This window comes from Bilifractor sp. LCP21S3_A7, assembly GCF_052118825.1.
GTDB lineage: Bacteria > Bacillota > Clostridia > Lachnospirales > Lachnospiraceae > Bilifractor.
Genome location: NZ_JBQKGL010000004.1, coordinates 230,686 through 287,616 on the forward strand (window position 1 = coordinate 230,686; position 56,931 = coordinate 287,616).

Genomic DNA, 56,931 nt, shown 5'->3' on the forward strand with positions numbered 1-56,931 from the left:
CCGGCAGGCAGCGTTCTGCATGGCCTGATACTTCTTTACAGAGGATTTGGCAATCTGCTGACGGAGCTTTAACACTTCCTTCAGATCATCCGGAGCAGTTTCCAGAAGGGATGCCACAGCCTTCTTGCCAAGGGTATCTGTCTTAAGGCCGTGGGCACTCAGCCAGTCCTTCATCTGCACGACAGAGTTCGGATTGGAAAGACCGGTCAGCTTCTTGAGCTTCTCGGTAAGAGAGGCTCTTGACCGGCTGTCAATTGCAATGGCCTGTTCTGCCATCTCAAGGTCTACAAGAATGCCCCTGTCGTTGATCTCCTGATCGATGTGGTATTCCTCCCAGACAGATTCCGGGACAGGGAAGTTACGCAGGTGCTTTTTGATGGACATTTCCACCTCGACATCGCGGCGGTTGTATTTCTTAAAGACCTCCCATTTATCCGGTGCGTCAGAGGGGAGATTCCTTGTTCTGCCGCTGTTCGCCTTTCTCGGCTTGCACGGAGTGCAGAAGTAGCGGAGGAGTTCCTTGCCTTCTGCCATTTTCTGTTCTTCGAGATCTAATGCCTCGCCGACGCCTTTCAGAGAGAGGGGAAGGCCAAGATAGGCAGACCAGATCATGGAACAGCGCCAGGATGCCGGGTCGAGGTAATTTCGGACGCTGTCTTCCGGAATACTGTAGGTGACAAAGCGCTCCGGGTAATATTTCCTAAGATATGCGGAAAGACAGATCCGTTCAAAACTTGCATTAAATGCCCACTTTGTCACTGTTTCGTCTGTTAGTGCATCCAGAACATCTTTAGGAACAGTATCGCCGGCAGTCAGATCCAGGACGGTTACCGGATCATCATCTCTGGCAAATCCGAAGAGAAGAATCTCAAAGGCCGGACTTTCTGTGTACCGGTACACACCAGACTTGTTCAGATCGACGTCTGAGAATGTTTCGAGATCGATACTAAGTGATTTCATAATGTGTCTCCATAAAAAAATAAGCGGCGGGAATTCTGCCTCCCGCCGCCGTTACATGTTGCCGTTATTCAGTTGTCAGTGCTTCAGATCTTCGAGAGCAGCCATGCGTCTTTCGTGGTATTCCTTGTCCCACTGCTGTTTTTCCGCTGCGAATTCCTTGTCACGCTCTGCAGCGGCTGCCTCGTTTTTCATCTTCTGGTCGTGCAGTTCCTTCTCAAACGCATCGTCGCGCTTTGTATTCCGGATGGAAATCACGACCATAATGATCGTGAGTCCCAGTCCGCCGAGCCCGAAGAGGGCGTAGATGATGTAGAGAACTGTATCAAGAATGTCTTTCATATCGTTGCCTTTCTGCTATTAGCCAAGAAAATCATCATCGCCGTTGTTGTCGGAGAAGTCGGAGAAATCATCAGCTGCGCTGCTGTGAGCACCCAGAGGCTCGCCGTCTCTGATCTTCTGGATATTTCCAAGACCACAGGCCACGCCCTTGTTTCCGTTGGAGTTGAAAGCGTAGAAAGTGACAGATACCCTTGCATAGCAGCCGCTGTAAACTTCGCTGCGATCAAGAATCGGCTGAACATGAGCATCAACGATCTGGGGCGGAGTGGTGCTGTTGGCATTGACGAAGAAGCTGTCCTTGTAGGCCTCGTCATCACGCTCAATATCACCGTCGCGGAGAGGGAGCTTGATCGCAGCCTTGTTCGGCTTCTTGCCGCCGAACTTGCTGATGCCGTCCTCGATAGCGGCATCGACTGCCTTGTTGATGGCGTCAATCGTCTTCTTGTCGGACTTCGGGATGATCAGCGAAACGCTGTACTTTTCCTTGCCGCCGTTGATGGACTTCGGTTCCCATACATTTGCATAAGAGAGTCTTACGATACCGGTTACGACTTTTGTAGAATGATTGTTAATAGGCATAATTAAATTTCCTCCTTGAATTCGTTATGAACATCATCTGCCATTATTTCCGGTCGCCCGTCCGATCTCGGTACGAGCGTCGGTTTGCCCGGCGGCTTCATCACAAGTCCGCCAAGGACTTCATGGAACGTTTTCTTACCCATCAGGCGTTCCATTTCCGTGATGGGGATGAGGCTTCTCCTGTAAATGTCGGTATAGCCGGCATTCTTCGCGGCCTCTGATACAGCCTGCTCATCTGTGTACTTTCTCTTTGAGCGTCCCTCGACAAGTTTGTAGGTTTTCCACTTCTTCCCATGTTCGGCAGCTTCATCTGTGGCATACTGCATCAGATCTTCAGCCCATTTCATCAGTGGATCGAGATCGGGAAGGATCTCATCAATCTCTTCATCCGAGAGGAGGGGTGGCTTCTGGAATTCGTACTTTGCGAGAGCGAGCTGCTTTTCGGCTCTTGCACGGCACTTGACTGCTGCTTTGCAAAAGCGGCACCAGTCGCCGGAGCAGTAATCGCCGAGTCCTTCATTGGCCAGAGCAACTTTAGGTTTTAAGACTTCATCTGCCCATTCCCTGAGGTGTGATACCGTGGTGTTCCAGGTCGAAATATTGTCTCGTCTCGGCTGGAAGATGGTCAGCGATACTTCCTCGAAGTTGTACAGATCTCCGAAGAGATCCAGTGCGCCGAGTGCATAGAGCATCATCTGCGGGTTTTCTTCTGACTCCACGAGCACTCCCTGACCGTACTTCAGATCAATGACATGCATCCTGTTATCGGAAACAATGATGCAGTCGCTGGTCCCAAAGCCATGCGGAATGTAAGCTGAAAGGTCAAGTTCGATCTCCGTGTAAGCCTGAGCATCACTGCAGGTCTGTCTTTCCTTGCCAAGCTGCTCCATGACAAAGTCGCGGTAATCGTCAGTGCATTCCTCCATCTCGTCTGTGTTGTAATCAGACACCGGACGTTTGCTGCGACGCTTGAGAGCTCGCTTTACTTTGTGGTCAGCAAGGGCATGAGCGGCAGTTCCTTCCGCTGAAGCAGGAGAGCTGGTATCACTGAAGGACTTCTCGAGCAGTGCGGAAGGCGTACAGTGAAGCCACCTGTGTGCACTGGAAGGAGAGAGCATTGCGTGATTAACCGGCATTCCCGATCACCTCAGCTTTCTTCAGCATTTCCCTGTAGTGCGAGGGATCGACCGCGCTGAGCTTCTCTGCACCGAATGAGTGGATGAGATCGCGGACCTGGCTTCCATAGCCTTCGCTGCTCTTTGCAGAGAGAACCGTGCGAACTTCCTCGAGTGTCACCGGCTTTTCATCCGGTACGTTTTCTGCAGACGGGGCCGTTTCCGCTTTAGGATTGGCGGGGCTTTCTACACCTGTGAGCTTTTCAATGTGGTCGGCTGTTCTGCGGAAATCTTCTGCGATTGCCTTAAGCAGTTCTTCCTGAGTCATTTGTTTCGCCTCCTTTCATTTCATGGATTTCTACTGACTGGACGCTCTGACCAGGAGAGAGGATTAGTACTTCCGTGTTTTCCCCGAAGAGAGCTGTGAGGAGTTTCATCGGAAGGTGGCGGACACCGCTGCTTACTACCTTTGTCCTGCGTCCGGAGCTGTCCGTGACGTTGATGCGGATTCTGTGTCTGAGTTTCATGTCATCACCTCGATTCTTTGTTGTTCTCCCTTCATGTCTTCCGTCCTCGAAAGGAGGGGAGAAACGCACCCCTGAATGAGAAAAAATAAAAAAGCCTGCGGGCATCCGAAGAGGATACCTTCAGGCAAGGAACAGATATTTATTGAACGGTATAGACAGAGTGGTATAGAATCAGATTAGAGAACAACAAATCAGAATTTGTATTTAGTAAAATGCAGACAACACCACGGATCGGCTTTTGGCTGGACAATTCCAACCAAACACCGCAGCAGACAGTAGAAACCATTCTGAACGTTAGGAAGCCGGTATGATTGTTACATATAAGGGGAAGAAAAATTTCTTTTAGATACTTGTTTTCCTAAAACTGATGTGATATAATTCAATTCCAGAAAAGGAGTAAAAAATATGCGGCAAGGTATTCTTAAATAAAACTATAATCAAATAGTGGGAACAAAGGATTATGATAGTCCCTTTTGTAGGGGCTTAGTTTTTTGTACCCAATTTAAGAATACTTTTGCCTTATCAATTTTGACATATCCCCAAAAACAGCACTCACAAACAGGTGTATGCTGTATATGTGTATGTCCGCAAATTATCATCCCCAGTGGTAAAAGTATTTTACTGCTGGGGATTTTTATGCCCTTCGGGGCAGTAAAAGGAGGACAATCACATGAAAATAATCAATATTGGAATTCTTGCCCATGTAGACGCTGGAAAGACGACCTTGACGGAGAGCCTGCTATATGCCAGCGGAGCCATTTCAGAACCGGGGAGCGTCGAAAAAGGGACAACGAGGACGGACACCATGTTTTTGGAGCGGCAGCGTGGGATTACCATTCAAGCGGCAGTCACTTCCTTCCAGTGGCACAGATGTAAAGTCAACATTGTGGATACGCCCGGCCACATGGATTTTTTGGCGGAGGTGTACCGCTCTTTGGCTGTTTTAGATGGGGCCATCTTGGTGATCTCCGCTAAAGATGGCGTGCAGGCCCAGACCCGTATTCTGTTCCATGCCCTGCGGAAAATGAACATTCCCACCGTTATCTTTATCAACAAGATCGACCAGGCTGGCGTTGATTTGCAGAGCGTGGTTCAGTCTGTTCGGGATAAGCTCTCCGCCGATATTATCATCAAGCAGACGGTGTCGCTGTCCCCGGAAATAGTCCTGGAGGAAAATACCGACATAGAAGCATGGGATGCGGTCATCGAAAATAACGATAAATTATTGGAAAAGTATATCGCAGGAGAACCAATCAGCCGGGAAAAACTTGTGCGGGAGGAACAGCGGCGGGTTCAAGACGCCTCCCTGTTCCCGGTCTATTATGGCAGCGCCAAAAAGGGCCTTGGCATTCAACCGTTGATGGATGCGGTGACAGGGCTGTTCCAACCGATTGGGGAACAGGGGAGCGCCGCCCTATGCGGCAGCGTTTTCAAGGTGGAGTATACAGATTGCGGCCAGCGGCGTGTCTATCTACGGCTATACAGCGGAACGCTGCGCCTGCGGGATACGGTGGCCCTGGCCGGGAGAGAAAAGCTGAAAATCACAGAGATGCGTATTCCATCCAAAGGGGAAATTGTTCGGACAGACACCGCTTATCCGGGTGAAATTGTTATCCTTCCCAGCGACAGCGTGAGGTTAAACGATGTATTAGGGGACCCAACCCGGCTCCCTCGTAAAAGGTGGCGTGAGGACCCCCTCCCCATGCTGCGGACGTCGATTGCGCCGAAAACGGCAGCGCAAAGAGAACGGCTGCTGGACGCTCTTACGCAACTTGCGGATACTGACCCGCTTTTGCGCTGCGAGGTGGATTCCATCACCCATGAGATCATTCTTTCTTTTTTGGGCCGGGTGCAGTTGGAGGTTGTTTCCGCTTTGCTGTCGGAAAAATACAAGCTTGAAACAGTGGTAAAGGAACCCACCGTCATTTATATGGAGCGGCCGCTCAAAGCAGCCAGCCACACCATCCATATCGAGGTGCCGCCCAACCCGTTTTGGGCATCCATCGGACTGTCTGTTACACCACTCCCGCTTGGCTCCGGTGTACAATACGAGAGCCGGGTTTCGCTGGGATACTTGAACCAGAGTTTTCAAAACGCTGTCAGGGATGGTATCCGTTACGGGCTGGAGCAGGGCTTGTTCGGCTGGAACGTAACGGACTGTAAGATTTGCTTTGAATACGGGCTTTATTACAGTCCGGTCAGCACGCCGGCGGACTTCCGCTCATTGGCCCCGATTGTATTGGAACAGGCATTGAAGGAATCAGGGACGCAGCTGCTGGAACCTTATCTCTCCTTCACCCTCTATGCGCCCCGGGAATATCTTTCCAGGGCTTATCATGATGCACCGAAATACTGTGCCACCATCGAAACGGTCCAGGAAAAAAAGGATGAAGTTGTCTTTACTGGCGAGATTCCCGCCCGCTGTATACAGGCATACCGTACTGATCTGGCCTTTTACACCAACGGGCAGAGCGTATGCCTTACAGAACTGAAAGGGTATCAGGCCGCTGTCGGTCAGCCGGTCATCCAGCCCCGCCGTCCAAACAGCCGCCTGGACAAGGTGCGCCATATGTTTCAGAAGGTAATGTAAAGATACATAATCGTCAAGACGGCAACAATCAGAAGTTATGGAGGGTAACAATGGAATATAGTAAGGAAGATTTAATGGAAGCAAAAAAGCAAATTTGGGGAGTGGGAGAGAACATGGGAACAGAGGAAAGTAAAAAAATCTGGGAGGAGAACGCACAATTTTGGGATAATGCAATGGGTGACGAATCTAATGAATTTCACAGAGAGGTAGTGCGTCCCAAAGTAACGGAACTTCTATCTCCTAATCCTGCGGATTACATTTTGGATATTGCGTGTGGCAATGGAAATTATTCTTCGTATCTTGCACAAAGAGGCGCTTCGGTTGTCGCTTTTGATTACAGCAAAAAAATGATAGAATTGGCTAAAAGACGGCAATCACAATGTCGTTGTCGCCCTGGGCGCTGTCCACGCCGTCATTGATGGCGATAAAGCGGACGCCTTTCTTTGGGAAGGTAATTTCTGTAAATAGGCCCACTTGCAGATAATTAAGTCCCAGGCGTGAGAGGTCTTTCGTCACGACCGTCTTGACCGCGCCGCTCTCCACAGCGTCCATCATCTCGGTGAAGCCGGGCCGCTGGAGTTTCACAAAACAACCCACTGATTCGTAAAGGAGAATGTAACTTCATGTTTGCTAAAAATTCAAAGGCATATTCTGTCTACCTGCTGATCCGATTTGTCTTTTCCCTGGCGGTTTCTATGGCCACAGTGCTTTCCATCGTGTACCACCTGGAGGTGGTGCAGCTGGATGCTTTTCAGCTTGTCCTGGTGGGGACTGTTCTGGAAACCTCCTGCTTTCTGTTCGAGATACCCACCGGTGTGGTGGCGGATTTGTATAGCCGTCGGCGCTCGGTGCTGATTGGAATGTTCCTCTACGGCCTGGGCTTTCTGATGGAGGGTGCGCTGCCGTGGTTCGCGACGGTTCTGCTGGCCCAGGTTGTCTGGGGTTGCGGTGATACCTTCATCACCGGCGCTCTGGAGGCGTGGATTGCCTCGGAGGAAGAGGACAAGCCCATGGATAAGGTGTTCCTGCGTGGCAGTCAAATGGGGCAAATCGGCGGCGTTCTGGGCGTGGTGCTGGGCACACTGCTGGGAAACATAAACCTGCAAATGCCTATCATCTTGGGGGGCAGTTTGTGCTTGCTGCTGGGGCTGGTGCTGGTTCGCATCATGCCAGAAACCAACTTCTCCCCTGCTATTGAGGAACGGCAGGGCTTGCTTAAAGACTTTGTCTGCCTGTTCAAGCTCAACCTGGGCTTTGTGAAAGGCGCACCTGTGTTGCTGGCGCTCTTAGCAATCACACTGTGCGGGGGACTTGCCAGTGAAGGCTTTGACCGGCTCTCCACCGCTCATTTTCTGGATGACACGGTAATACCCGTTATCGGGCCACTGAACAGCGTCACTTGGTTCGGTGTTATCAGTCTTATCGGCAACGGCTTAGGTATTCTGGCTTATCAGTTGCTCATCGCCCGCATGGAGAAAAAAGGGACTGTCAGCCGAACCAGTGTGGTCATGTCCACCAGCGCCGGGTATATCCTGTGCCTAGTTCTCTTTGCAGTGGGGCGGAGCTTTTGGTTCATGTTGTTGATGTTCCTCCTGGCGGGGCTTATGCGCACCATCAAGGAGCCGGTGCTGGCCGCCTGGATGAACGACCATGTGGAGGAGAAAATGCGCGCCACAGTCTTTTCTACCAGTGGACAGCTGGACTCTTTCGGGCAGATCATCGGCGGGCCTATTGTGGGGCTGGTAGCCCAACAGGTGTCCATACCCTGGGGGCTGGTCTGTACCGCTTTCCTGCTGTTGCCCGCGCTGTTCTTAGTGCCGGTGGCGGGAAAGAAGCGGGATTGATATGGCATAGTTAAGTTTACTGACGAGCGGGAGATTACTTCCGCTCGTCTTCATTTAGCAGCGCAAAATTTGAGGACTCTTTATTTCCTTATTTTCCTCTGTCAGAGTATCCGATGCCAAGATCTGGCTCATCCGCCTGCAGAAGTATCAGGGCAAGAAGTTCAGTACACTTCATAATTACAGAGGAGTTCTGCGACCTGCTTTTCAGATGGCTATGGATGATGAGCTGATCAGACGTAATCCATTCCAGTTCGAGCTTGCAACGGTACTGAAGAATGACGGTAATAAGAGAGAAGCACTGACCTATGAGCAGATGAATGCTTTCCTGGATTTTGTGAAGAATGATCCTCATTTTTCACGTTACTATGAAGGAATATACATTCTCTTTCATACAGGACTGCGTATCTCAGAGTTTGTTGGACTGACTAGAAAGGACATTGATTTTCAGAATCATTGCATCCACGTGGATCATCAGCTTGTCAGATATTCTGATATGAGCTACCACGTAGAGACTACCAAGACCACCAATGGTGTGCGAGATGTCACCATGACAGCCGGAGTAGAGGCTGCTTTCAGGGCAATCCTTAGTAAGAGGAAAAAGTCCCAAGGCAGAGCCTATGATCGACAGGCATTCAGGCTTCCTTTATCTGGATAAGAATGGACAGCCCCTGGTAGCTCTTCATTGGGAGAAGTACTTTCAGTGGATCCTCAGGAAGTACAACAATACCCACCAGGTATTGATGCCTAAGGTCACTCCCCATGTGTGCCGCCATACCTTCTGCAGTAACATGGCCAAGACCGGAATGAATCCGAAGATGCTTCAGTACATCATGGGACATGGAGACATCAGAGTGACATTGAACACTTATACTCACGTGAAATATGATGATGCATTAGCGGAGTTGAAACGTGTCGGTGTGGTCTAAGAAGGGGTATCGCTTTGGCGCTAACACCAAATTTTAGCACCAAAAAAGCACCAAATTTTGCAAAGATTTTGCAAAAGGATAAGGATGTTTTGAGAAATTTTGTCCGAAAATGACGTTTATGAAAAGGCGGGCAAGCCCAGATTTTACAAGGGTTTGAGACGTGTTAAGAGAGGTTGAGAAAGCATGATAAAAGTGCTCATGGTCTGCCACGGCAACATCTGCCGTTCGGTAGCTGCACAGTACATTTTTCAGAACATTATTAATATGAGAAAGATCGCGGATCGTTTTCTGGTGGATTCCGCGGCAACCTCGACGGAGGAAATTGGGAGCCCCGTGTATCCGCCGATGGAGCATGCGCTCCGGCAGAGCGGGGTTCCGATTGGAAATCACCGGGCAAGGAGGCTTCAGAAATCGGATTATTCGAAGTACGATCTCATTATCGGAATGGATGAAGAGAATGCTTATTACATGAGGCAGATTCTGGGGGAAGATCCGGAGAATAAAGTGCATTTTCTGATGGAGTATGCGGGTCAGCCGGATAAGCGGATCGACGATCCATGGTATACCAGAAAATTTGATCTCTGCGTTTCGGAAATCACGGAGGGATGCATCGGTCTTCTGGAGCATCTTGCGGGACAGATGCCGGGTGGGTCCCGGTCCTGATTTTCCGTTTTCCAATGTTAGCATAAACGAAGAGGAGCGGAGTTCTCTTTTCAGCTGTCTTTTCTGAGCGCATATCTTTCATCTCAGGTGTAAATCACAACTCACAACTTAAAGGCCGCGAACCGTGCGCTGATCATCGTTGCAATGAAGATCGAACATTTGCGGCTGGATATGTTCTCTGCCGCGGGCGGTTATTCCGTTCGCGGCGTTCTTTTTTCTCAGTTCTCCCGGCGTGCAGCTGAATTTTTTCCGGAAAAGCCGGCGGAAGAGCTTGTAGTTTGTAAATCCGTGTTTGTCGAGGATTTCGTAAAGACGTAAATTGGTGTGAATCAGATCCTCATAGACATAAGATAAGCGCACATCATTCAGATACTCGAGATAAGTCTGCCCCATCAGACGTCTGAACTTCCGGCAGAAGTACTCCGGCTGAAGGTGAGCGATGGAAGAAACCCTGTCGATGGAGATCGGTTCCATATAGTGATCGTGAGTATAATCGATGACCGGAGTGAGGGCTTTCAGCATTTTCGCTGAGGCAGGTAGAACCGTTGGTGCCACAGGCACACGAAAATTATGGTACAGCTCATACAGGAGCTCAAACAGGAGACTGTTGAAGCGGAGAAATCCGCCTTCGGGCTGAATATCCTCGACGACAGCCATATTCTCCAGAACGGTTTTGATCTGCAGAAGTTTTGTCTGGTGCCTGGGATCGGAATTGTGCGTTTCAAGATCGAAATAGCAGTGATCAAAATCAGGGATGTAGCGGCTGAGAAACGCAGTCGGGAACTGAACAAGGATGGAGTCGTTGCCGAGACTTCCGTTCGTTGAGTGTATGACACAGGAGTTGATGATGATGCAATCCCCCTCATCCAGACGCGTCTCATGATCATTTTGTGTGACAAAAAGCGTTCCTCTTGTAATATAGATCATTTCCACGGAATTGTGCCAGTGGCGTTCGGCAATGTCATAGGAATCGTGAAAGATTTCAAACAGGACATCCCGGTTCGGATTAGTATGCACGATTTCATGGGTGACAGACAGATTTTTCATTTCTCCACGTTCCTTTCAGCTCACAGACACAAGGAAGCTCTGCTATGCCATTTCTTTGAGAATATCACGTCCGGTACTTTCCTTCAATGATTCCCATCGGGTTTGCTGAAATTCTGATCGGGGGGATTTTCAAGCATCACCAAAAGTCAAAATCGACCTATTTTTTACACAGAAATATATCTGTGAGGCTCTCATTTCCGGAAGTATTATAGATGCAGTTGAGAAGACAGCGTGAGTTTAAGACGTCCTATCCGATAAAAAGTGATTGTCCTATGAGGAGGAAAAGGTATTCTTGCGCTGATGACAAATAAGTACTGGGTGCTTCTTGTCATCAACATCTTTTCTACATACTTCATGATGTCGACATTTTTGGATCCGTCATCTCTCTGCTTGGATTTGCTCTTACCGGATTTGTCGGTAAAAATGTGGCTGCGGTCGTTGCGCTTTCTGCGATAAAGGGCATCGGATTTGGTTTCATGGGAGGAAGCATGTTCGGGATGCTGCAGGACGCGATCACATTCGGAGAGTGGAAACAGGGCTTCAACATTGCCGGCATGGGAAATGCGGCTTCTTCCTTCTGTATGAAGATCGGTTCCGGTGTGGGTACTGCTGCACTTGGATGGATTCTTGGAGCAGGAAAATTTGACGCTTCTCTAGCAAGTCAGACGGCATCTGCGGTTACTTCAATCAGGACATCTTTCATCTGGATTCCAGTGATCACATCCATTGTGTCGCTGATCTGCATCCTTCTTTTTGATCTGGACAAAAATATGATAAAATTGCTTCAGATCTTGCGGCCGGAAAGCATATGAATGATTAATGCGACTGGATGCGATTCCGAAGACAAAAGGTATAAGGATGAAGTGCGAGGGCGCAGAATCTGAATGTGTGCGGACGCTGCGACAGACGGATGATGCAGGCCCCTGTGGGATTGCGGCGGGGCGAGGTACGAAGCGAGCCGCAGGTTATACAGCCGGTGACACAATGTAGGGTGTCGGGGCTGAATGATTAAGTCACGTTTGAAGATCAGAATTTTCAAACGTGACTTTTGTGAATTCAGGAAACTACTTTTATCAGACAGGAGGACAGAAATGATTCACAATCCGATACTTCCGGGCTTTAACCCGGATCCATGCATCTGCCGGAAGGGAGACGACTATTACATCGCAGTGTCCACCTTCGAGTGGATGCCGGGAATTCCGATTTACCATTCCAGGGATCTTGCGCACTGGGAACTTCTCACGCACGTCCTGACGGATGATGTACAGGTGGATCTTAAGAAACTTCCGAGCGCGAAGGGAATTTGGGCACCGTGCCTTACTTATTGTGAATCGGAGAACCTTTTCTACGTGGTTTACGGCGTCATGAATTCCATGAATGCGCGGTACTTTGATGTGGATAATTTTGTTGTGACAGCGGAAAAAATTACCGGACCCTGGAGTGATCCGGTGTATCTGCATTCGGCCGGCTTCGATGCTTCGATGCTGCATGACGATGACGGAAGGAAATATGTGGCATCCCTGGAATGGGAGACGCGGACAGGATATGAGGAACCGGGGGTGATCTGTGCCGTCGAGTACGATCCGGACGCGGGACACATCATCGGATATCCGAAACGGATATGGAGCGGTGCGACGGATCGCGGGTGTATTGAGGCTCCGCACCTGACGAAAAAAAACGGATGGTATTATCTGATGTGTGCCGAGGGAGGAACGGGATATAATCACGCGGTCACTATGGCACGTTCACGGAACGTGTTCGGCCCTTATGAGCCGGATCCGCTCGGGGCGATCGTGACGAGTCAGCCCGGAGTATCGAATGAGAGGGCGGACGCGGATCACCTGAAGCCGAAGTATTTTAATCCGGATTCTTTGCTGCAGAAGTCCGGACATGGAAGCTACGTCGATCTTCCAGATGGCGAAACCTATCTCGTTCATCTGACCGCGCGTCCGTGGATCATCCGCGACACAGAGGAGGAGCGCAAGGCAGCTTCTCCGTATGCGCCGAAATGGCCGGCCGGGTATATGCCGGAAGGCATTCTGGATCTAAGGTGTACACTTGGCAGAGAGACTGCAATCGAGAGGATGACCTGGACCAGGGACGGATGGCTGCGCATGGCGGATGGAACGAATCTTGCGAAAGAATATGTGCCGGAGCCGGATCTGCCGCAGACACAGATGCAGCCGGTTCCGGAGAGAGATGATTTCGACAGCGGTACCCTCGGAAACTGGTATTATTCGCCACGGGAGATGCCGCAGCGTTTTGCGGATGTGAAGACAAGGCCGGGCTTTGTCCGGCTTCGCGGTCAGGAGAGTCAGGCATCGCTGAACAAGGTGAGCCTTCTGGCAAGGAAGCTGACAGGGATGCATGCCAGAGCCGTCACTGTTCTTGAATACAGCCCTGAGGTTTATCAGCATGATGCGGGTCTCATGCTATACTATGACAATATGAACAACCTGTATCTTCGAAAATATTACAGTGAGACGCTGCATTCGGAGGCACTGGGGATCATACAGCTCGAAAATGGTCACAAGACAGAATATCAAAGCACGAGGACGGCGCTGGAAAAGGGACGTCCGGTCTGGATGCGGATGACGATTGATGGACGGAAAACTTTCTTTGAATGGAGCTATGACGGATCACTCTGGAAGCGGATCGGAAAGGAATGGGATACTTCTGTTTTTTCCGATGAGTACTGCAAGTATGGTGAGTTTACCGGGACAATGGTCGGGATTTTTGCCAGGGATTCTATGCTGCATGAAAAATGTGCGGACTTCGATCGATTTGATCTGACGGTCACTGAGGACGGAGAAATGTGAAGGCAAAGAGGGGAGGTTTTGGATGAAACAGAAAGATATCCTGTTTGGGTGTGCGTATTACCTGGAATATATGCCGGAGGACCGCATGCGGGAGGATTTGCGGATGATGCGGGATGCCGGGATGAATGTCATCCGCATCGGCGAATCTACCTGGTCCACCTGGGAGCCGGTTGAGGGGAGGTTCGATTTTTCTCTTCTGGACGAGATGCTGGATCTTGCGGAGGCGTATGAGATGAAGGTAATCGTCGGGACACCCTCGTACGCGATCCCTGCATGGCTTGCGGAAAAAAGCGATGACATTATGGTTGAGACATTAGAGGGAAAAGCAAGGTACGGACATCGCCAGCTCTTCAACATTGCGAGTCCGACGTTCCGGTTCTACATTGAGCGGGTGATCCGGAAGATGCTCGGGCATTGTGCCGGCAGAAGCTGCGTGATCGGCTATCAGATTGACAACGAGACGAAGCATTACGGCACCGCGGGTGCCGGTGTGCAGGAGATGTTCCGGGAGTATCTGAAGAAGAAATACGGTACGGTGGAGGAACTGAATCGTACCTTTTACCTCCGGTACTGGAGTAATTCCATCGGCCGGTGGGAGGATCTTCCGGACATGCGCGGCTGTATCAACGGCGGTCTGGCCTCGGAGTTTGAGGCGTTTCAGCGCAGCCTTGTGACGGAGTATCTGTGCTGGCAGAGGAAGATCATCGATGAGTACCGTACACCGGATCAGTTTGTCACGCACAACCTGGATTACAACTGGAGAAAATTTGGCGCGAAGATCTCACAGGACGGGTACTCTTACGGGGTGCAGCCGGACTGTGACCACGATAAAATGGGACGCGCGCTGACGATTGCAGGGACGGATATCTATCATCCGACACAGCATGACCTGACGGGTACTGAAATCGCCTTTGGCGGAGATGAGATGCGTGGGATTATTCCCGGAAGCAGGAATTATCTGGTGCTGGAGACAGAGGCACAAGCCTTTCGGGAGTGGGTTCCGTATCCGGGACAGATCCGCCTGCAGGCATACTCTCATCTGGCGAGCGGGGCATCGATGGTGGAGTACTGGCACTGGCATTCGATACATAACGGATACGAGACCTATTGGAAGGGACTTCTCAGCCACGATTTCGCACCGAATCCGACATATCTCGAGGCCGCCGGGATCGGTCACGAGTGGAAGCGGATCGGAGCAGAGAACCTGATCATTACGAAGAAAAACCGCGCGGCCATGATCGTCGACAACCGGACGCTGACCGCCTTTAAATGGTTTCCGATTGATAAAGACCTAAGCTACAACGATATTGTGATGGAGACGTATCGTGAATTGTACGGACTGAATATCGGTGTGGATATCCTTTTTGAGGATCAGATCACAGGAGAAGACTGCCGGCCGGACGGCGGCACGCAGAAGAACGACAGGCGCAGCCTGGACGGATATGACCTCATCGTGATTCCATCGCTTTATTCTGTCTCTGAGGAATTTATCCGGATTATCCGGAACTGGACAGAGGCAGGCGGAGTGCTCGTCGCCACGTTCCGCTCCTTCTTCACGAACCGCTCGCTCAGTGTGTGGACGGATATCCAGCCGCATCACATGACGGATGTCTTCGGGGTTAATTACCATCAGTTTGTGAACCCGGAGCGGCTGACGGTGAACGGATTGGAAGTGAATCACTGGGCGGAACTTCTGATTCCGTGCGGCGGAATAACTGGAAGTGAAGAGAGCTGCAGCTCAGAAACAGCAGAAGAAAAGGACGCAGCTGCGAATGTTTTGGAAGCTGCAGAGAATAGGGATGGTACTGAGGCGGTTTTGGAGGACGCGGAAACCGGGTGCCGCGAGGATGGCTTTCAGGTACTCGGTTGGTATGAGCATCCGTACTGGAACATCTATGCGGGCATCACGAGAAACCGGTTCGGTAAGGGAACAGCGTACTATATCGGCTGTCATACAGATCCGGAGCAGCTGAAACGAATTCTTGCACGGGCGTCCGCAGATGCGGGAATATGGCTGCCTCATTATGAAAATAAGGAGACAGCGGACGCGGAACAATATACCTGGCCGGTGATCCTGCGCAGCGGCGTCAATGCGAAGGGACAGACGGTTCATTATCTCCTTTATTACGCAGAAGATCCGCGGGTGGTACACAATCCTTATGACACGGTGACAGATCTGCTCAGTGGCAGAAGATATGCTCCGGGAGAGAAAATAGAGCTTCGGGACTGGGACGTAAAGGTGCTTCTGGAAAGCTGAAAGTTATAGAACTTTCAGGCTGAGCCTTCAGCTCTGAGGAGCTGACCGCGCACTGGAAATCGCTGATCGAGAAATATCCGGTATGACCGATTGAGGACGGAATGGATTCCCCAAGTGCGAAGGTAATTAATATTCTGTTCCATTTTGTATTTCAAAGTGGTTTTTTTCAAATGTGATCAGTCCTTCGGATTTCATTTTTCCCAGTTCTTTTGAGAGTGCGGTCCGGTCGACATTCAGATAGTCAGCAAGCTGCTGGCGGTCAAAGGGGATGTCGAACCGGTGGCCGCCGCTCTGTAGGGCTACCGAATTCAGGTATGCCAGTACCTTGCCCCGGATGGTTTTGGGTGAGGTGTGGAAACTGCGGCCGGACAGAACAAGGTTTTTATGTGCGGTAACCACAAGAAGGTTGGTCAGGAACTTCCGTACCCAGGGGTGTGTGGTCGAATCGGTTTCTTTCAGGACATGAATTTTGAGGAAAAGAATCCGTGAGTCTTCATTTGCCACGACATCTACCAGCAGAGGTTCGTTATGCAGAAACGCATAGGTCTCTGCAAAAAAATGGCCGGAACCGACGTGACTTAAGATGGTGCGGTTCCCCCACATATCGTTGTTTTCTATTCTTACGCTTCCCTCCAGGACCAGTCCCATTTTGTCGGTTTTACTTCCGGCCAGAAGGATGGAAGCGTCTTTTTTGTATAAAAGCTCGCGGGCTTGAAGTGCCAGCAATGCATCGTGAATTTCTTCTTTGCTTAATCCCTTGAAAAGAACGTTTTTCGAGAGCATTTCTTCATTCATTTTCGTCTCCTTAGCCGCAGAAGGGGGCTTCATCAGTGCAAAACAGGACTGTGAAAGGCTGCCTTGTATTGGAAAGTGTCACACGGTTGAAAAAAATAATTATGTGGTAATGACAACATACTTCTGCTTTTTATCCTACTATACTGTCCACAGAAAGACAACAAGTGACTGCCGCTGTATTCCAGGCTGTACAAAGGTCTATGTAATCCGGGAGGCAGCAGAGGCAAAGGAAGAATGCCCTTTGGGGCGATAGAGGAGGTTTATTGATGGAAAACAAGATGTTCTGTTATCAGTGCCAGGAAACAGCGGGATGTAAGGGATGTACGATCTCCGGTGTCTGCGGAAAGAAACCCGAGGTTGCCCGTATGCAGGATCTGCTTGTGTATGTGACGAAAGGACTTTCGTGTGTGACAACAAGGATGCGCGAGGAAGGGATTCCCGTGGAAAAGGATGTGAACCATATGGTTACAAGAAATCTTTTTATCACGATCACCAATGCAAACTTTGACAGGGAAGCGATTCGCAAAGCAGTTGAGGAAACGCTGGCAGTAAAGCAGGATCTTCTTGGAAAGCTCGAGAACAAAGAGGGACTTCCGGAAGCCGCATTCTGGAATGGCGCGGAGGATTCCTTTGACGCCAAGGCGGCAGAGGTTGGCGTACTTTCGACCAGGGATGAGGATATCCGCTCTCTTCGCGAGCTGATTACCTATGGTTTAAAAGGACTTTCGGCCTATTCCAAGCATGCAAATGCGCTGCTTCAGGACAATGAAGAAGTGGATGCGTTTATCCAGAAAGCACTTGCGAAGACTCTGGATGATTCTCTTGGAGTAAACGATCTGGTGTCTCTTACTCTGGAGACCGGTAAGTACGGTGTAGACGGTATGGCTCTTCTGGATAAGGCGAATACAGAGGCCTATGGGAATCCGGAAGTGACACAGGTTGACATTGGTGTCCGTAAAAATCCGGGTATTCTGATCTCCGGTCATGACCTTCGCGATCTGGAAATGCTTCTGGAACAGACGAAAGGGACTGGTGTAGATGTCTATACACACTCCGAGATGCTTCCGGCACATTATTATCCGGCATTTAAGAAATATCCGCATTTCGCAGGAAATTACGGAAATGCATGGTGGAAACAGAAAGAGGAGTTTGAGAAGTTCAATGGTCCGATTCTGATGACGACCAACTGTGTGGTGCCTCCCGCAGAGAGCTATAAGGACCGCCTCTGGACGACCGGAGCGGCAGGATTCCCCGGCTGCAGACATATTGACGGCACATATGGCGAGACCAAGGATTTCTCTGAAATTATTGCCCAGGCAAAGACATGTCCTGCTCCTACAGAGATCGAGACAGGAACCATTACCGGCGGATTTGCACATGAGCAGGTATTTGCGCTTGCGGACAAGGTTGTAGACGCGGTCAAGACCGGAGCCATCCGGAAGTTTGTTGTAATGGCAGGATGCGACGGAAGACACAAGACACGGGAGTACTATACAGAGTTTGCGAAGAGACTTCCGAAGGATGTGGTGATTCTGACAGCAGGATGCGCGAAGTATAAATATAACAAATTGGATCTTGGCGATATTGGCGGAATTCCGAGAGTTCTGGATGCGGGTCAGTGCAATGACTCCTATTCCCTGGCACTGATCGCCTTGAAACTCAAGGAAATATTCAAGCTGGATGATATCAATGATCTTCCGATCGTGTTCAATATCGCATGGTATGAGCAAAAGGCCGTCATTGTACTCCTTGCGCTTCTGTACCTGGGTGTAAAGAATATCCATCTTGGACCGACGCTTCCGGCGTTCCTTTCTCCGAATGTGGCAAAGGTGCTGGTGGATAACTTTGGAATCGCGGGAATTGGAACTGTGGATGATGATCTGAAGCTTTTCTTTGGAGACGAGGCATAAATAAGGCGGAAGAGCTTTTCCATGACAAAGAGGATTCCTGCGCTTGTTAAAAGGTTCCTTGAGTTACAATATTGTCAGGTCGATGTCCGGAGATTTCCGGGTGTCGGCCTGGTTCAGTTTATCCTGCAATTTTTCCTTATTTGATTATCGGCATTCAGGATATCGGAATAAGTGAAATAAAAAAGAATGTATACCTGGCCGGTGATTCTGCGCAGCGGCGTTAATGCGAAGGAACAGACAGTTCATTATTTCCTTTATTACGCAGAAGATCCGCGGGTGGTACACAATCCTTATAGCACGGTGACAGATCTGCTCAGTGGCAGAAGATATGTCCCGGGTGAGAAAATCGAATTGAGGGATTGGGATGTAAAGGTGCTTGTGGAGAGTTGAAATTTGCAGGCCGGATCAGGCAAAGACACCGGAAATCTTTGCCTGACCGCCTGGAGTCGATTATAAAATTCCGATGTCGAAATAAGATTCCGATGCTGAAATAAGATTGCGGTTGACAATCAAATGCTGTTAGTGTACACTAATAATTAGTTAGAGATACCTAACGCGCAAAAGGCTGATGATCCTGAATTTTCGCTGCTTGTCATGATGTACAACAACAGAAATGATCACCAGATGCCAACTGGATAAAGCTATAGCAGGACAGAAAACTATTGTGGATAGAACACTATAGCAGGGCAGAAAACTATTGCAGGATAGAACGCAATAACAGGATAAAAAGCCGTTTCAGGAGTGAAAGCAACAGGAATGGTTACCAGTTATGTCTCAGGAAGACAGGAGGAGACGATATGCTGAAACATTTACAGATTGAAAAGGTGATTGGACGAGAGATCATAGATTCCAGAGGCAATCCCACGGTTGAAGCTGAGGTGATTCTGAATGACGGAACTGTCGGAAGAGGAGCCGCGCCCAGCGGAGCGTCTACCGGTGAATTTGAGGCGATTGAGCTTCGGGACGGAGACAAAGAACGATTTGGCGGAAAGGGCGTGTCTAAGGCCGTCAACAACATAAACACAATCATCAATGATGCAGTCAGAGGACTGGACCCGCAGGATGTATATGCGGTAGATAACGCGATGATCAGAGCGGACGGTACGCCAAACAAGGCGAAGCTGGGAGCAAACGCAATTCTTGCGGTATCCATCGCCAGCGCGAAGGCTGCGGCAGAATCTCTCGGGATTCCGCTTTTCCGCTTCCTCGGGGGTGCAAATGCCAACCGTCTTCCGGTTCCGATGATGAATATTCTGAACGGCGGGGCGCATGCGACGAATTCAGTGGACACTCAGGAATTCATGATTATGCCGGTGGGAGCATCTTCCTTCCGCGAGGCACTTCGCTGGTGCACAGAGGTCTTTCATTCACTTCAGAAAATTCTCAAAGCGGAGGGAAACACCACCGCGGTCGGAGATGAGGGCGGTTTTGCGCCGAATCTGAAGGATGATGAAGACACCATCGAGCATATTCTTCAGGCAATCCGTGACGCAGGTTATCGTCCGGGTGAGGATTTTGTTCTCGCCATGGATGCGGCATCCTCTGAATGGAAGAGTGAGAAGGGGAAGGGATATTATCACCAGCCGAAGTCCGGCAGGGATTTCACGTCTGAGGAGTTGATTGCGCACTGGAAATCGCTGATCGAGAAGTATCCGATCTGGTCGATTGAGGACGGTCTGGACGAGGAGGACTGGGAAGGCTGGCAGAAGATGACGGATGAGCTCGGAGACAAGGTACAGCTGGTCGGCGATGATCTCTTTGTGACAAATACAGAGCGGCTTGAGAAGGGAATCCGGCTTGGCTGCGCGAATTCGGTTCTGATCAAGCTCAATCAGATCGGATCCGTGTCTGAGACGCTTGAGGCGATCAAGATGGCACATAAGGCTGGATACACGGCAATCACATCCCACAGAAGCGGCGAGACAGAGGATACTACAATCGCCGATCTCGCAGTTGCGCTCAATACACGCCAGATCAAGACGGGAGCACCCAGCCGAAGCGAGCGTGTGGCAAAATACAATCAGCTTCTCCGGATCGAAGAGGAACTCGGCGAATCTGCCGTATATCCCGGAAAAAAAGCATTTAACCGCTGAGAAAAAATCACAGAAATATAAGATCAAAGACAGGCAGGAGCCGGTTCCGTTTATGGAACCGGCTTTTCTGAACTTATTTTACTCTATCATGAGGAAAAGAAGATTAAAATGGGGCAGCTGAAGAAAGCTCTTAGGGCGAATTTCCAGGGATACGAGGTTATCCGCTAGCTGCTGCATGCGCCGTCTTATATAATGATCCGTATGCGGATGAAATCGGCAGAACCATCCGGTTTTCAGTCCTGTGTTCAGTGTGGACGATTACGAAAGATAAAATATATTATGAATTCTTCCACTCAAACAACTGATCTTCAAGAACTGGTGTGATATACTGTATAAGCTCTTCGAAAACGCAGACAAGATCGTCGCACGCGAAGCGCGCGTAAGAGACTGTCTGCGATTTCGAAGGCAACAGGTATGAGGATGAAGCGCGGAGGCGCGAAATCCTCATACCTGAAGGATTGCGGGAGTGCGAAGCCATTGAGAAATTTATACAGTGTGAAGGAGACACCATGATCAGACATTATATAATCGGAGAGCCGATCGAGACAGATTCCGTTGTGCTGAATATACCGGCTGAGACAGGGGAGATTCCGGGTTTTGTTATGGATCCCGGCGCGAAGGCGATTCGTCATCGAATGGACAGGGAGGATGTTATTTACGGACTCGGAGAAACTGTCCGCGGGATGAACAAGAGGAACTGGCTGTACATCAGCAACAACACCGACGACTATATGCATACGGAGGGAAAGCATTCCCTTTATGCCTCCCAGAATTTTATCCTTGTTTTTTCTCCGCGGGCTTCTTTCGGACTTTATGTCGATACGCCGGGAAGAGTGACATTTGATCTGGGATACACGGATCCGGATGTGCTGGAGATACGGCTGGATGATTTTGACGCGAATCTCTATGTGGTTCAGGATTCGACGCTTCCCGGAATTGCGCATGAATTCCGGCACTTAGTGGGCCGAAGCTATATTCCGCCGAAGTGGGCCTTCGGATTCGGGCAGAGCCGGTGGAGCTACCGCACGGAGAAAGAAGTGGAGGAGGTTGCTGACCGCTATCAGAAGGAAAGCATTCCGCTTGACAGTATCTATCTCGACATCGATTACATGGATCACTACAAGGACTTCACGGTTGATGAGCAGGCTTTTCCGGATTTCACGGATTTCTGCGCGAAGATGAAGAAAAGGGGAATCCATCTGGTGCCGATCATCGATGCGGGTGTGAAGATGGAGGATGGCTATGATATCTGTGAGGAGGGGAGAAAAGGCGATTACTTTGTCAAGGATGAGGACGGAAACGACCTGGTGGCCGCTGTCTGGCCCGGGAAGGCGCATTTTCCGGACTTTATGAAGCCGGAGACGCGGAAGTGGTTCGGGGAGCATTACCGTTTTCTGCTGGATCAGGGCGTGGACGGGTTCTGGAATGATATGAATGAGCCCGCGATTTTCTACACGGAGAAGCATCTGAACGAGGCGTTCCGGCGGATCGACGAACTGAAGGGGGAGAATCTGGATATAGAATCCTTTTCTGAGCTGACGTCTCTGGTCGGAGGACTGTCGAACAATCCGGAGGATTACCGGAGCTTTTATCACACATACATGGGAAAAACCTATCGCCATGACAAGCTTCATAACCTGTACGGTTATCTGATGACGAGGGCTGCCGGAGAAGCGTTCCGGACGCTTTGCCCGGATCGGAGGATCCTGCTGTTTTCACGGTCATCCTACATCGGGATGCATCGCTATGGAGGTGTCTGGACCGGGGACAACAGAAGCTGGTGGGAGCATCTGCTTCTCGGCATGCAGCAGATGGCGGGCCTGAATCTGTGCGGCTTTCTGTATTCCGGATCGGATATGGGAGGCTTCGGTGACGACGCAACGGAGGATCTGATGATGCGGTGGCTGGAAATGGCTCTTTTTACACCACTGTACCGCAATCACAATGCGAAGGGAAACCGCTTTCAGGAGCTCAGCGCGTTTGCGCATCCGGAGCGCTTCCGCCCGATCATCGAACTCAGATATGCTTTGCTTCCTTATATTTACAGTGAGTTTATGAAGGCAGCGCTCCGCGACGGCATGTACATGATGCCGCTCGCCTTCCAGTGGCCGGATGACAGAAGAGCAGTGGAGACAGAGGATCAGCTGCTTGTCGGGGAAAGCGTGATGATCGCGCCGGTGTACCGGCAGAACGTTTCCGGCCGTTATGTCTATCTGCCGGAAGATATGATGCTTCTGCGTATGAGAAGCTGGAACGATTACGATGAGATTCAGCTTTCAGAGGGCGATCACTATGTGAAGGCAGAGCTCGGGGAAGTGCTGATTTTCATCCGAAAGGGACATGTGCTTCCGCTCTGCCATCCGGCAGCAAATACGGCAGCTCTCGATTACAGCACGATCCATTACATTTGTAACGGGGGATGCCCGGAGGATTACGAGTTATATAACGATGATGGAATTACTCCCGTGAAAGATCCCCTCCGGGTGTGATCTTCTGTTTTTTCGATGTAAATCTCCGGATGGGTGAAGCTGTCCGGAAATGAACAAGAGGATTTTGAGAAACAGTAACCAGGAATTAAACAAGCCGGATCAGAAAAAATGCATCTATGAATTTCAACAGAAAGGTAGGGAATCAGCTTGGCAGCAAACAAAGATTTCATTCATCGTTTTCTCAATTACGTTCAGATCGATACGCAGTCCGATGAGGATGCGACAGATCAGCCAACAACTGCAAAGCAAAGGACTCTCGCAGAGCTCCTTGAAAAAGAACTGACAAGTCTGGGTGTCCGGACGGATTACGACCGGGAACATTGCTACGTCTATGCAGCTATTGCTTCGCATGGGAGTGGTTTTGAATCCATGCCGCCACTGGGATTCATTGCTCATCTCGATACGTCGCCGGAGGTGAGCGGAAGCAGTGTGAAGCCGAGAATCATTCAGAATTACCAGGGCGGGGATGCATTATTAAAAGAAGAGGATTTTCCGGAGCTTACGAGACATCGCGGGGAGGATCTTATAGCATCAGACGGGACGACACTGTTAGGTGCGGACGACAAGGCAGGAATCGCGGAGATCATGAACCTTGTGCAGTATTTTCATGATCATCCGGAGGAACCGCACCGGGCGGTACGCATTGCATTTACGCCGGATGAGGAAACGGGACGCGGCACAGAGCATTTTGACACGGAGCGCTTCGGGGCAAAAGAGGCATATACCGTAGACGGCGGGACCTTCGGTGTCATCGAATATGAGTGCTTCAATGCGGCGGAAGCGCGGGTTATGATCCATGGCAAGAATGTCCACCCGGGAAGTGCGAAAAACCAGATGAAAAATGCCTGCCTGATCGCGATGGAATTTGCCTCGATGCTTCCGCCGGCTGAAACACCGGAGCACACAGAGGGATATGAGGGATTTTACCACCTCGACCGGATGGAGGGCAGTGTCGAACAGACAAACCTTCAGTACATCATCCGGGACCATAACCGGAAACGGTTCGAGGCACGAAAAGAAACGATTCGCTCGATTGCGGCGTATCTGAATCAAAAATATGGTGAGGGAACTGTTGACGCATCAATCCGGGACCAGTATCACAATATGGCTGAGGTTATGAAGGATCATATGGATCTGGTCGGGCGTGTGCAGAAAGTTCTGTCGGACATGGGAGAAGTGTGTGTCACAAGCCCGATTCGTGGCGGTACAGACGGTGCAGCACTGTGTTTCCGGGGCATTCCATGTCCGAATCTGTGCACGGGAGGGTATAACTATCACAGCCGGTTCGAATATGCGAGCGTGCAGGAGATGGAGAAGACCGCGGAGATGCTGATCCGAATCGCACAGCTGCGGCAATGATGGGAAAAGCATTTCCATACGATATCGGGTTTCAAGACAGGCAGAATGCTGTTTTCAAAAGGAAATTATATGCCGGATTAAGGGGCTGCCGCATTTGCGAACAACCCCTGTTCTCTTCTTCCGGACAAATATCATCCAGACTGCCCGCTGCCGGTATGGAGGATACTTCCGCCTCCGCAGGTTATTGTTGGTGCTGTCATGTATTGACATTTTTACAATATATGATATCATTATGATATCAAATAAATATCGTCTTCGGGCCGCGATTGCCCGGAAGCCTTTTTTAGGGGGCGGAAAGGAAAAACGTTATGGAAGAGAAGCAATTGGTGAAGAAGAACAATGGGATGCCTGTTTTGCTGCTACTGGTTGCACTGTATGTGGCGTCTGTTTTTCTGTTTGTGACGGGAATCAAGCTTGGAACGGAGGATTCTCTGTTTCTTCCGGCCTTCCTTCCGGCGATTCTGTGGTGGGGACTTGGATGGATCTTCTGCATGGGATTGAAGGTTGTCAAGCCGCAGGAAGCGCTTGTGCTGACGCTTTTTGGCAAGTATATCGGGACGATCAAGACGGATGGATTTTACTATGTGAATCCTTTCTGCTCGTCAGTAAATCCAGCCGCGAAGACAAGGCTGGGACAGAGCGGAGATGTGAATGAGAACGCTTCGGCCCATGGGATTCAGCTGTCGCTTTCTTCCGTGAACAAGACAGAGGAGCCGGCGAACTGGAAGATTTCTCTGAAAGCGATGACCCTGAATAATGCGAAGCAGAAAGTCAACGACGTACTTGGCAACCCGGTGGAGATCGGCGTGGCAGTGATCTGGAGAGTCAGTGACACAGCGAAGGCAGTTTTCAATGTCGATAATTATAAGGAATATCTGTCGCTCCAGGTAGATGCGGCGGTGCGGGATATCGTGAAGATTTACCCGTATGATGTGGCACCGAATATCGATACGACCGGTGACGGACAGGCTGACGACGGAAGCCTTCGCGGGTCTACGACGGTTGTGGCGGACCGGATCCGTGACCTGATTCAGAAAAAGGTAGAAAATGCCGGACTTGTGATTGAAGAGGCAAGAATCACGTATCTGGCTTACGCTCCCGAGATCGCCGCGGTGATGCTCCAGAGACAGCAGGCTTCCGCAGTGATTGACGCGAGAAAGATGATCGTGGACGGTGCGGTCGGTATGGTTGAGATGGCACTGGAGCGACTGAAGGAAAACGGCGTGGTGGATCTCGACGAGGAACGGAAGGCGGCAATGGTGTCGAACCTGCTGGTGGTTCTGTGCGGCAACCATGACGCACAGCCTGTTGTGAATTCGGGAAGCCTGTACTGAAACTGAATGATGAACGCGGCGGCGCTGCCATTCCGGGTTAGTATGGTCTGGCGAAGGCCGCCGCTTCCTTTTGAGACGTGCTGAGAGGTTTTTTACGATAGTTTCGTATAAGGCTGACCAAAACCGTGTTGCGCGAACAAACCGCTTCCACCCGCAGATGGAAAACCTGTCAGCCCAAAAACTAGGATATATTTCTGAAGGGTGTGAGCAAACAGTTTCCGGCTGTGGTAGACAGAAAGCAGGTGAGCAGATGGCGAAGAAGCAGGTACCGCTTCGATTGAATGAAAAATTGTATGACGCGATCGCAGCCTGGGCGGAGGATGATTTTCGTTCGGTGAACGGGCAGATCGAGTATCTTTTGACGGAATGCGTAAAGCAGAGAAAAAAGGACGGGAAGTATGTGTCGGAGCACCTCGATGAACCGCCGGAACTGAACATCCGGTAAATGGCCATGCTATCTGCAGTGCTATATACGTACGGGATAGGTGTCTGCGGCTGCCCGTTGCTTTACCGCTTCCGTGTGTACGGCATGGAGGCTGTGAAGCAGCGGGTTCGGGAAGGCAGGAATTTTACAGCCTGACGAGGACAATTGTGCGTTAAAGGGATGTAAAATCTGGCAGAATGCGATAGGATGATTGCAGGGTTGAAGTTCATGATCGGCAAGCATCCTATTGACAGGTATGTCAGCGGATGAAAAATGTATGCGTGATTTTGTCGGGAGAGGATGGAGAGATGCTTCGAATTGCGATTGTTGAGGATGATGAGAATTACCGCCGGGAGTTCCGCACATATCTGGAACAGTACGGAAGAGAGCATGGCGAAGTTTTTTCCATCCGGGAATTCTCCGATGGAGACGGAATTCTGAATCCGTATACACCGGATTACGATATTATTCTGATGGATATTGAGATGGCATTTGTCGACGGGATGACGGCGGCGCAGGAGATCCGGAAATCGGATACGGAGGTCTGCATCATCTTTATTACCAATATGCCTCAGTACGCGATCAAGGGCTATACGGTCGGCGCACTGGATTATATTCTGAAGCCGGTTTCCTACTATTCCTTTTCGGAGACCATTACACGTGCACTGGGAAGAAGGAAGACAATCCAGAATAAGTACGTGATTTTGAATGTCAAGGGCGGGATGCGGCGGATTTCCACTTCTTCCATCCGTTACATTGAAGTCATGAACCATGAACTGATTTTTCATCTGGTTTCAGAAGAGATAACCTCAAGAGGCGCGCTGAAGGAGGTGGAAAAGGAACTATCCGGCGAGTATTTCTTTCAGTGTAACAAGGGCTTTCTGATTAATCTGGCTTATGTAGACGGTATCGTCGGGAATGATGTTCAGATCGGGGAGGACCGTCTGCAGGTGAGCCGGTCCAGGAAAAAGCCTTTGATGGATGCTTTGAATCAGTACATGGCGGAGACAGGGAGGTAACGGGATGGATGTATACGGGCTCCTGTTTCGTACTGCTTCCGGAAATGTCCTGCCGGATCTTAAGGACACACCGGGAATTTATTATGCAATCACCTATATAATTGCTTTTGCAATCATCAGTCATTATCGGCCGGCCCGGAGAAAGGGCTGGAAGAGAAATCTGATTTTTCTGGGAATGGGAGGATTTCTCATTTTTTACATGACGGTGACGAAGAATCCCCCTCTTCCGTTATTCCTTCCGGTTGTAATGGGTACCATTGTTCAGATTTTTCTCGGCTTTTACTGGCTGACAGAGATGAACTGGAAGAATTGTCTCTTTGATACGCTTCGCGCCTTTATTCTGGGAGAGTTTGCGGCTTCTCTGGAATGGCAGCTTTATTATTTCGGTTTGACAGAATTAAGGGTTGCCTTGAATCCGCTGACGAATCTGATCTTTATGCTTCCGACCTATGCCGGTGTATTCGTTCTGGCTGCTGCGCTGGAGAGGAAATATGACAGCCGGTCCGGAAGGTATGAACAGCTGGAATTACATGGGCATGCACTTCTTGGGGAGATATTGATCATCGTTGCGGTGTATTTCATGAGTGATATCAGCTTTGTGCTTCAGCGCGCGCCTTTTACCGCCAGGTACACATCGGAAATCCTGCTGCTTCGAACCGTTGTGGATTTTGCCGGGGTTGTTGTTCTTTATTTTTATTCCATTGTGCTGCACCAGGCGCAGGAGCAGATGGAACTGCAGACCATGCAGAATATTCTTCAGCTTCAATATTCCAATTATCAGACCTCGCGGGAGAGTGTGGATCTTGTCAATCAGAAATATCATGATCTAAAGCATCAGATTGCAATTCTGAGGGACGGCATCGATTCTGAGGAAAAAGTACGGTATCTTGACAAGATGGAGGAGGAAATTAAGCTGTACGAGGCGCAGAATAAGACCGGCAACGAGGTTCTGGATACGATCCTGACCAGCAAGGCCATGGCTTGTCAGAGATATCATGTGGAATTTACCGTTGTGGCGGACGGAGCGGCGCTGAGCTTTATGTCAATCATGGATATCAGCTCGTTGTTCGGAAATGCCCTGGATAACGCTATTGAGGCGGCAAAGCAGATACCGGACAGGAAGGAGAGGCTGATTCATCTGACGATCGCGAGGCAGAAGAACTTTGTCAATATCACGCTGCTCAACCGCTTCAGCGGTGCGGTCAGTTTTCGAAACGGCCTTCCGGTGACAACCAAACAGAACCACGCTTACCACGGATTCGGAGTCAAGAGTATGCGCTCCACGGTGGAGAAATACGGAGGTTCACTGACGGTAGGCGCGAAGGATGGATGGTTCAGTCTTCACATCCTTCTGCCGGGCACACAGAGCCGCAGGGAAATCTGACCGACAGGAACGAGGCGTGACCGGAGGAAAGTGCGGCTGACATGTGGATCGCGCCGGAAGTATCACAGGAAGTGAAAACAGACAGATGACGCAAAAAAATGAACCATTTGCGTCATTTGTCTTTTTTTATCCTTTTTTGTGGTAGGCTTGAAAATGTGAGATAAGGGTTTCCGCATGACAAGGCTGTCTGCAGAGGGAAGATTCCTGGGACAGCCGAAGTGAAAACACAGGCGGAAGCCGGGAATACAGAACGAGATAAAACACGCTGCGCGAGTTTTATCTCGCTATCGCGACGCTCGCCGCACACGAATACTTCGCATTCGGCTGCGGCTCACTGTTCGCGTAAATAAAAATTCAGGAGGCAGATCATGATCCGATACGATTTTAACAATGACTGGACGGTAAAACATCTGGGAAGCAGTGAAGAAGGGATAAAGGTCCGGCTCCCATATGACGCCATGCTTCGCGAGAAAAGATCCGGGGAGAGCGCGGGAATGCATAATGTCGGCTGGTTTGCCGGAGGCGATTATGAATATGTTCATCGCTTCGAAGTGCCGGCGTCTTTTGAAGGAAGAAACGTGTTCCTCCTGTTTGAGGGAATCTACCGGAATGCTGAGATCTTCGTAAACGGATGCAAGGCGGTGTCGCGTCCGTATGGATACACGCAGATCCAGACAGAAATATCAGCTTATCTGCATTATGGCGCCTCAAATGAAGTGCGGGTTGTCGCACATAATGCGGATCAGCCGAACAGCCGCTGGTACAGCGGCAGCGGAATTTACAGGCCGGTCTGGATGTATGTCGGAGAGTCCGATTATATTCCGTTATATGGCCTGAAGGTTCGCACGGTGTCAGTGTGTGATTACAACAGCGAGCATACCTGCGGAAAAGCGCAGGTTGAGGTCCGTGTGCGGACCAGTGCCGCTGGTATGGTCAGTCTGCAAATGACGGATCCGGACGGAAGAAAAGCTGCATATGCAGAAGAGCAGTCCGCTGCGGTTTCTCCTGATGAAGAAGTTGTGTGTGGGGCTTCCGATGAAGCGGAAGAGTCAACGGCAGGAATTCACACAGAGAAAGACAGAAGGGCTGCGGAACATTTTGAGGCAGTATTCCACATTTCAATCGACCGGGCACGACTCTGGAATCCGGGGCGCCCGGAGCTTTACCGGTGCCGCGCAAGGTTTGCGGATGACACCAGTGAGGTGACCTTTGGAGTCCGCGAGCTTTCCTGGGACGCAGAGCACGGTATGCAGATGAATGGAAAACGGCTGCTTCTGAAGGGCTGCTGCATTCATTCGGACAATCAGCTGCTGGGCGCGGAAACTTATCCGGAAGCCGAAGAGCGGAGAGTACGGATTCTGATGGAAAACGGCTACAACGCCATTCGCAGCGCACACAATCCGGCTTCGGAATATCTGCTTGAGGCATGCGACAGGCTGGGAATGCTGATGATGGATGAATATGTGGACTGCTGGTATATCCACAAGACGCGATTTGATTATGCCGGAGAAATGACAAAATGGTATCGCGCAGATCTGCGTGATATGGTGGATAAAGATTACTGCCATCCGTCTGTAATTCTCTATTCTACGGGAAACGAGGTGGCGGAAACCGGCGAGAAGAGAGGCATTGCGCTGACCCGGGATATGACGGAATATCTTCACAGACTGGACGGCTCCCGTCCGGTCACCTGTGGCGTCAATATTTTCTTTAATCTGATGTATGCGATGGGATTTGGCGTGTACAGCGATGAGAAGGCGGCAAAGGAGGCTGCAGAAGCTGAGAAGGCTGCGAAGGAAGGCAAGGAGCGGAATAAAAAGAAGACGGTCGGCAGCGAGTTCTACAATCAGATGGCGGGCCTTCTCGGTGACAAGACGATGAAGCTCGGCGCAACGCTTCACGGCTGCGATGTCAAGACGAGGGATGCGTTTGCCGCGATGGATGTTGCCGGCTACAATTACGGTATTTACCGCTACCGGCACGACCTGAAGAAGTATCCGGACCGGCTGATTCTCGGAAGTGAGACCTTCTGCAGCGATGCGCATGATTTTATGAAACTGGCGAAAAAGAACCCGCGTATCGTCGGTGATTTTGTGTGGGCAGGCATGGATTACCTCGGAGAGGCGGGAATCGGCTCCTGGGAATACGAGGATTACGCACCCAAGGACGCGGATCAGGCAGGATGGATTTCCGCGGGAAGCGGCAGAGTGGACCTTACGGGAAAAGCAATCGGCGAGGCCAGCTGGACCCGGGTCGCCCTCGAGCAGGAGACCGGCCCGTTTATCGCCGTAAAGCCGGTCTATCAGAACGGCAGGCATACTCCTTCTGCATGGAAGATGTCGGATGCCATCGAAAGCTGGTCCTGGAGAGGCTGCACCGGAAAGAAGGCAGAGATCGAGGTGTACGTCAGGGCGGAGCGTGTGGAGCTTTTTCTGAACGACAGAAAGGTCGGAGCCGCAAGACTGCACGGGAACTGCATTGCCAGATTCAAGGTTCCGTATGAGGACGGAGTGCTTCGCGCCGTTGCCTATAACGGTGATGACAGCCGCATCGGAACCTGCCGGCTGGAAAGCGCAAAGGAGGAAACGACTCTTCAGGTGATCCCGGAAGCTGCCATGGAGCGGATCTCCGGCTGCGATACTCCGGATCTGACGGGAAAACGGCTCACCGCACAGGCCGGAAGGCTCTGCTATTTCCGCATTCGTTACACCGACAGGGACGGCATCTGGAAGCCGATGGAAAAGCACAGAGTGCATATCGAGGTAGAAAACGGGGAACTTAAGGCACTTGGGAATGCCTGCCCATACAATCCGGAAGGGTATCTGCAGGATACAGTTTCTACTTATTATGGAGAGGCGCTTGCGATTGTACGGGTCGGTGCGGGCGGCACACTGAGGCTGACCTGCAGAGACGAAGAGAGAAGCCGGGACCTGGAGATGGAAATCGTGTAAAAAGCCGAAGTGACGTGCAGGCGGCACAAACGCCGCGACAGGCAGACGAAGCCGGTTACATGCAGGCCTGCTCCGTGCTGCGCAGTCCTGCATTTTTACTTACGCGAACAGTGAGCCGCAGCCGAATGCGAAGTATTCGTGTGCGGCGAGCGTCGCGATAGCGAGATAAAACTCGCACAGCGTGTTTTATCTCGTTCAACAGGTACGTGCGTTTTTGTACCGATTATGCTAAAAATTGAACCGTTCGCGCTAAAAAAGGATTTGGTTCCGTTTCTTCTTTATAATGAGAAGCATGGAACACAAATCCGCGCGGACGTTTTTTTATGTACAGGGAGGTAGAGAATGAAAAGGAAAAAATCAGCCAGAGCATGGCGGGGACTTACCGGCGTGTCGGCGACCGTAATGGCAATTCTGGTTGCCGGTTCAACCGTTGCAAACGCAAATGCAGCCTTTATCAATACGAGACTGGGAACCGCCAGTCAGAAGATGGTCGATTCTTCTACAGAAGACAGCATGTACTATGACTCCGAATTTTCATCGCTGGAGGATATGTACAATGCGAAGGTAAAGCTGGCCGAGGAGATCGCCGGCGAGGGAACCGTACTTTTCAAAAATGACAATGCGGCACTTCCGCTTGCAAAGACTGAGAAGATTACGCTCTGGGGCATGAATTCGCATTATCCGACGCTGGGCGGCATGATCGGATCCTCAACTGCATCCGACACAAAGAACGGGCAGGTTCCGGTGGACCTGGAGCAGGCGTTCACCCAGAAGGGCTTCACGCTGAATCAGAACTTCATTGACCTGTATTCGGGCAAAGAGGCGTCCGAGTACATGAGAACCGGTTTCGGACAGCCCGGGCACGGACTGATGCCGGCTTTCACACCGACCTATGAGACACCGGCGGCTTATCCGGTCGGAGAGATTCCGGCCGATCTCTATACGGAGGATACGCTGAGCAGCGCCGATGACACGACGGCAGTTGTCGTGATCTCGAGAGACTCTTCTGAGGCGGCAGACTATGAGCCGGGAATGAAGAATGCCACAAAGGGCGACTCTTTTGAGCGTCCGCTTGCTCTGTCAGATTATGAGAAGTCCATGATAGATCTCGCAAAGAAGCACAGCACAAAGGTTGTTGTCCTTCTGAATGCGGATAATCCAATGGAAATTGATTCGCTGAAGAAGGATCCGGATATTGATTCGATCGTATGGGCGGGAGAACCCGGAATGTATGGATTCCTCGGAGTTGTAGATGCTCTGGACGGAGACGCAAATCCATCCGGAAAAATCACGGATACCTATGCGGTGAATTCGGTTTCCTCTCCTGCAATGCAGAATTTCGGGGTTTATACCTATACGAATGCATCCAACAACGGCGGCACGCTGACCGAGGACAATAAGGCAGACTGGTTCGCGGTTGAGACCGAGGGAATCTACGACGGCTATAAGTATTATGAAACCCGTTATGAGGATCAGATGCTCGGTCAGGGCAATGCGGATGACAAGGCGGGGTCTTCTACCGGAGATGCCTGGGATTATCAGAATGAGGTTTCATACCCCTTCGGATATGGACTGTCTTACACGACCTTTGAACAGAAACTGAACAGCGTGGACGTATCTCTGGGAGATCAGGGAAGCGCCTCCGTTACCGTTACCAATACCGGAAAGACTGCCGGCAAGGACGTGGTGGAACTCTATGTACAGACACCATACACAGAGGGAGGACTGGAGAAATCTGCGATTCAGCTGGTCGGCTTTGCGAAGACGTCCGAGCTCGCGCCGGGGGCGTCGGAAGATGTGACGGTTTCCTTTGATCCGCAGTACATGGCGTCCTATGACGAAACCGCAAAGGACGGAAATGGCGCGTGGGTTCTGGATGCCGGGGATTATTATTTCTCCATCGGAAACGGGGCACATGAGGCGCTGAATAACGTGCTGGCGAAAAAGACCGGTTCCACCGGCAAGCTGGAGATGACGACGGATGATGAGAAGGCAAACCCGGACAATGCAATCGTCTGGAATCTTGACAAGCAGGATATCGATACCTATTCCAAAAACGTATCCAACCAGCTTCAGGACGCAGACATTAACAAGCAGATTCCGGACACGGCAGAGTATTCTACCAGAGCAGACTGGACAAAGGGCTGGAAGACTGTGGATTCTCTGACACCGACCGATGAGATGATGACCGGACTGACAAACAGCAAATATGAGCTTACCGAGAACGGTGACGGCGAGAGCTGGGGAGAGGACAACGGTCTGAAGCTTATCGATATGGTTACGATTAAGGATGGAAAAATTACCGGCGTAACCGACATTAATGATGAAAAATGGGACAAGCTGGTATCTGAGATCACGCTGGATGAGGCAATTCAGTTTATCGAGAAGGGTGGAGATGACAATGAGAATATTGATTCCATTCTCCTTCCAAGATCCGATCAGAACGACGGTCCTCTCGGCTTCACCTATGACCAGGTAGCCGGATATTATATTCGCTGGGACAAGAACAGCGACACCAACCACCCGACTTATACGACAGCGGAAGATAAAGACGGCACCTACGCGGATAATGTCATGCCGACGGAACCGGTTGTGGCTGCCACCTTTAATCAGGAGCTGGTTCACCGGGAAGGTGAGCTTCTTGGAGAGGGTGGCCTGTGGTCCAATGTTGCAGGAATCATTGCTCCGGGAATCAATCTTCACCGTGTGCCGTACAACGCGAGAAACCATGAGTATTATTCAGAGGATTCCGTGCTGACAGGAACTCTTGCGGTAAGCCTGTGCACAGGAATTCAGTCCAAGGGTATGTATGCGGAGCCGAAGCATCTGGCCGCAAACCATCAGGAAACAAACCGGTCCGGCATGTCTGTATTTTCCAATGAGCAGGGCATGCGCGAGAACGAGCTCAGAGGATTCCAGATGGTGCTGTCCACCAACAGTGCCGGAAATGTAATGACATCCTTTAACCGTCTGGGAACGGTTTTCGGAGGTGCAAACGAGAATCTGCTGATCAATATTCTGCGAAATGAGTGGGGATATGAAGGCGCGGTCGTAACCGATATGATCAATGGCGCCGATTACATGAACTGGAGGGATATCACCTTTGCAGGCGGCGGAAACTGCCTGACAACTTCTGCTTACGACACATCGAAAATCGGCACCATGGCAGCTTCAAAGGCACTCATCGCTAAGGATACTGCTTTCCAGAAGATGATGAAGACCAATATCAAGTACTGGCTGCACACATTGGCAGGAAGCCTTGTGATGAACGGAATTACGCACACCACCGAGCTGAAGCATGTAACACCGTGGTGGCAGGCGGCGATCTACGGCGGAATTGCCCTGTTCGCGGCGCTGACGGTTCTCTTTGCCGTACTCTATGTTACAAAAGAACGCAAGCTCAAGGCTGTTCAGGTCGTGGATGCATCCGGAGCAGACGCAGATGAGGAGGTAAAAAAATGAAAAACAGAGCAGCAGGATTTTACCTGACACTGGCTGCCGCCATCCTGGCGGTAGCATCCATCATCATGTATACACGCGCCATGTACAAGGCGCCGGCGGTATTTGTCACTCTGGCAGCAGTAGTGGTGATCGAGGCTGTGACAATCATTCTGAACCGGAGAGGGCTGAACAGCTGGCTTCCGCTGGTCGGAGCAGTGCTGATGGGGTTTGCAGCCGGATATTCGTTTAAGCCGATGGTCAATCAGATCGGCTATGTGATTGCCGGGCTGGATCAGATCGACACACTGATTCCGTTCATCATTTTTGCAGGAATTGCGATCGTCGGAATGCTGCTTTACCTGATTGCGGGGTTTTTGAAACAACAGAAGGATGAAAGATGAACAGACTGCGGAAGCGCAGCTGATCGGAAATGGAACGGCCGCTCAGAAAAGGGCGGCTGGTTTCAGGTTGAAATACCAGGTACGACTTTACGAAGCACCATCATGTTAAAATAATTGGTGTGTTAATTTTCTGAATGCTCTGCGAGTGGAAGCGGTCGAGGGAAAGGGGTGCAGATAAATGCTGAGGATTCGTTCATTTACCGTGCAGAATCTGGAAGAGGGATGTGTGACAGATTCCTCAAACCCTGCGTTTTGGTGGGAGCTTGAGAGTACCGGGAAGGATGTGAAACAGACCTGCGCGGAACTTACCGTCGGAGACTGGACGGTGAAGCTCGCCGGGGAGAACCGTGCGGTTTATCGCGGCGCAAGTCTCAGGTCTTTTACAAGATACCGGGCGGAGCTTTGTGTCACGGATAATCACGGAGAGAACGCATCGGCTGAGCTTTTCTTTGAGACGGGAAGAATGGGAGCACCCTGGATCGGAAGATGGATTACTGACGGCGCGTACCGTTTCACGGAGAAAAAGGCTTCTCCGGTCCCGATGCACTTCCGGAAATGTCTGAACCTTACGAAGAGAGTAAAAAGGGCGGTGCTGTACAGCACCGCTATGGGTATATATCAGTTCTATGCGGATGGAGAGAGAGTCGGCGGAGATTATTTCGCCCCGGGCTTCACGGCATATGGGAAGCAGCTTCAATACCAGACCTATGATCTTACGAAGCAGTTTGAAAACTGTGGCACACACATTCTGACCGCGGTCGTCGGTGGCGGCTGGGCTGTCGGACGCTACACCTATAAAGAACGCTGCCGGATTTACGCGAACCGTCAGGCGCTTCTGGCTGAGGTCCGGATCTGGTTTGAGGATGGATCGGAGCAAGTTATCGGAACAGGATCCGACTGGGAGGTATCCATGAACGGACCGTTCCTAGCAGCGGAATTCTACAACGGCGAGTCCTTTGACGCAAGGCGCATGGCCATGCTCGGTCATGCTGCAGACAGAACAGACGCGGCAAATCAAACAGACGGATGGCATCCGGCGTGTGAGGAAAAACTGAGAATTCACCCGGACATAATCGCACAGTACGGAGACCCCGTGCGTGCGCATGAGGTTTTCCGCCCCGTAGCCGTCACCTGCTCGCCATCCGGAAAGATTATTTTTGATTTTGGACAGAATCTTGCGGGAGTAATCCGCATCCGTCTGAAAGGAAGTGCCGGGCAGAGGATTACCATCACCCATGCAGAGGTTCTGATGGACGGAGAATTGTACCGGGAGCCTCTTCGAAGTGCACGGCAGGAGGCTATTTATATTCTGAAGGACGGTGTGCAGGAGTATGCGCCGTCTCTCACTTATATGGGATTTCGGTATGCTGCCGTCGAAGGCGCGGAAATAATGGCGTTTTCTGACGCTGCGGATCAGGCTGCGGAAATCCGTTCATCTTCCTGTGCTGCGGCTGTTGAAGCGTATCATCAGAGATCCTCCTTCACTTCAGCCGGCGAGGCGGAGAACCCTGCGGCTTCTGAAGGTGACCTGCCTCAGATTCTGAGGGTGGAAGCAGTGGCGCTGTATTCCGACATCCGTGACAACGGAAGCTTTTCCTGCTCGAATCCGGATCTGAACCGTCTTCAGGAGAATATCCGGTGGGGTGCGAAGTCCAACTTTGTCGATATTCCGACAGATTGTCCGCAGAGAGATGAGCGGCTTGGTTGGACCGGCGATATCGCTCTTTTCTCACGGACTGCAGTATATAATTTTGACATGTCCCGCTTCCTTGGAAAATGGCTGCGGGATGTGAAGGCGGAGCAGAGATGGGGCGGCGGGATTCCGATGATTGTCCCCTTCGTCAAGGTGTACTGGCAGTGGGAGCTGGTCGTGACGATGGCGGTGGATCACTGGGGAGACGCCTGTATCCTGGTGCCCTGGGCAGAATATCTTTCCAGGGGGGATTTATCCACCCTTGAGGAGATGTATCCGGTCATGGTGAAATATATCGACGCCTGCCGTTTCTGGGCCGGACTTTTTTCCTTCGGGAAGAGACGGTATATCTGGAAGCTTCTGCATCATTACGGCGACTGGTGCGCACCGGGAGTTGACATGTGGACATGGATGCGCAGAGGTAAGTATACGGCGACGGCCTGCCTGTCGAACTCGGCGGCAATCATGAGCCGGATTTCCGAGGCTCTCGGGAAAAAGAAAAACGCACGCAGATACCGGAAGCTGCATGAGGATACGGCAAACGCGTACCGGAGTCTTCTCATGGATCCGGACGGAAGGGTCAGGGATGAATTCCAGACCGCATACGTACTCCCCTTGTATTATGGAATGCTGCAGGGAGAGGACCGGAAGAAGGCGGCGGAACATCTGGTACGGATGGTAAGAAAAAATGGTTATCATATCGGAACAGGTTTTCCGGGAACGCCATATGTGCTGTTTGCGCTGGCAGATAATGGGTACCCGCAGGAGGCGTTCCGCATGCTTTTGAATGATACGTGTCCGTCATGGCTCTATGAGGTAAAGACCGGAGGAACAACCATCTGGGAGAGATGGGATGCACTTCGTGAGGATGGAAGCTGTAATACCGGGGAGGGTGACGGAACCGGAGGCATGGTGTCCTTCAACCACTACGCAAGCGGAGCGGTGGGAGATTTCTTTTACCGGAGAATCGCGGGGATCGAGCCGCTTGAGGCCGGGTACCGCAGATTCCGCATCCGTCCTCTGATCTGCCGTGATGAAGAAAATAATGGAAGGTTTTTCCTCACGCAGGCGAGAGGAAGCGTCAGAGGTGCGTACGGAGAAATTGTCAGTGACTGGAAAATTGTCGACGATACATTTGAAATTCATATCCGCGTTCCGGCTGGAACAACCTGCCGCGCAGAGCTTCCTGACGGAAGCTGCCACGAAGTGGGAAGCGGAAGCTGGACCTACGCCGTAACGGTTGTCAAAGGAGAGGAAGGAGTACAGAGTGAAGATCACGAAAATTGCTGAAAAGTCTGCATTTCATACCCGGATCACGTCTTCTAATGTAAAAATTAAGGAGATGTTTTTCGGATATCTGGGAGCGCCGTTTCTGGCAATGATCTCAAATGCTGTTTTTGCGGCGTATCTGAATCGTTACTATGTTGATGTATTGGGATGGACAAAATTCGGTCTGTTCTCAGCGCTTCTTCCCATGGTTTCGGTGATATTTGTCATCGCGGGAAATCTCGTGGTGGGAAGTCTCATTGACCGGACGAGGACGGCAGCCGGAAAGGCGAGGCCATATCTTCTGCTGTCGATCCCGCTTCTGGCGGCGGCGATTCTGCTTTTGTTTCTGACGCCGGTAAAGGGAAGCGGTCTGGCGCAGATTCTCTGGATTGCGGTGTCCTATAATCTTTATTACGCTGTAGCGTATCCCTGCTATTACACAGCGCACAACTCCATGGTATCTCTTTCTACCCGGAATTCTTCCCAGAGAGGCATTCTGGCCACTTTATCGAACGCGTCGACAGTCGGAGCTGCGGGTGTGGGCGGCAGCATACTTGTACCGATTCTCCTGCAGAGCTATATGTTTGTCACAGATGAGAACGGGCTGAATGTGGAGGCAAGCTACCTGCACTGGAGAGTGCTTGCGGTCTTTCTGGCCATCCTGACCGCGGTCGGAGTTCTGTTGGAATATTATTATACCCGTGAGAGGATCACAGAGGAAAGTCAGAATCTGAATCTTCAGGAAAAGAAAATACCCACCAGAGAGCATATCCGTGCTTGTGTCCATGACCGGTACTGGTGGATGATGATTCTGTTTGTTCTGGTCTTTCAGATGGGTCAGGCATTCAAAAACGGATCTATGAGCTTTTTTGTCCGGTGGATGTTTGACGGTGTGATTCATTCCTCAAACCCGGAACAGATGTCCGGTACTCTGATGTCGACGCTGGGACTGGTGGGAGGAATTCCGACGGTAATCGGTATGTTCCTTGCGTGGCCGCTCGCAAATAAGCTTGGGAAGAAAAAATCAATTCTGCTTGGTCTCATTTTTGCACTTGCCGGGGGCATGGTCGCGTTTCTCAATGTCAATAGCTTTGTGATCGTATGCATCGGCGTGATTCTGAAAGGAATTGGAATTATTCCGGCGCAGTATGTTCTTCTTGCGCTGCTCTCGGATGTACTTGATCACCTGGAGGCGAAAAACGGATTCCGGAGTGACGGATTTACCATGTCGATCTACAGCGCGGTTTTCGTCGGACTGGCAGGAATCTGCAACGGCGTTCTGAACGGTATGCTGGCTTCCTCCGGATATAATAACATCGGCATCGCAGCTGATCCGGCAAGCGGGAAGTTTATTCAGGATATTTCCTCATGGACCGGGCGGGTTGTATACCGACAGTCACTGGGAACGGAGCATGTGCTTGCGTTTCTGTATCTGGCGGTGGACATGATTACCTTCGCGGTCAGTATTTTCCTGATTCTCGGGCTGAATGTGGAGAAAAATCTGAAGGAAGATCAGGAGATGATTCTGGAGCACCAGAAACAGGCTGTTCTGGCCGAGGGCGGCGTCTGGGAGGATCCGTCCGTTAGAGAGAAGCGGGAGCAGGAGGAAGCGGACCGCAAGGCGGAACAGGACCGGATTGCAGAGCTGCAGGCATACTGCAAAAAGAAGAACCTTGATTTCGAAGAAGAAAATCGGAAATATCTCGAAAAAGAGGCAAGGAAAAAGAACTCACTGATCGGAAAACTCCTGGGGTAAGGAAATTCTGACAGGTCAGAAATGGAGAGGTGCAGAGAAGATGAATGTAAAGAAAAGAAAGGTGGGCAGAGTGGTGCGGAGCATTCTCCTTGCTGTGGTGATTGCGGCTGCCGTGATAATGGGAATCTGGCATAAGACAACGGCAGCAGTCTTCCATAATCTGACTCAGCCACATGTCCGTGTGCCTGACACGGATACATGGACGGGCGGTGAGTCTTATTTGAAGATTCCATATAGTTCGGTTTCCGATTCGGATTATGTAGATCTTTATGTTCCTTCCGATGTGAAGAATCCTCCGCTTTTGATTCTGGTCCACGGGGGCGGTTTTGTCACAAATGACAGTCAGTCAAAGCAGGCGGTGCTGATGTACCGGTATTTCCGGGATCATGGATATGCGTGCGCCTCGGTCAACTACAGACTGGCACAGGAAGCTCCTTTCCCCGGGGCAGTCGAGGATGTGAAGGCGTGCATCCGGTTTCTTCAGGCAAACGCCGGGACCTATGGATATGATTCCGGGCGAATGGCCATATTCGGTGAATCCGCAGGAGGCTACCTGGCTATTGCCGCAGCCATGACGAATGATGAGGAGTTTAACAGCCTGCCATATATCGGAGAAAGCAGCGGGGAATCAGACGGCTGTTCCGATGATGGAAGCAGCGGCAAACAAGAGGAAGGACAGAGCTCTGCTGCGGGCGGAGATTCCGTACCGGCAGAAGGTGTCAATCCGGCGATCCGTGTTCTGATTGATTATTATGGAGATGTTGATTTCACGAGCCTGGATGCTCAGTGGAAGGAGATTGGTTATTCTTCTGTCGTGCGCTCGATTGCCAACGGATGGATTCAGAAAAACCTTCCGGAGGGCTACACCGATATTCACAGCTACTGGCTCCGCAAGGACATTTCGAAGCTGAGTAAAGACGAGCTGGCGCCGATGCTTCTGAATAATTACATTGACGAAAACCTACGTCCGGATTCCGATCTGTCCGTCTACATTTCCCATGGAGATGCAGATCTCACGGTACCGGTCACACAGTCTCAGAATCTGTATTCGAAAGTATCCGGCATCATCGGTACCGGGCGGACAAAGCTGAATATCGTAAAAAATGCTGGCCACGCAGGAGACGGGATGTACTCGGCTCGGGAACTGGAGAAGATGGACCGCTTTATACAGGCACACATGTAGAAACGGGTGGCCTTTTGCAGAGCGAGGCTGTCCGTTCGCATGCCGGAGACGGACTGCACACCCGCAGACGGGAAAAATACGGCAGTGACTATGTATCGGCGATATATGCATATGCCACGTTAAACTGCTGAAGCTGGATCTGGAATGACCAGGGGAAGAAAAGCCTGCAGGAATGACCAGGGGAAGAAAAGCCTGTAGGAATAACCGGAGGAGAAAAATGGAGAAGTCGACACAGAACAATCCGTTTCACGGGGTGAATCTGGGAAACTGGCTGGTGCTGGAGAAGTGGATGTCTCCGGAGATGTTTGACGGAACGGATGCGGAGGATGAGACATGGCTGAACCGGGAGGCGTCCTGGGGGATTATTCCGGAGAATTCGTTCTGGGCGAAGCTTCCTGCTGATGATCCGGGGTATCAGACGGGGCAGATGACCAGAGAGAAGCTGGATCAGCGCATGAAGTATCACAGGGAGACCTATGTGCAGGAGAAGGATTTTGAATGGCTGCACAATCATGGAATCACACATGTGCGCATACCGGTGCCGTTTTTTATCTTTGGAGATCGTAAACCTTATAAAGGCTGTCTGGAATACCTGGACCGGGCATTTGTGTGGGCCCAAAAGTGGAAGATCAAAATTCTGATTGATCTTCACACGGCCTGCGGGGGACAGAACGGTTACGACAACGGAGGAATTACAGGCGTATGCAAATGGCACAAGAATCCGGAAGAGGTGGAGTTTGTGCTGCACGTTCTGGAGAGGCTGGCGAAGAGATACGCGGAGGAAAGCGCACTCTACGGCCTGGAGGTCCTGAACGAGCCCATCAGCCGCCTGGTATACCTGACGGCGCCTTCCACAGGGAAGGCCAGGGATCTTGAGGAGGCGGAGGGCTCCGGTCATGTACCTACCGTTTTTCTGAAGGATTTTTACCGGAGGGCGTACCACAGAATCCGCAGATATCTGCCGGAATCCAAAACGATTGTCTTTCATGACGGGTTCCGGCTGAATGTGTGGGGAGACTATTTTGTCTGCCACAAGATGAAAAACGTCTGTCTCGATACGCATATGTATGTTTTTGCCATGGAGAACTTTTTTCCGGTGCATAAGCCCTGGGTATATCGTACCTACCTGGCGATCAACAAACAGAGAATCCGGCTGGCGCAGAGGTATACGCCGGTTATTGTGGGAGAATGGTGTGTCACGAATGAATATGCCTTCGGGATTCGAAGGGATTTCACCAGAGGGGCACTTTCCGGAATGGCGACCTCTCCGGACGCAAGGAGGTACCAGATCAATGTTCCGCTTCCTGAGCGGGAGAAACGAAAGCGGTTCCTGCGTCTTGCCCGTGCCGAGCTTCGCACCTGGGAAGAGACAGAGGGGTGGTTTTACTGGAATTATCAGCTCCTGCGGGACCGGAGAAAAAAGACAGACGAATATTTTAAGGAAGCCTGGGATTTAGCGCGGTGCATGGAACGCGGATGGCTCCCGGCTGCATTGGAGAGCGAATAACGGCCGGCGATCACGGATATCCGATACACGGAAAACATGGCCGTCAATGCGGGACTGTACTGGAGATAGAATAATTGTCGGCGATCCCAGACGTGAAGAAATCGATTTTTTGTCAACAATGAATGAAAGGACTTTATTTATGAAACACGCGGATATTGTCAATCGGATGACGGCGGAGGAGAAGGCCGCATTTCTTTCGGGGAAAAGTGAATGGGAGTCCTGGAATTTTGAACGGCTCGGAATTCCGTCGATCTTTATGTCGGACGGACCGAGCGGAATCCGCAAGCAGGCCGGCGAGGGCGACCACCTTGGTTTGAATCCCTCGGTTCCTGCGACGTGTTTTCCATCGTCAGCGACTCTCTGCAACAGCTGGGACGCAGCCCTGACAGAAGAGGTCGGCGAGGGACTGGGAAGGGAAGCCATGGCGGAGGGAGTCAACGTGCTTCTGGGACCGGGCATGAATATCAAGCGGAATCCGCTTTGCGGACGTAATTTCGAATATTTTTCTGAGGATCCGTATCTGACGGGGAAGCTGGCAGCGGCAGAAGTGCGGGGAATTCAGTCCCGGGGTGTGGCTGCCTGTTGCAAGCATTTTGCGGTGAATTCGCAGGAGACCCGGCGGATGGCCATGAATGCGGTTATCGATGAAAGGACACTTCGGGAGATTTACCTGACTGCGTTTGAAATCGCGGTGAAGGAGAGCCACCCGAGGGCGATGATGTCAAGCTACAATGAGGTGAACGGAGTATACGCGAACGAAAACCGTCATTTGCTGACAGATATTCTGCGGAAGGAATGGGGGTTTGACGGTTTTGTTGTGACCGACTGGGGCGCAAGCAATGATCATGTTCTCGGTGTGAAGAACGGCTCAAACCTGGAGATGCCGAATCCGGGACTGGATTCGGCCAGAGAACTCCTGGCTGGGGTTAAATCAGGCAGGATTTCGCAGGATGAGGTGGATCAGAGAGTCGATGAGCTGCTGGATGTGGTGCTGGAGCTGACCGCTGAGGCAAAAAAGGTCCGTCAGAATCATGACGATCATGACGGTTCTGTGCAAGCTTCCTGTCTGGATAAAGACGCGATACACCGTGAAAACCACCAGCTTGCTCGGAGAGCAGCGGCGGAAAGTATGGTTCTTCTGAAGAACGAGGATCGGATTCTTCCATTGAAGAGCGGGACAAGGGTCGCCATCATCGGAGATTTTGCATTTGAACCGCGCTATCAGGGCGCCGGTTCCTCGATGGTGAATGCAACGAAGGTAGAAAACATCCGGGATCTCGCAGGCGGCTATGATCTTCAGGTTGTGGGCACGGCAAGAGGATACCGGAGGGACGGGAGTGAGGATGCAACCCTGATCGGGGAAGCGGTTTCCCTGGCGAAACAGGCAGATGTTGTACTGCTCTTCTTTGGCCTGAATGAGCAGTCCGAGTCTGAGGGCCTTGACCGCACACATCTTCGCATTCCGCAGAACCAGATCACTCTGATGCGCGAGATTCAGGAAGCAAACCGGAACACAGTTGGAATTATCAGTGCGGGATCGGTCATTGAGATGCCCTGGCACAGCCTTTTCAAGGGGCTTCTTCACGCGTATCTGCCGGGACAGGCGGGCGCGAGCGCCATGCTTGACGTGCTCACCGGCGCGGTAAACCCATCCGGACACCTCGGAGAAACCATTCTGAATAAATATGAGGATACACCGTCGTATTCGTATTATCCGGCTCTTGAGCGAAACTCTGAATATCGTGAGAGCGTATTTGTGGGATACCGGTATTTTGAGACCGCAGATGTTCCTGTGCTCTTCCCGTTTGGGTATGGGCTTTCCTATACCACCTTCGAATATTCCGCTCTGCAGGTAGAAGAATCGGGAATCCGGTTCACGCTGAAAAATACCGGCACCCGTGACGGCGCCGAGGTTGTGCAGATGTATGTGGGAATGAAAGATTCCGCTCTTTTCCGACCGGTCCGTGAGCTGAAGGGATTTGCTAAAATCTTTCTAAAGGTCGGAGAAGAAAAGAAGGTGAGTATCCCGTTTGATGACAAGACTTTCCGTGTGAGGAATCGCATGACGGACCGCTGGGAAATCGAAGGCGGAACGTACCAGATTTCTGTCGGATCCAGCTGTCGGGATCTGCGTCTTTTTGCATCGGTGGAGAAGCAGGGAGATCTGGAGCAGCTTCCGTACGATCGGGAGAAATGCGGCTGCTATTACAAGGCGGACATCCGAAGAGTCTCTGATGAGGCGTATGAAGAGATACTGGGGTATCCGGTTCCTTCCGGCTCCTGGAACCAGAAAAGCCTCGGTATCAACGATGCCCTGTGCCAGATGTATTACGCGAAGAGTCCCATCGCCAGAAAGATATATAGGGTTCTGGACAGGAAACTGAAAAAATCGCAGGCGGAGGGAGGCGTTCCGGATCTGAATACGATGTTCCAGTATAATATGCCGTTCCGCGCCATTGCCAAGATGACCGGCGGTCTGGTCTCGATGGAAATGGTAAAAAGTATTGTAGAGATGGTGAACGGTCATTTCTTCCGGGGAATGGGAGGCGTGATCGGCGGATTTTTCCGGAACAGGAAAGAAAATAAGCAATATCTCCGGAAATTAAATTGAAATTGAAACGAATATGAAATTGAAATGAAATCGATAGGAACAGACAAAGGCAGGTTCGTGACGGACCTGCTTTTCTGGCATTTTCAAAGAGAAATATATATTGATTTCCAGACTTCCGGATGGTATTTTGTGATTCAGGACAATCTCTCTGGCGTCACCAGATGGGAAATCGGGCATGAAGGAAGTGGATCAAATGGATAATGAAAAAGTATTTGCCATGAAATTTTCCAAGGTATACCCGCTGCTCGTGGCGAAGGCTGAGCGTAAAGGCAGGACAAGGCAAGAGGTGGATGAAATCATCTGCTGGCTGACAGGATATGGAGAAGGAGAGCTGCAGGAGCAGCTGAAAAAGGAGGTGGACTATCGGACATTTTTTGAAGAAGCTCCCCGGATGAATCCGAATTGCCATCTGATTACAGGCAGTGTGTGCGGAATCAAGGTCCAGGAAATCAAAGATCCGTTAATGCAGAAGATCCGGTATCTGGACAAGCTGGTTGATGAGCTGGCAAAAGGCAAGGCAATGGAAAAAATAATGCGATGATGGAAAACATCAAAGAAAAATACCTGTCCGCCGGAGAAATGCTCCTTGAGCGGACAGGTATTTTTTTGATTTACGCGAACAGTGAGCCACAGCCGAATGCGAAGTATTCGTGTGCGGCGAGCGTCGCGATAGCGAGATAAAACTCGCGCAGCGTGTTTTATCTCGTTCAATCAGGTGACGAAGAAATGCAGTTGATAAATGATTTAGTCAGCTGACGAAGAGACATCATTGATGAAAGATCCAGTCAGGCGACGAAGAGCAGCAATTTATCCGGTCAGGCGACGAGGTATACGATCACAGCTGCTATGGTACTTGTAAGTCCGACGAGTGCCTCATACGCGATCAGCTTCATGCGGTCCGGGATCTGCATGTTCACGGCACCGCCGGTTGCATGGAAGAAGGAGCCGTGGGGCAGGGAGTCGATGACAGTTGCTCCGGCATGAATCATTGCGCCGGCGGAGACGGCCGGTATTCCGCTAGAGATAAGTACCTTTGAGAAGGTCTGTGCGGCAACGGTAGCTCCTGCCGTGGTCGAGGCTGTAGCGCCTGCCATGAGGATGCCGGCGATTGGCGCAAGCAGGAAGGCGGGCATGTGGAAAAAGTTCAGTACATTCACGACATCTGCCTGAAGAGCGGATGCCTTGATGATGCCGGCAATGGTACCTGTACCGAGAAGCAGTATGGAGACACCGGTTACCTTATCCAGTCCAAAGGAGGAAAATTCGCCGAATTTTTTTACAGTGCCTGTCGCAAACGCGCAGACGAGTCCACCGACCGGAAGAGCGATCATCGGGTCTATCGTAATCCCTGCCTGACGGAGCGCGAGCAGCACAATTACGGTGAGAGGGCCGGCAATTGCCTGCGCAAAGGAGGGCAGGCTGCGGGAATCGGTCGATTCAAGATCCGAATCTGTTACCGGAAGGCCGTTCTTTCCGGCAAGAATTCCGGACAGAATGACCGTGACAATCAGGGCACAGATCGCCGGAATGATGTTTCTCGTGATCAGAGAGGTCAGATTGATCTTAAAAGCTTCTGAAACCGCGATGGTATTCGGGTTTGGGGAAATGATGTTGCCGGCCTTTCCGCCTCCGATCATCGCCAGGAGCAGTGACTGCTTGTTGTATCCGGCTTCCTCACCGATCGCGAGCGCAATCGGGGCAACGGTGATTACAGAAATATCGATAAATACGCCGACCGCGCAGATGATCATCGTGGCCAGGGCTACCGCAAAGAGCGCTCTGCGGCTTCCGAGCTTCCGGACGATGACCTGTGCGATTTTTTCAGCGGATCCGGTCCGGATGAGCGCGCCGGCGAGAATGCCGGAGGTCATGATCCGGAGAACGGAGGTAATCATGCTCCCCGCCCCGGTCATCATGGAGTCTACGGTAACACCCAGGTTTCCGCCGGAGCCGATCAGTCCGCCGACCAGAGCGCCGATGATCAGGCTGTAGGCCGGATGGAATTTCCGGATGATGAGAAAAATTGCGAGCGCCATTCCGATCAGCGCCCCTGCAGTTGAAAATGTGTATGTCATTGCCTTGCCTCCTTATATGGTATCCGTTGGGATGGTCAGAAAGTTTTATATGCAGCAGCGGGATACTTAAGCTTCTCCCGTTCTGCATCCGGGAGAGTGCCTGCAAATCCTTCAGGTCTTATGAGTTGGTTCTGATGTTTCGGGTTTAGCAGTGATATCCGGAGGATTACCTCTTCGCTAGCTGCAGTTTTATGAGGCGTGCCGCCTGTTCGGCCGCAGCAGCCATATTTTTTTTGGCGTTCTCAGGTTCACAGGCTTCTTCCAGGGTCGTGACACCGCGTACGATCGGGAAGAAGGCATCGATGCCGCATTCGTTGCAGGCGCATGCGTCGTCTGTGACGCTTCCGGCAAAGGCGATGACGGGTTTCCCATGTGCTTTGGCAAGATTTGCGACTCCGACCGGCACCTTGCCCATGGCAGTCTGGGCATCGAGCCTGCCTTCGCCGGTAATGATCAGATCCGCGTCCGCGAGGTATGATTCGAGACGGGTCTCCTCAAGAACAATCCGGATGCCGGACTGAAGCTCGGCGGGCAGAAAAGTGCGGAAGGCAAAGCCCATACCGCCGGCAGCTCCGGTTCCGGGAAAATCCGGATCAGCGTCCGGATGAAGGACTTTGGAAATTTCGGCATATCGGGCGAGCCAGCGATCCATATTCCGGATATCCTCCGGACGTGCTCCCTTCTGCGGGCCGAAGACAGCACTGCATCCGTTGATGCCGCACAGCGGATTTGTGACATCGCAGGCGATGCGGAAGGTGCATTCTGCCAGCTCGGGGAGGACATGCTCCTCCGTTATCACAGCAAGATTCATGAGTCCCCGGGCGCCGCGTGAAATCTCTCTGCCATCGCTGTCCATAAGTCCGAAGCCGAGGGCCTGAAGCATGCCGGCGCCGCCGTCATTCGTCGCGCTTCCTCCGATTCCGATGATAAAGCGACGGCAGCCTTTTCGAATGGCATCCGCAATCACCTCGCCGACGCCGTACGTGGTTGCCGAAAGCGGGTTAAGTTCTTCGGCCGGGACCAGAGTGATGCCCGCGGCTCCGCTCATTTCGATCACCGCAGTCATGGAATCACGGATGATCCCATAGGGACAGTCAACCGGCTCTCCGAATGGTCCGGTGACCGTGACATGCTCAAGGTGTCCGTTCATTCCCTTTGTCAGGGCCTCAACTGTTCCCTCTCCTCCGTCCGCAAGCGGCCGCACGGCAATTTCCGCGTCGGGATACACCCGATGAAAGCCCTCCGCAAAAGCATTTCCCGCTTCGATCGAAGTCATGCTTCCCTTGAATGAATCTATGGCGGTCACAATTTTCATATCAATACTCCTTTCGCCTGTTCATAAATTTCCGAAGGTAATTCGTCTGTGTTGTGTATCTGTCCCCGGACTTCTCCGATCGCCTTCGGAACCTCCGGGCTGCTGTTCCGCACTTGTTTTATAAGCTGATTATAGAAAAAAGTATCCGGGTATGCTATGTTATAGATAACATAAATTTAACGATAAAATGCAATTGTATATCATGTTTAACAGATCTGATCTTATAAATCCGATCTGGCAGGCCGGATCTAACAAACGCAATCTGGCAGACCGGATCTAACAAACGCAATCTGGCAGACCGGATCTAACAAACGCTATCTGACAGACCGAATCTAACAAACACTATCTGGCAGACCGGATCTAACAGACCCGCTCTGGCAGACGCGATTTACAGACATGAAAAAAGAAAAAAGAGGAGAAAGCTGAGAACATGAAGAGTCTGATACGGCACCGTCTGGCGCAGCAGATGGTGGATACCATACATGATGTGTGCGGATACAACATTAATTTTATCAGTCCGGAGGGGAAAATCACCGCGTCGACGGATCCGGAGCGTATAGGTATGTTCCACGAAATTGGAAGAAAAGCTGCAGAGAGTGGAGAGACCATAGAGGTGGACAGCAACGAGGATTATTCGGGTACAAGAAAGGGAATAAATATTCCGATCTATTATCATAACTCTGTAATCGCGGTGATCGGTATCACGGCAGAGCCGTCCGAAGCCCGGAAGTACGCGCATCTTGCGGAAAGGATCTCGGCGCTTCTCCTGCATGAGCAGGAAATCGGAGAGATGTACCGGAGTACAGATGAGCGGCGCGCCTATCTGATCCGCTGTATCCAAAATGAGGATTTCGAAAACCGCGCTTATTTTGACAGCTGCCTGAAGGAGTTTCATGTAGACCCGAAGGGCAGATACCGCATGCTGTGTATCGAGATAAATACTCGTTATAATCTGGTGAACATCTCTCTTCTGGAGCAGAAGGTAAGAGCTTTTTTCAACCGGATCGGGGAAGAAGTCTACACCTATATCTACCCGAACCGGTTCGCCGGACTCATACGGTCGGAGTCATACAAGAATTATCAGTCAGTATTCCGCCGTTTCGCATCGGATCATCATCAGATCCTTCAGATGGCGGTCGGCAGTGACAAGAGCTTTGAAAAGTGCGGCGATTCCTGGCGGGATGCAGTCATCGCCATTAGCTCTATACGCGGGACCGGGAAGGATCTCGTCGCGTTTGATGATCTGAAGCTGGAGATCCTTCTTTCAGGGATGAGCGATGCGGTGAGAGAGGAATACACAACGAAGGTGCTGGGAGGGTTGAAGCCCTCGGAAGTTGAATTCCTGAAGACGTACTATGACTCGGACATGTCTCTGAAGGCGGCCGCGGAGAAGCTTTTCCTGCATGTCAACACCGTTCAGCAGAGGCTGAACCGGATCGCCGGGAAGACCGGAATGAACCCCAGGAATTTCCGGGATGCGGTTCTGTTCTGGCTGGCGATGCATGTCTGAGGCAGGCGAACGGGCGGCTATGAATACAGATTCTGTTCTGGCGCTGGCGATGCATGTCTGAGGCGGGCGAACGGCCGGTCCTATATACGGATTCTGTTCTGACTGGCGATGCATGTCTGAAAGAGGCAGATACCGGTGATGATGAATGCGAATACGAAAGATCAGAAACCGGAACTTCCTGCAGACTCGGAGGACGCCGGGGTCTTTAACGTTGCGGCGTAGATGGCCCAGGGGATGGAGTCTTTGATCTCGATGCACCGGATATTCTCCTGCCGGATTTCGGAGGCATGAAGGTTTACATCGATGCCGATACCGTGCTGTCTGGATACGAACAGATAAATTAGTGAGCTCTCCATTGTACGGATGGAGATCTGCGGCACAAAGCCGAGCTCCTGACATTTGGTGACGATGGAGTGAAAAATACTGAATTTCTCGTTGAGTGTGATCAGCTTCTCCTCCTGCAGATCCACGAATGACAGTACATCTCTATCATACAGCGGATGCCCCTGAGGAACCACGGCACAGAGTCTCGTCTCGAAGATTTTCTGCTCGTGCACCATGGGGGAGCGAAAATGATCGACGACATAGGCGGTGTCGATTTTGCCGCCCAGGAGCAGATCTTTGATGTTCTGATTGAAATCCTCTGTCCATTCCACTCTCTCTGATCCGATCAGCTTCTGATTCAGAGCCCGCAGCGCGGGGACGGATTGAAGCGCGCGAATGACGCCGCAGGCGAAACCAACCCGGAGAGAGCGGCGGGAGAAATCCATCCGCTTCATCTCCATTTCAAGATCCTGCAGCCGGTACAGCAGCTCGCGGCTGTGCCTGTACAGGTAGTCTCCGCTCTTGGTGGGAATGAGCCCTGCGGATGACCGGCGAAAGAGAACCACGCCGAGCTCATCCTCCAGGCGGTTCAGATTTTTTCCCATACCCTGCGGGGAAATATAAAAACGTTCGGAAGCCTTGTTTAAACTTCCGGTTTCATAGCAGGCACAGAAATAACGAAGCATTTTTGTATCCATTTCCTGAGTGCGTCTCCTTCTTACATGATATCCATTTTCTGGGCATGTTTCCTTCTTACATGATGCCCATTTCCTGGGTGCGTCTCATTCTTGTATGACGGGATCTGTCTTCCTGCATTATACCCCAGATAAGGATGAGTTTATACTCTTTCAGACAAAAACCATACAATCATTATGAAGGGATGAAAAAAATAGTTTCTACACGCATGAGTCTGGTTGATGGCGAAAGCCTGGGAGCCGATGTAAGATAGATTTAGTTAATTTGTTAACGATATCGCGCCATCAATCTGAAATGAGTGTACAGGAGGATGTTATGAGAACCAGAAAATACCCGAATCTCTGCAAACCAATCACGATCGGCAGAACTACCTTTCGCAACCGTATGTTTTCCGCACCTATGGGTGGAACGGATATCACGAATGACGGCTGCATCGGACCAAAATCCACGGCTTTTTATGAGCTGCGTTCCAAGGGAGGCGCAGCGGCGGTCACGGTAAGTGAGTGCATGGTTCACCCGCAGACGGACGGTTCACATGCCTATCATCTGGATGAGTCCATTCTGAACTCCCTGGCCTGCGCAACCTATACGGCGGATGCAATCCGCAGGCATGGCGGGATTCCGAGTCTGGAACTGTCGCACTCCGGTATGTTTGCCGGCACCTACATGACAGACAAAAAGAAGCAGCACGATCTGCATCAGTGGGGACCCTCCGATACCGTTCGCGGAGACGGCGTGCAGGTGAAGGCTCTGACAAAGGAAATGATTGAAGACATTGTGTCGGCGTACGGGCATGTAGCAGGACTGGCAAAGCGTGCGGGTTTTGAGATGATCATGATTCACGGCGGGCACGGCTGGCTGATCAATCAGTTCCTCTCTCCCCTGTTCAATCATCGGACAGATGAATATGGCGGGTCACTGGAAAACCGCACCCGGTTTGCTGTGGAGGTTCTTCAGTCGGTGAGAGAGGCGGTAGGCCCGTTCTTCCCTGTTGAATTTCGAATGAGTGGCGCTGAGTTCACGGAGGGCGGATATGGCCTCGATGAAGGTGTCCGTATTGCACAGGCGATCGAGCCCTATGCGGATATCATTCATGTGTCGGCCGGCACCTATCAGAAGACGTTCGGCATCACGCATCCGTCAATGTTCGAGGACCACGGACGTAACGTGTATTTGGCGGCAGAGATCCGGAAGCATGTACAAAAACCGGTTGCTACGATCGGAGGCCTGAACGACCCGGCGCAAATGGAGGAGATCATTGCTTCGGGAAAAGCGGATATCGTGTATATGGGACGCGCCCTTCTGGCCGATCCCTTCCTTCCGAGAAAAGTCAACGAGGGCAGAGAGGATGAGATCGTGCGGTGTCTGCGCTGCTTTACGTGTATGGCGGAGCGCGCGGCCACATCTACCAGACGCTGTACGGTCAACCCGCTGATCGGAAGAGAACTGGAAGGGGATGAGATCCAGCCCGCACCGGTAAAGAAAAAGGTTCTTGTGGCAGGAGGCGGCCCGGGCGGTCTGTATGCGGCTTATACCGCTGCGAGACGCGGACATCAGGTGGTCCTCTGTGAGAAGGAAAAGGAGGTCGGCGGCATTCTGAAATCGGAGCAGGCGCTTCCCTTCAAGTATGAGATGTATCAGCTCTCCGGAACATACCGGCTGCTCTGCGAGAAGGCGGGCGTTGAGATCCGTACCGGTGTCGAGGTGACACCGGAATATGTCGACAGCGAGGCGCCGGATGCACTGATCATTGCGGTTGGCTCTACACCTCTCGTACCTCCGATTCCGGGGCTGCGCGGGGAAAACGGAGCAAACGTCATTGTGGTCAACAACTATTATCTGGAAAAAGAACGCTGCACGGACCATGTCGTTGTATTCGGCGGCGGACTCGCGGGCTGTGAGTGTGCCGTTCATCTCGGGCAGGAGGGAAAGCATGTTGAGATCGTTGAGATGCGGGATATGCTTGCGCCGGACGCAAACGTCCGCCACCGTCCTCTGCTGATGGCACAGATTGATAAATATTGTACGGTCCATACCGGTTACAAGGGACTCGAGGTCACAAAAGAGGGAATCCTCTGCGAGACAAAGGACGGAGAGAAGGTTCTGGTTCCCGGTGACACCGTGATCTGCGCGCTCGGTCAGAGATCCCGGACTGATGTTGTGGAGGCCCTGATGGACACCGCTCCCTTCGTCCGTGTAATCGGCGATGCGTCCAGAGTTTCCACCATTACAAATGCGGTGTACTGGGGCTATCATGCGGCACTCGACATCTGAGGATCGGAAACCGCAGACTTCTGTTCCCCACAAACGCCTGATATCCGGCAATTTGTATGAAATTTGAGAATCAGAAATCGCAGATTTTTGTTGCGGTCAAGGCGCTCAGGGTTACTGAAATCCCTGGGCGTTATTTTGTATTCACCCAATTCTTGCCGTCTTAGTGGAACGTGAGCATTTTATACAGAAAGAAATATCGGGAGACAGATTTTTGATGATCCCGCAAGTGCAAATATGATATGATACAAGTAGAAAACAGGGATGCCGTGGAAGTCTTTTGGGAAGATGCCGAGATCAAAACAACGTAGTTACATGGGTTCGGATGAATCGGGATATGATTTTAGGACGCGGTTGAATGGCTTTTGATGAAAGATTGCAATGACTTGAATGAGAGGTGACAGAATATGAATTTTAAACCAGAAAAGAAACTCGGCTTTGGCCTGATGCGGCTTCCGCATATGGATCCGCAGAATCCTGCGGATATCGATATCGAACAGGTGAAAAAGATGGTGGATATCTTTATGCAAAGGGGTTTCACCTATTTTGATACCGCATGGATGTACAACGATTTTGCCAGTGAATGTGCTGTAAAGACATGCCTTTCGGATCGTTATCCGAGGGAAAATTATACTCTTGCAACGAAATTGCACGCGGCTTTTTACAACACGATGGAAGAAAGAGATGAGATTTTCTTTAAGCAGCTGGAAAAATGTGGCGTTGAGTATTTTGACTATTATCTGATTCACGGCGTTGGTCACGGCATGCTAAAGCATATCGACACATTTGATGTGTGGAACTGGCTGGTTCAGAAGAAGGAAGTCGGCCTTGTCAGACACATTGGTTTCTCCTTCCATGATACGCCGGAGTTGCTGGAAGAGCTGCTGACGAAACATCCGGAAATGGAATTTGTTCAGCTTCAGATCAATTATCTGGACTGGGAGTCCGAATGGATTAACTCGAGGCGGTGCTATGAGGTGTGTGAAAAATTTGGCAAGCCGGTGATTGTGATGGAGCCTGTGAAAGGAGGAACGCTTGCAAAGATTCCGGCCGAAGCGGAGCAACTGTTCAAAGATCACGATCCATCTCTGTCCGTTCCCAGCTATGCGATTCGTTTTGCCGCAAGTCTCCCGAATGTCATGGTCGTGCTCTCCGGTATGTCAAATATTGAACAGGTAGAGGACAATACCTCCTTTATGCAGGATTTTGAGCCTCTGACGGAAGAAGAGAAGGCACTCTGCTTCAAGGCTGGAGACATTATTAACAGTCAGATTACAGTTCCGTGTACTGGCTGCCATTATTGTACGGACGGATGCCCGAAGCATATAGCTATCCCGGAATATTTTTCTTTATACAATGAGGATATGCGCGAAAACCTTGCGGAAAAGGGATGGACCGTGAACTTTACCAATTATCAGGAGGTTGCGGCGAGACACGGAAAGGCGTCTGACTGCATCAAATGCGGACAGTGCGAGAGCGTCTGCCCTCAGCATCTTCACATCATCGATTTTCTGGAAGATGTAAGCAGGCATTTTGAACACTGAGGAGTGGAGAGATATATGGCAGTATTTCCAAATCCTGAAAATGAAGCAACATTGCAAATGATCCGCGATTAGTGTACAATATTATCGCTAAAATTTCTATGAGGGCTTCTCCGACGGAGGAGAAGCCTGTTCATTTACGCGAACAGTGAGCCGCAGCCGAATGCGAAGTATTCGTGTGCGGCGAGCGTCGCGATAGCGAGATAAAACTCGCGCAGCGTGTTTTATCTCGTTGTCAGAAGGTCTTTATTGATATAGTGGAGGAAGGCTGCAGAATCCCGACGATCTATCAGACGGGGATTACTCTTTTTCATCTGCCGGAATTCGCAATCTAAGGCCAAGGACGATCTGTCTCGTGGCGCTTGTTGTGGCACCCGATAAATTTAGCAAGGAGCCAAAAGCCCGTAAATATAAGGATTTTTAAGGAGATATAGAAGAAAATGAAACTAGGTATCGTCGGACTTCCGAATGTTGGTAAAAGCACTCTGTTTAATGCGCTGACCCAGGCAGGGGCAGAAATGGCAAACTATCCGTTCTGCACCATTGATCCAAATGTCGGCGTTGTGCCTGTTCCGGATGAGAGACTGAAGCTGCTTGGCGACTTCTTTCATTCCAAGAAGGTGACACCGGCAGTTGTCGAGTTCGTGGATATCGCCGGTCTGGTAAAGGGCGCATCGAAGGGAGAAGGCCTGGGTAATCAGTTCCTCGCGAATATCCGTGAGTGCGACGCGATTGTTCATGTCGTCAGATGCTTTGAGGATCCGAATGTCATCCATGTAGATGGAAGCGTTGATCCGACCCGTGACATCGAGACCATTGATCTGGAGCTGATCTTCGCGGATCTCGAGGTACTGGAGAGAAGAATCGCGAAGACGACCAAGGCGGCCCGCATCGGCGACAAATCCGTCAAGACGGAGCTTGAGATGCTTCTGGCCCTGAAGGCGCACCTGGAGGATGGCAAGGACGCGATTTCGTTTGATCTGGAGCCTTACCGGGACGAGGAGAGCGTTTTGACCGCCTTTAATGAGCTGAATCTCCTTACCGCGAAGCCGGTGATCTATGCGGCGAATGTCGCGGAGGACGATCTTGCGGACGACGGCGCTTCCAATCCCCATGTTCAGGCGGTGCGGGAGTACGCGAAGGCGAAGAACAGCGAGGTCTTCGTGGTGAGTGCGGAGATCGAGGCGGAGATGTCCGAGATGAGCGATGAGGATAAGGAGATGTTCCTTGAGGACCTCGGCGTGAAATCATCCGGAATGGACAAGCTGATTCAGGCCTCTTACCGCACGCTCGGTCTGATGAGCTTCCTGACCGGAGGTGAGGACGAGACCCGTGCGTGGACAATACGAATCGGCACAAAGGCACCGCAGGCGGCCGGAAAAATTCACACCGACTTTGAGCGCGGCTTCATCAAGGCGGAGGTCATTAATTACAAGGAGCTTCTGGACTGCGGTTCGTATGCGGCGGCACGTGAAAAGGGCCTGGTCCGCATGGAGGGCAAGGATTACGTCGTAAAGGACGGCGATGTGATTATTTTCCGTTTCAATGTATAAAGCAATCTCCCGAAGAGGGCCTTTTTAAGATCAGGCCAGACTTCGGGAGATTTTTTTACGCGAACAGTGAGCCGCAGCCGAATGCGAAGTATTCGTGTGCGGCGAGCGTCGCGATAGCGAGATAAAACTCGCGCAGCGTGTTTTATCTCGCTATGGGCTTTAGCCTGTTGAGCTCGAGCGAGTATTTCCCAACGGAAATATGAGCCGAGCGAAATAAAAAACCACCCGCTATGCGGGTGAGAGTCAAATAGTTATACAATTGAGATCAACTCTTTCTATAATAGAGGTGTCCAAGCCACTATTTAAAAGAAAGAGGTGATCTCATGGCGAACCAGGCGAATAGCCTTGCGCATACCAAATG

39 protein-coding genes and 3 pseudogenes (1 of these 42 only partly in view) are annotated in these 56,931 nt (G+C 51.1%); 31 read left to right on the forward strand and 11 right to left on the reverse strand.

What is annotated here, in order from left to right; genetic code table 11:
* The 5 genes from ACTQ1O_RS05420 to ACTQ1O_RS05440 form a co-directional block, all read right to left on the reverse strand.
* Nucleotides 1-960: the start of a DNA polymerase gene (locus tag ACTQ1O_RS05420; protein ID WP_441486424.1), read on the reverse strand. It extends 1,023 nt beyond the left edge of the window; 960 of the gene's 1,983 nt are visible here — the first part of the coding sequence; the start codon lies at nt 958-960; the stop codon falls past the left edge of the window.
* 75 nt (nt 961-1,035) lie between these two features.
* Entirely contained in the window at nt 1,036-1,299 is a 264-nt protein-coding gene (locus ACTQ1O_RS05425; RefSeq protein WP_441486425.1) for a hypothetical protein, read from the reverse strand.
* An 18-nt stretch (nt 1,300-1,317) separates the two neighbouring features.
* Nucleotides 1,318-1,878: a DUF2815 family protein gene (locus ACTQ1O_RS05430; RefSeq protein WP_105305031.1), complete on the reverse strand. Its 561-nt coding sequence runs from the start codon at nt 1,876-1,878 to the stop codon at nt 1,318-1,320.
* 2 nt (nt 1,879-1,880) lie between these two features.
* Nucleotides 1,881-3,014, reverse strand: coding sequence for a DUF2800 domain-containing protein (locus ACTQ1O_RS05435; RefSeq protein WP_331347904.1), 1,134 nt, complete (start codon nt 3,012-3,014; stop codon nt 1,881-1,883).
* Nucleotides 3,004-3,321: an rRNA biogenesis protein rrp5 gene (locus ACTQ1O_RS05440; RefSeq protein ID WP_441486426.1), complete on the reverse strand. Its 318-nt coding sequence runs from the start codon at nt 3,319-3,321 to the stop codon at nt 3,004-3,006. Before ACTQ1O_RS05440 ends, ACTQ1O_RS05435 begins: the two co-directional genes overlap by 11 nt.
* 869 nt (nt 3,322-4,190) lie before the next feature.
* Here ACTQ1O_RS05440 and tet(W) point away from each other — a divergent pair.
* Nucleotides 4,191-6,110: a tetracycline resistance ribosomal protection protein Tet(W) gene (tet(W), locus tag ACTQ1O_RS05445; protein ID WP_441486427.1), complete on the forward strand. Its 1,920-nt coding sequence runs from the start codon at nt 4,191-4,193 to the stop codon at nt 6,108-6,110.
* 50 nt (nt 6,111-6,160) lie between these two features.
* Nucleotides 6,161-6,490 (forward strand): annotated as a pseudogene (locus ACTQ1O_RS05450) (class I SAM-dependent methyltransferase); the annotation flags it as partial.
* 1 nt (nt 6,491) lies between these two features.
* Here ACTQ1O_RS05450 and ACTQ1O_RS05455 read toward each other — a convergent pair.
* A pseudogene (locus ACTQ1O_RS05455) lies at nt 6,492-6,686 on the reverse strand (recombinase family protein); the annotation flags it as partial.
* A gap of 47 nt (nt 6,687-6,733) precedes the next feature.
* Between ACTQ1O_RS05455 and tet(40) the strand changes: the two are divergent.
* The 3 genes and pseudogenes from tet(40) to ACTQ1O_RS05470 all read left to right on the forward strand — a co-directional run bounded on the left by tet(40) (nt 6,734) and on the right by ACTQ1O_RS05470 (nt 9,543).
* Nucleotides 6,734-7,954 carry a tetracycline efflux MFS transporter Tet(40) gene (gene tet(40) / locus ACTQ1O_RS05460; RefSeq protein ID WP_441486428.1) on the forward strand — a complete coding sequence of 407 codons (1,221 nt, stop codon included), beginning with the start codon at nt 6,734-6,736 and terminating at the stop codon, nt 7,952-7,954.
* Between the two features lie 97 nt (nt 7,955-8,051).
* A pseudogene (locus ACTQ1O_RS05465) lies at nt 8,052-8,880 on the forward strand (site-specific integrase); the annotation flags it as partial.
* A 183-nt stretch (nt 8,881-9,063) separates the two neighbouring features.
* A complete protein-coding gene (locus ACTQ1O_RS05470; protein ID WP_441486429.1) occupies nt 9,064-9,543 on the forward strand; it encodes a low molecular weight protein-tyrosine-phosphatase in 480 nt (159 codons plus the stop codon).
* 108 nt (nt 9,544-9,651) lie between these two features.
* On the opposite strand, the gene ACTQ1O_RS05475 is transcribed toward ACTQ1O_RS05470, so the two are convergent.
* A complete protein-coding gene (locus tag ACTQ1O_RS05475; protein WP_441486430.1) occupies nt 9,652-10,590 on the reverse strand; it encodes an AraC family transcriptional regulator in 939 nt (312 codons plus the stop codon).
* A gap of 365 nt (nt 10,591-10,955) precedes the next feature.
* Between ACTQ1O_RS05475 and ACTQ1O_RS05480 the strand changes: the two genes are divergently transcribed.
* From ACTQ1O_RS05480 to ACTQ1O_RS05490, 3 genes are all read left to right on the forward strand, one after another.
* The gene (locus tag ACTQ1O_RS05480) at nt 10,956-11,402 is read left to right on the forward strand and encodes an MFS transporter (RefSeq protein ID WP_441486465.1); all 447 of its coding nucleotides are present in this window, start codon (nt 10,956-10,958) and stop codon (nt 11,400-11,402) included.
* Between the two features lie 279 nt (nt 11,403-11,681).
* The gene (locus ACTQ1O_RS05485; protein WP_441486431.1) at nt 11,682-13,409 is read left to right on the forward strand and encodes a glycoside hydrolase family 43 protein; all 1,728 of its coding nucleotides are present in this window, start codon (nt 11,682-11,684) and stop codon (nt 13,407-13,409) included.
* Between the two features lie 22 nt (nt 13,410-13,431).
* On the forward strand, nt 13,432-15,666 hold the full coding sequence (locus tag ACTQ1O_RS05490) for a beta-galactosidase (protein ID WP_441486432.1): 2,235 nt from the start codon (nt 13,432-13,434) through the stop codon (nt 15,664-15,666).
* A gap of 126 nt (nt 15,667-15,792) precedes the next feature.
* Here the strand turns inward: ACTQ1O_RS05490 and ACTQ1O_RS05495 are convergent, their stop codons facing one another.
* A complete protein-coding gene (locus ACTQ1O_RS05495) occupies nt 15,793-16,461 on the reverse strand; it encodes a Crp/Fnr family transcriptional regulator (RefSeq protein ID WP_441486433.1) in 669 nt (222 codons plus the stop codon).
* Nucleotides 16,462-16,727: 266 nt separating this feature from the next.
* Between ACTQ1O_RS05495 and hcp the strand changes: the two genes are divergently transcribed.
* The 19 genes from hcp (at nt 16,728) to ACTQ1O_RS05590 (ending at nt 45,826) form a co-directional block, all read left to right on the forward strand.
* Nucleotides 16,728-18,371 (forward strand): hydroxylamine reductase, encoded by a 1,644-nt coding sequence (hcp, locus tag ACTQ1O_RS05500; RefSeq protein WP_441486434.1) that lies wholly within the window; start codon nt 16,728-16,730, stop codon nt 18,369-18,371.
* A 186-nt stretch (nt 18,372-18,557) separates the two neighbouring features.
* Entirely contained in the window at nt 18,558-18,761 is a 204-nt protein-coding gene (locus ACTQ1O_RS05505; RefSeq protein WP_441486435.1) for a hypothetical protein, read from the forward strand.
* Nucleotides 18,762-19,171: 410 nt separating this feature from the next.
* Entirely contained in the window at nt 19,172-20,464 is a 1,293-nt protein-coding gene (eno, locus tag ACTQ1O_RS05510) for a phosphopyruvate hydratase (RefSeq protein WP_441474303.1), read from the forward strand.
* Between the two features lie 509 nt (nt 20,465-20,973).
* Nucleotides 20,974-22,953 carry a glycoside hydrolase family 31 protein gene (locus ACTQ1O_RS05515; RefSeq protein WP_441486436.1) on the forward strand — a complete coding sequence of 660 codons (1,980 nt, stop codon included), beginning with the start codon at nt 20,974-20,976 and terminating at the stop codon, nt 22,951-22,953.
* A gap of 147 nt (nt 22,954-23,100) precedes the next feature.
* A complete protein-coding gene (gene pepT / locus ACTQ1O_RS05520; protein WP_441486437.1) occupies nt 23,101-24,312 on the forward strand; it encodes a peptidase T in 1,212 nt (403 codons plus the stop codon).
* A 308-nt stretch (nt 24,313-24,620) separates the two neighbouring features.
* Nucleotides 24,621-25,646, forward strand: a complete 1,026-nt coding sequence (locus ACTQ1O_RS05525) for an SPFH domain-containing protein (protein ID WP_441098805.1) — start codon at nt 24,621-24,623, stop codon at nt 25,644-25,646.
* Between the two features lie 250 nt (nt 25,647-25,896).
* Complete coding sequence (locus ACTQ1O_RS05530; RefSeq protein WP_441486438.1) at nt 25,897-26,091, forward strand: PTS ascorbate transporter subunit IIC; 195 nt, start codon at nt 25,897-25,899, stop codon at nt 26,089-26,091.
* A gap of 245 nt (nt 26,092-26,336) precedes the next feature.
* Nucleotides 26,337-27,089 carry a LytR/AlgR family response regulator transcription factor gene (locus ACTQ1O_RS05535; RefSeq protein ID WP_441486439.1) on the forward strand — a complete coding sequence of 251 codons (753 nt, stop codon included), beginning with the start codon at nt 26,337-26,339 and terminating at the stop codon, nt 27,087-27,089.
* Between the two features lie 4 nt (nt 27,090-27,093).
* Entirely contained in the window at nt 27,094-28,473 is a 1,380-nt protein-coding gene (locus ACTQ1O_RS05540) for an ATP-binding protein (RefSeq protein WP_441486440.1), read from the forward strand.
* A gap of 368 nt (nt 28,474-28,841) precedes the next feature.
* Nucleotides 28,842-31,424 carry a glycoside hydrolase family 2 TIM barrel-domain containing protein gene (locus ACTQ1O_RS05545; RefSeq protein WP_441486441.1) on the forward strand — a complete coding sequence of 861 codons (2,583 nt, stop codon included), beginning with the start codon at nt 28,842-28,844 and terminating at the stop codon, nt 31,422-31,424.
* A gap of 342 nt (nt 31,425-31,766) precedes the next feature.
* Entirely contained in the window at nt 31,767-34,886 is a 3,120-nt protein-coding gene (locus ACTQ1O_RS05550; RefSeq protein ID WP_441486442.1) for a glycoside hydrolase family 3 C-terminal domain-containing protein, read from the forward strand.
* On the forward strand, nt 34,883-35,266 hold the full coding sequence (locus tag ACTQ1O_RS05555; protein ID WP_441486443.1) for a hypothetical protein: 384 nt from the start codon (nt 34,883-34,885) through the stop codon (nt 35,264-35,266). The genes ACTQ1O_RS05550 and ACTQ1O_RS05555 overlap by 4 nt, the downstream gene beginning before the upstream one ends.
* A 178-nt stretch (nt 35,267-35,444) precedes the next feature.
* On the forward strand, nt 35,445-38,249 hold the full coding sequence (locus tag ACTQ1O_RS05560) for a family 78 glycoside hydrolase catalytic domain (RefSeq protein ID WP_441486444.1): 2,805 nt from the start codon (nt 35,445-35,447) through the stop codon (nt 38,247-38,249).
* Nucleotides 38,227-39,984 (forward strand): MFS transporter, encoded by a 1,758-nt coding sequence (locus ACTQ1O_RS05565; RefSeq protein WP_441486445.1) that lies wholly within the window; start codon nt 38,227-38,229, stop codon nt 39,982-39,984. Before ACTQ1O_RS05560 ends, ACTQ1O_RS05565 begins: the two co-directional genes overlap by 23 nt.
* 40 nt (nt 39,985-40,024) lie before the next feature.
* Nucleotides 40,025-41,167 carry an alpha/beta hydrolase fold domain-containing protein gene (locus tag ACTQ1O_RS05570; RefSeq protein WP_441486446.1) on the forward strand — a complete coding sequence of 381 codons (1,143 nt, stop codon included), beginning with the start codon at nt 40,025-40,027 and terminating at the stop codon, nt 41,165-41,167.
* A 217-nt stretch (nt 41,168-41,384) separates the two neighbouring features.
* Nucleotides 41,385-42,674: a glycoside hydrolase family 5 protein gene (locus tag ACTQ1O_RS05575; protein WP_441486447.1), complete on the forward strand. Its 1,290-nt coding sequence runs from the start codon at nt 41,385-41,387 to the stop codon at nt 42,672-42,674.
* Nucleotides 42,675-42,813: 139 nt separating this feature from the next.
* The gene (locus ACTQ1O_RS05580; protein WP_441486448.1) at nt 42,814-45,285 is read left to right on the forward strand and encodes a glycoside hydrolase family 3 C-terminal domain-containing protein; all 2,472 of its coding nucleotides are present in this window, start codon (nt 42,814-42,816) and stop codon (nt 45,283-45,285) included.
* A 24-nt stretch (nt 45,286-45,309) separates the two neighbouring features.
* Nucleotides 45,310-45,486, forward strand: a complete 177-nt coding sequence (locus ACTQ1O_RS05585) for a hypothetical protein (RefSeq protein ID WP_441486449.1) — start codon at nt 45,310-45,312, stop codon at nt 45,484-45,486.
* On the forward strand, nt 45,479-45,826 hold the full coding sequence (locus ACTQ1O_RS05590) for a DUF2200 domain-containing protein (protein WP_441486450.1): 348 nt from the start codon (nt 45,479-45,481) through the stop codon (nt 45,824-45,826). Before ACTQ1O_RS05585 ends, ACTQ1O_RS05590 begins: the two co-directional genes overlap by 8 nt.
* A gap of 274 nt (nt 45,827-46,100) precedes the next feature.
* Here ACTQ1O_RS05590 and ACTQ1O_RS05595 read toward each other — a convergent pair whose 3' ends face one another.
* Entirely contained in the window at nt 46,101-47,360 is a 1,260-nt protein-coding gene (locus tag ACTQ1O_RS05595) for a GntP family permease (RefSeq protein ID WP_441486451.1), read from the reverse strand.
* A gap of 166 nt (nt 47,361-47,526) precedes the next feature.
* Nucleotides 47,527-48,675 carry a glycerate kinase gene (locus ACTQ1O_RS05600; RefSeq protein WP_441486452.1) on the reverse strand — a complete coding sequence of 383 codons (1,149 nt, stop codon included), beginning with the start codon at nt 48,673-48,675 and terminating at the stop codon, nt 47,527-47,529.
* Between the two features lie 430 nt (nt 48,676-49,105).
* Here ACTQ1O_RS05600 and ACTQ1O_RS05605 point away from each other — a divergent pair, with 430 nt between their 5' ends.
* A complete protein-coding gene (locus tag ACTQ1O_RS05605) occupies nt 49,106-50,185 on the forward strand; it encodes a CdaR family transcriptional regulator (RefSeq protein ID WP_441486453.1) in 1,080 nt (359 codons plus the stop codon).
* Nucleotides 50,186-50,346: 161 nt separating this feature from the next.
* On the opposite strand, the gene ACTQ1O_RS05610 is transcribed toward ACTQ1O_RS05605, so the two are convergent.
* Nucleotides 50,347-51,207 (reverse strand): LysR family transcriptional regulator, encoded by an 861-nt coding sequence (locus ACTQ1O_RS05610; RefSeq protein ID WP_441486454.1) that lies wholly within the window; start codon nt 51,205-51,207, stop codon nt 50,347-50,349.
* A gap of 313 nt (nt 51,208-51,520) precedes the next feature.
* Between ACTQ1O_RS05610 and ACTQ1O_RS05615 the strand changes: the two genes are divergently transcribed.
* From ACTQ1O_RS05615 to ychF, 3 genes are all read left to right on the forward strand, one after another.
* Nucleotides 51,521-53,479, forward strand: coding sequence for an oxidoreductase (locus ACTQ1O_RS05615; RefSeq protein ID WP_441486455.1), 1,959 nt, complete (start codon nt 51,521-51,523; stop codon nt 53,477-53,479).
* 404 nt (nt 53,480-53,883) lie between these two features.
* Nucleotides 53,884-55,020, forward strand: a complete 1,137-nt coding sequence (locus ACTQ1O_RS05620; protein ID WP_441486456.1) for an aldo/keto reductase — start codon at nt 53,884-53,886, stop codon at nt 55,018-55,020.
* 437 nt (nt 55,021-55,457) lie between these two features.
* A complete protein-coding gene (gene ychF, locus ACTQ1O_RS05625; protein WP_441475671.1) occupies nt 55,458-56,570 on the forward strand; it encodes a redox-regulated ATPase YchF in 1,113 nt (370 codons plus the stop codon).
* Nucleotides 56,571-56,931 lie beyond the last annotated feature (361 nt).

What these genes read in the sequence shown, in the direction of transcription:
- hcp (WP_441486434.1), top strand. Translation starts at nt 16,728, where the DNA reads ATGGAAAACAAGATGTTCTGTTATCAGTGCCAGGAAACAGCGGGATGT.
- ACTQ1O_RS05535 (WP_441486439.1), top strand. Translation starts at nt 26,337, where the DNA reads ATGAAAAATGTATGCGTGATTTTGTCGGGAGAGGATGGAGAGATGCTT.
- ACTQ1O_RS05475 (WP_441486430.1), bottom strand. Translation starts at nt 10,590, where the DNA reads ATGAAAAATCTGTCTGTCACCCATGAAATCGTGCATACTAATCCGAAC.
- ACTQ1O_RS05590 (WP_441486450.1), top strand. Translation starts at nt 45,479, where the DNA reads ATGGATAATGAAAAAGTATTTGCCATGAAATTTTCCAAGGTATACCCG.
- ACTQ1O_RS05435 (WP_331347904.1), bottom strand. Translation starts at nt 3,014, where the DNA reads ATGCCGGTTAATCACGCAATGCTCTCTCCTTCCAGTGCACACAGGTGG.
- ACTQ1O_RS05505 (WP_441486435.1), top strand. Translation starts at nt 18,558, where the DNA reads ATGTATACCTGGCCGGTGATTCTGCGCAGCGGCGTTAATGCGAAGGAA.
- ACTQ1O_RS05595 (WP_441486451.1), bottom strand. Translation starts at nt 47,360, where the DNA reads ATGACATACACATTTTCAACTGCAGGGGCGCTGATCGGAATGGCGCTC.
- ACTQ1O_RS05525 (WP_441098805.1), top strand. Translation starts at nt 24,621, where the DNA reads ATGGAAGAGAAGCAATTGGTGAAGAAGAACAATGGGATGCCTGTTTTG.
- ACTQ1O_RS05580 (WP_441486448.1), top strand. Translation starts at nt 42,814, where the DNA reads ATGAAACACGCGGATATTGTCAATCGGATGACGGCGGAGGAGAAGGCC.
- ACTQ1O_RS05600 (WP_441486452.1), bottom strand. Translation starts at nt 48,675, where the DNA reads ATGAAAATTGTGACCGCCATAGATTCATTCAAGGGAAGCATGACTTCG.
- ACTQ1O_RS05605 (WP_441486453.1), top strand. Translation starts at nt 49,106, where the DNA reads ATGAAGAGTCTGATACGGCACCGTCTGGCGCAGCAGATGGTGGATACC.
- ACTQ1O_RS05515 (WP_441486436.1), top strand. Translation starts at nt 20,974, where the DNA reads ATGATCAGACATTATATAATCGGAGAGCCGATCGAGACAGATTCCGTT.
- ACTQ1O_RS05425 (WP_441486425.1), bottom strand. Translation starts at nt 1,299, where the DNA reads ATGAAAGACATTCTTGATACAGTTCTCTACATCATCTACGCCCTCTTC.
- ACTQ1O_RS05495 (WP_441486433.1), bottom strand. Translation starts at nt 16,461, where the DNA reads ATGAATGAAGAAATGCTCTCGAAAAACGTTCTTTTCAAGGGATTAAGC.
- ACTQ1O_RS05530 (WP_441486438.1), top strand. Translation starts at nt 25,897, where the DNA reads ATGGCGAAGAAGCAGGTACCGCTTCGATTGAATGAAAAATTGTATGAC.
- ACTQ1O_RS05610 (WP_441486454.1), bottom strand. Translation starts at nt 51,207, where the DNA reads ATGGATACAAAAATGCTTCGTTATTTCTGTGCCTGCTATGAAACCGGA.
- ACTQ1O_RS05440 (WP_441486426.1), bottom strand. Translation starts at nt 3,321, where the DNA reads ATGACTCAGGAAGAACTGCTTAAGGCAATCGCAGAAGATTTCCGCAGA.
- ACTQ1O_RS05585 (WP_441486449.1), top strand. Translation starts at nt 45,310, where the DNA reads ATGAAATCGATAGGAACAGACAAAGGCAGGTTCGTGACGGACCTGCTT.
- ACTQ1O_RS05620 (WP_441486456.1), top strand. Translation starts at nt 53,884, where the DNA reads ATGAATTTTAAACCAGAAAAGAAACTCGGCTTTGGCCTGATGCGGCTT.
- ACTQ1O_RS05570 (WP_441486446.1), top strand. Translation starts at nt 40,025, where the DNA reads ATGAATGTAAAGAAAAGAAAGGTGGGCAGAGTGGTGCGGAGCATTCTC.
- ACTQ1O_RS05550 (WP_441486442.1), top strand. Translation starts at nt 31,767, where the DNA reads ATGAAAAGGAAAAAATCAGCCAGAGCATGGCGGGGACTTACCGGCGTG.
- ACTQ1O_RS05575 (WP_441486447.1), top strand. Translation starts at nt 41,385, where the DNA reads ATGGAGAAGTCGACACAGAACAATCCGTTTCACGGGGTGAATCTGGGA.
- ACTQ1O_RS05555 (WP_441486443.1), top strand. Translation starts at nt 34,883, where the DNA reads ATGAAAAACAGAGCAGCAGGATTTTACCTGACACTGGCTGCCGCCATC.
- ACTQ1O_RS05470 (WP_441486429.1), top strand. Translation starts at nt 9,064, where the DNA reads ATGATAAAAGTGCTCATGGTCTGCCACGGCAACATCTGCCGTTCGGTA.
- ACTQ1O_RS05540 (WP_441486440.1), top strand. Translation starts at nt 27,094, where the DNA reads ATGGATGTATACGGGCTCCTGTTTCGTACTGCTTCCGGAAATGTCCTG.
- ACTQ1O_RS05430 (WP_105305031.1), bottom strand. Translation starts at nt 1,878, where the DNA reads ATGCCTATTAACAATCATTCTACAAAAGTCGTAACCGGTATCGTAAGA.
- ACTQ1O_RS05615 (WP_441486455.1), top strand. Translation starts at nt 51,521, where the DNA reads ATGAGAACCAGAAAATACCCGAATCTCTGCAAACCAATCACGATCGGC.
- ACTQ1O_RS05545 (WP_441486441.1), top strand. Translation starts at nt 28,842, where the DNA reads ATGATCCGATACGATTTTAACAATGACTGGACGGTAAAACATCTGGGA.
- ychF (WP_441475671.1), top strand. Translation starts at nt 55,458, where the DNA reads ATGAAACTAGGTATCGTCGGACTTCCGAATGTTGGTAAAAGCACTCTG.
- ACTQ1O_RS05560 (WP_441486444.1), top strand. Translation starts at nt 35,445, where the DNA reads ATGCTGAGGATTCGTTCATTTACCGTGCAGAATCTGGAAGAGGGATGT.
- ACTQ1O_RS05490 (WP_441486432.1), top strand. Translation starts at nt 13,432, where the DNA reads ATGAAACAGAAAGATATCCTGTTTGGGTGTGCGTATTACCTGGAATAT.
- ACTQ1O_RS05485 (WP_441486431.1), top strand. Translation starts at nt 11,682, where the DNA reads ATGATTCACAATCCGATACTTCCGGGCTTTAACCCGGATCCATGCATC.